Here is a 54119-nt window from a genome sequence, read left to right on the forward strand (position 1 = left end):
TCGCGCAGCGGACCGCGGGTGCGAGGTCAGCACCCGGCCTTCCCTGCGCCCTCTTGGACAAGAGGGTGGAATGACCAGGCAAAGCTCGGGCGAAATCAGCCGCGAGAACGAAAAGGCGTGTCTGCGAATTGGCGCAACAACCTCAAATGTCGTCCTGGCCTGGTGCGCAATTGCGCACGGGGGGCCAGGACCCATACCGCGAGGTCTAGCGATTGGACGCGGTATCAGTCCCACCGAACGAATGTCCGCCAAACTCCTCCCTGGGGTAATGGGTCCTGGCCTTCGCCAGGACGACGCCGGAGCCATCAGTTTCATCCGTGATCTCATCACAACCAAGTGTTTTTATTCGGAAACAATCATTCCCTATTATCCCGCAATGCAAAAGACCGCCCGCAAATCCCGCTCCATTGCCCGTCCGTCCGGCCGTCCCCGGGAATTCGACATGAACACTGCGCTCGACAGGGCCGTCCGCGTGTTTTCCGAGCGCGGTTATCATGCGACCTCGATCGGCGATCTCACCGCGGCGATGCGGCTGGCGACCGGCAGCGTCTACAAGGCGTTTCGCGACAAGCATGCGGTGTTTCTCGCCGCCTTCGAACGCTACGTCGCGTTGCGCCAGGAGCAGACGCGCAGCGCTGCGGCGCAAGGCGCCAATGGCCGCGAGCGGCTGCGCCACCTGCTGCTGTCGTATGTGGAGCACTCCCAGGGCAGCGAGGGGCGGCGCGGCTGTCTCGTGGTCGGCAGCGCGGTCGAATTGTCCGCGGTCGATCCGGTGGTCGCCGCCCTCGTCAGCGCGCGGCTCGAGACCAACGAAGGCTTCATCGCCGGCCTCATACGCGAGGGGCAGGCCGACGGCTCTATACCCCGCCATGTGGCCGCCGACGACACCGCGCGGCTGATGATCTGCATCACGCAGGGTCTGCGCGTCGTCGGCAAGGCGCGCTTGTCGCTCGACGGCAAGCGCCTGGTCGCCGTGGCGATGAAGCTGCTCGCCTGAATTTTTTGTCATATTAGGGAACAAACGTTTCCTATATCTGGAGACCCTGTGAATGACGATGAATGCCACGATCGAGACCGCGCCCGGGCCGGATGCGGTGTCGCAGCGACTGACCTTCGTGCTTGCCGCGGCCTGTGGCATGGTCGCCGCCAACATCTATTACGCCCAGCCGCTGATCGCGCCGATCAGCGCTGCGCTCGGCCTGTCGCACGCGGCGGCGGGGCTGATCGTCACCATGACGCAGATCGGCTACGGCGTGGGGCTTCTCTTCATCGTGCCGCTCGGCGACCTCATCGAGAACCGTACCCTGATCTGCTCCGTCATCACGCTCGGCGCCGCAGCCCTGCTCGCCGCGGGGTTCGCGTCCCACGCGCTGCCGTTCCTGATCGCCGCGCTGTTCATCGGGCTCGGCTCGGTCGCGGTGCAGATCATCATTCCCTATGCGGCGCACCTTGCGCCGGCAGCGATTCGCGGTCGCGTCGTTGGCAACGTCTCGACCGGCTTGATGCTCGGCATCATGCTGGCGCGGCCGGTTTCGAGCTTCGTCACGGCGATGCTGTCGTGGCACGCAGTGTTCTTCTGCTCGGCCGCGCTGATGATCGCGCTCGCAGCCGTGCTCTGGATCACGCTGCCGAAGCGCAAGCCGGTCGCGCGCATGCATTACGGCGCGTTGCTGCTGTCGATGCCGCATCTGGTGCGGAGTACGCCGCTGCTGCGCCGCCGCGCGCTGTACCAGGCCAGCCTGTTCGGTGCCTTCAGCCTGTTCTGGACCGTGACGCCGCTGTTGCTCGCGAGCGAATTCGGCTTCACCCAGCGCGGCATCGCGCTGTTCGCGCTTGCCGGTGTCGCCGGCGTGTTCGCGGCCCCGATCGCGGGGCGTCTTGCCGATCGCGGCCATAGCCGAATGGCAACACTGGTCGCGCTGCTGCTCGCGGCCGTGGGCTTCCTGATCACGCATGTCGGCGCGGCCGGATCGGTGCTGAACCTCGCCTGCTTGGTCGTGGCCGCGATCGCGATCGACATCGGCGTGCAGGGCAACGTCGTGCTCGGCTTCCGCGCGATCTTCGCGCTGGGGCATGAGCACCGCAGTCGCCTCAACGGCCTCTACATGGCGACGTTCTTCACGGCGGGCGCGGCGGGCTCGGCGGTCGGTGCCTGGGCGTTTGCGCAAGGCGGCTGGATGCTCGCATCGGCCATTGGCCTCGCGCTGCCCGTCGCGGGTCTGGTCTATGCGGCCACCGAGTAGCGGCCGGGATCGCCCAAGTCGTGCGATTCGGCCCGTTTACCAAGGCCGTCCGGCCGGCAATTTCCACCTCGCAGTTTCCCTGCCGCTGTAGTACTTTGGTCGCAAGCGAGCCTGGTTAACGGGCGGCAGGGGGAGGCTGATGAGGCGTGCGGAGCTGGTTGGCGTAGCGCGGATACGACCTTGGTCGTGGCAGGCGTTTCTACTTGGTTTCGTCGTTGTCGCAATGTCGGCTGCGCTCCAGGGCGCCTGTGTCGCGCTCGGCGCAAAACTCTATTTCGCGGCGTTCCTGCCCAGCCTGTTCGTGCTCGGCATTGTCGTGGGCGCACCGGCGGCGGCGTTCGCCGCGGTGCTCACCATTCCGCTGGTGTGGTGGGCGTTCATGCCGCCCTTCTTCGAATTCAATTCGCTGACCGGCGCGCATGCCGATTCCATCAAGCTGTTCTGCCTGCTCGCCGTGCTGGTGATCGGCCTTGCCGATCTCTGCCGCGCGACGATGGCAATCATCAGCCGCGGCGGGTTGAAGCCGCGGAGCGAGAGCGCGGCAACGAATTCGCAATAGACGGCCTTGTAGGGCCGCGCACGTTGCGCGCGGGCAACAGTCCGGAAACCATTCGCGCGCTTGCCGCGCCGCGCTAACTTTTCGAAAAAGATTTGGCCGCAATTTCTCCCCCGGGAATGACGAGGGAGTTTTCGGACATGAACGGCCAAATCACCGGTCACGCCATCTTGGAGAACGTGCGCCGCTACCGCGGGATCGCATCGCTCTATCGCCAGACCGCTGCATTCCGCCCCGACCAGAGCTGGTCGCTGCTCGAGCAGGCGAGGGATTGGGAAGCGCGGGCGCTGCGGGAGCTGGAAGCCTATTTCGCCGCGCGAATGGATTACGCTGCGACGCGTGCGGCCTGATCGTTAACCATCGGCGCGGCCTGGGGCAGGCCCGCGTCGGTCGTCGGGTCGCGCACGGAAAGCCCGGGGCGATTACGGAGTTCTCTCGACGCCCGTCTGTGCTAGCAACCTCCCGACCGAGAAATCCCAATTCGGCCGGGGCAAGCCATGACCACCTTCAACCGCATCTTCACGACCGAGCGCCTGCTCCAGATCATCGTCATTCTGGCTGCGACGGTCGCAATGAAGCTCATGGGCTGAACTTCGACGGGCTATCGCGCGCCGAATTCGGGTAATTCGGGCAGATAGTTCGACCCCTCCGATCCCAAGAAATCGAACATCGCCTGCGCCGGCGGCAACAGCACCTTGTCGCTGCGGCGGATCACGTACCATTGCCGCACGATCGGCAGGCCCGCGACGTCGAGCACGACGAGCCGGCCCTCGGTGAGCTCGTGCGCCACGGTGTGGGCGGAGATGAAGGCGATGCCGAGTCCGGCGATCACCGCCTGCTTGATGGTCTCGTTGCTGCTCATCTCCATGCCGATGATCGGCTCGAGATCCGACCTCTGGAACATGCCTTCCATCAGTGTCCGCGTGCCCGAGCCGGGCTCGCGGGTGAGGAAAGTCTCGTGCACGAGGTCGGTGAGGCTGAGGCCGGAATCCTTCTCCAGCCAGTGCCCCTTGCGCGCGACGATGATGTGCGGATTACGCCCGAGCTGACGGACGTCGACGCTGACGTCGGCCGGTGGCCGACCCATCACCGCGAAGTCGAGATCATAGCCGTGCATCGCCTCGCGGATCTCCTCGCGATTGCCGACCGTGAGCTTGAGCTCGATCTTCGGATAGCGCTTCGAGAATGCTGCGATCGCGTGCGGCACGAAATATTTTGCGGTCGAGACCGCGCCGAGATGCACCGTGCCGCCGGTTCGCCCCGCAAGCAGGTCGAGCGCGCCCTGGCAGTCCATGATCGCAGCTTCGACGCGCTCGGCGAGGCTAAGCACCTCCTTGCCCGCCTCCGTCAGCAGCATGCCGTCGCCGGTCCGCTGCAGCAGCGGCAGGCCGGCGAGATCCTGAAGCTGGCGCAGCTGCTGGGTCACGGCCGGCTGCGTCAGGCCGAGCTGGGTCGAGGCGGCCGTGACGCTGCCCTTGGCCGCGAGCGCTGCGAGCGAGCGAAGCTGTCGGATCGTGAGATGCCGGAGCTGTGCCGCCGTGTGGGCATTATAAGATAATTCTTTGGCGCTCATTATGAATAGAAATTTTCCTTATTAAGCCTCCCCTGTCAATCTCATCGTTGTTGGCACTGACCGCACCGACCTCCAGCGAGGAGGGAACTGGATACGGCACCAGCAAAGGGGATGGACGCAGATGACCGGGCAACTCAGGCTGGACGACCACCTTCAGCGGTATTCCGAGACGGCGCCGCGTGCGCTGGCGGTAGCGGCCGCGGTCGACGCCATCGCGGCGGCCGCGATCGAGATCGCCGATCTCATCGCCACGGGAGACCTTGCGGACGCATCGGGCCTGACCACCGGGCGCAACAGCGACGGTGACGTCCAGCGCGATCTCGACGTGCAGGCGGATGCGATCCTGCGCCGCTGCCTCGGCAAGCTGCCGATCGCGGCACTGGCGTCAGAGGAGATGCGCGAAGCACAGATCGGCGACCGCAATGCCAAGATCTGCGTCGCGATTGATCCGCTCGACGGCTCCTCCAACATCGACATCAACATGACCGTGGGCACGATCTTCTCGATCCTGCCGGCGCCTGACGATCTCGCGCTCGCCTTCCATCAGCGCGGCTCGGCGCAACTCGCGGCGGGGTTCGTTACCTATGGCCCGCAGACCTCGCTGGTGCTGACGCTTGGCGAGGGCGTCGACATCTTCACACTTGACCGCAAGTCCGGTTGCTTCCGTCTCGCCCGCAGCGCCGTGCAGATCTCGGAGACGTGCGAGGAGTTCGCGATCAACGCCTCGAACCGCCGGCATTGGGAACAGCCGGTGCGCGCCTTCGTCGACGAATGCCTGGCCGGTGTGGAAGGGCAGGCCAACCATAATTTCAACATGCGTTGGGTCGGCTCGCTGGTTGCCGAGGCCTATCGCATCCTCACGCGCGGCGGCGTGTTCCTCTATCCGTCCGATGCACGGCCGGGCTACGGCGACGGCCGGCTGCGCCTCGTCTACGAGGCGCACCCGATGGCTTACATCGTCGAGCAGGCCGGCGGCTCGGCTTCGACCGGGCGCGAGCGCATCCTCGAGCTCTCAGCGCAGAGCCTGCATCAGCGCGTGCCGCTGATCATGGGTTCGAACAACGAGGTGCAGCGCGTCGAGGAACTGCATTGCGATCCCTTGCTGGTCGCCAGCGTCTCCGCACCGCTGTTCGCGCGTCGCGGCTTCTTCCGGCTGTAAGCGAGGGATCCCATGTCCAGAAAGCATCCGATCATCTCCATCACCGGCTCCTCCGGCGCAGGTACGACCTCGGTCAAGAAGACGTTCGAACAGATCTTCTTCCGCGAGAAGGTCAACGCCGCCTACATCGAAGGCGACGCCTTCCATCGCTACGATCGCGCGGAAATGCGCACGCAGATGGCGAAGGAGGCCGATCGCGGCAACAGGCATTTCAGCCATTTCAGCCCCGAGACCAACCTGTTCGAGGAGCTGGAGCGAGCGTTCCGCGACTATGGCGAGACCGGCACGGCGACGACGCGGCACTACGTCCACGATGTCGAGGAATCCGCGCTGCATGGTGCCGCACCCGGCACCTTCACAGAATGGAAACGGCTGCCGGAGAGCTCCGATCTGCTGTTCTACGAGGGCCTCCATGGCGCCGTCGTCACCGACAAGGTCAACGTCGCGCGCTATGCCGACCTCAAGATCGGCGTCGTCCCCGTCATCAATCTCGAATGGATCCAGAAGCTGCACCGCGACCGCAGTGCGCGAGGCTATTCGACCGAGGCCGTCACCGACACCGTTCTGCGGCGGATGCCCGACTACATCCACTACATCTGCCCGCAGTTCTCCGAGACCGATATCAACTTCCAGCGGGTGCCGACGGTGGACACCTCCAATCCGTTCATCGCGCGCTGGATTCCGACGCCGGACGAATCGATGGTCGTGATCCGCTTCAAGAACCCGCGCGGCATCGACTTCCCCTATCTGCTCTCGATGCTGCCGCAAAGCTGGATGTCCCGCGCCAATTCGATCGTGTGCCCCGGCGCGAAGCTCGATCTTGCCATGCAGCTCATCCTGACGCCGCTGATCATGCAGCTGATCGAGCGCAAGCGAAACCTGAAGTGAACGAGGGGAGGATCCGATGAACATCTCCGTCCACGCCGACGCCGACCTCACGCGGGTCTCGCATAGCGATCTCGCCAACGCCGTCCGCTTCCTCGCGGTCGACGCCATCGAGACTTCGCAGTCCGGCCATCCCGGCCTGCCCTTGGGCATGGCCGATGTCGCGACCGTGCTGTTCTCGCGCTTCCTGAAATTCGACTCGGCTCATCCCCATTGGCCGGACCGAGATCGATTCGTGCTGTCGGCGGGCCATGGCTCGATGCTGCTCTATGCATTGCTCCATCTCACCGGCGGCGATGTCAGCCTCGACGACATCAAGGCCTTCCGGCAATGGGGCTCGAAGACGCCGGGCCATCCGGAATATGGCCATACGCCGGGCGTCGAGACGACGACCGGTCCGCTGGGGCAGGGGATTGCGACCGCGGTGGGCATGGCACTCGCCGAGCGCATGGCCAATGCGCGGCATGGCGACGGGCTCGTCGATCACTTCACCTATGTGATCGCCGGCGACGGCTGCCTGATGGAAGGCATCAGCCAGGAAGCGATTTCGCTCGCCGGCCATCTCGGGCTCGGCCGCCTGATCGTGCTGTTCGACGACAACGGCATCTCCATTGACGGGCCGACGTCGCTTGCGACCTCCGACGACCAGCTCGCGCGCTTCGCTGCCTCCGGCTGGTCGGTGCGCCGTGTCGATGGGCACGATGCCGAAGCGGTTGCGCAGGCGATAGCCGAGGAGCGTGAGAGCGCAAGACCGTCGCTGATCGCTTGCCGCACTATCATCGGCTATGGCGCGCCGGATCGTCAGGGTACCGAGAAGGCGCATGGTGCGCCGCTCGGCGCTGAACAGACAGCGGCGGCGCGGCGAGCGCTCGGCTGGGACTACCAGCCCTTCGTGGTGCCTGTCACGATCCTGAAAGCATGGCGGATGATCGGACAACGCGGGCAGGTCGCGCGTCTCGCCTGGCTCGATCGCTATGAATGCGCGACGCCCGAGCAGCGCGATTTGTTTGTCGAGGGCAAAGCGGTTGTCCTGCCGACCGCCTATGCCCAGGCCTCGGCGAAATTGCGCGAGCGCTTTGCCACCGAGCGTCCGAAGCTCGCGACTCGGCAGGCTTCGCAACAGGTGCTCGACGGCATCGCAGGGACGATTCCCGGATTTGTCGGTGGCTCGGCAGATCTGACGCATTCGAACCTGACGCATGCCAAGGCGCAGACCCCGGTCAAGCGCGACGCGTTCGCCGGCGATTACATCCATTACGGCATCCGCGAGCATGGCATGGCGGCCGCGATGAACGGCCTCGCGCTGCACGGCGGCTTCATTCCCTATGGCGGCACCTTCCTCGCGTTCTCCGATTACAGCCGGCCGGCGATCCGCCTTGCGGCCTTGATGAGGATCCGCGTCATTCATGTGATGACCCATGACTCCATTGGCCTCGGTGAGGACGGCCCCACGCACCAACCGGTCGAGCATCTCGCAGCGCTTCGCGTCATTCCGAACCTGCTTGTGTTCCGGCCGGCCGACGCGGTTGAGACGCTGGAAGCATGGGACTGCGCGCTACAAGCTGAAAATCGCCCATCCGTGCTGTGCCTGTCCCGTCAGGGGCTGCCGACCTTCCGCAGCGATGTCCGCGGTAGGAACCGCGTCGCACGAGGCGCCTATCTCATCGTTTCGCCGGACGGCGGCCGAGACGTGACGCTCGTCGCAACGGGTTCGGAGGTGTCTATTGCGCTGGAAGCGGCTCGCCTGCTTGCCACCGAGCACGTCCGCGCGGCCGTGGTCTCCGCGCCCTGCTTCGCGCTGTTCGAGGAGCAGCCGGAGGATTACCGAGCCGCTGTGCTCGGCACGGCGCCACGGATCGGCAACGAGGCGGCAGTCGCCGGCGATTGGCATCGCTGGATCGGCACTGACGGCGAATTCGTCGGCATGCGCGGCTTCGGTGCCTCGGCGCCGGCCCCCGTGCTCTACCGCGAATTCGGCATCACGCCGCAAAGCGTTGCGGAAGCCGCCCGGCGGGCGATGGCCCGCGCCGGCAAGCAATAACAGGAGGAATTGTCGTGGCCCGTATCACCCTTCGTCAGCTGCTCGACCACGCCGCCAGTCACGGTTACGCGGTGCCGGCGTTCAACATCAACAACATGGAGCAGGGCATCGCGATCATGCAGGCGGCGGCCGAGGTCGATGCGCCCGTCATCATCCAGGCTTCGCGCGGCGCGCGCAGCTATGCCGGCGACCTCATGCTCTCGCACATGATCGACGCGCTGGAGCGGACCTATCCGGACATCCCGCTCTGCATGCACCAGGACCATGGCAACGACGAAGCGACCTGCGCGTCCGCGATCGCCCATGGGTTCACCTCGGTGATGATGGACGGCTCGCTTGAGGCCGACGCCAAAACCGCGGCCGATTACGACTACAACGTTGCGATCACCCGCCGCGTCGTCGATCTCGCCCATTGGGTCGGTGCCTCCGTCGAAGGCGAGCTCGGCGTGCTCGGCTCGCTCGAGCATGGCGGCGGCGAGCAGGAGGATGGTCATGGCGTCGAAGGCACGGTCGGCCATGATCAGTTGCTGACGGATCCCGACCAGGCGGTCGACTTCGTCCGCGCCACCAAAGTCGATGCGCTCGCGATCGCGATGGGCACGTCGCACGGCGCCTACAAGTTCAGTCGCAAGCCGGATGGCGACATTCTGGCGATGCGGGTGGTCGAGGAGATTCATCGCCGGCTGCCGAACACGCATCTCGTGATGCACGGCTCTTCCTCGGTGCCGCAGCCGCTCCAGGACATGTTCAACCAGTTCGGCGGCGAGATGCCGCAGACCTGGGGCGTGCCGGTCGAGGAGATCGTCCGCGGCATCAAGAGCGGCGTGCGCAAGGTCAATATCGATACCGACTGCCGGCTGGCAATGACTGCGGTGTTCCGCAAGGTCGCCGCGCAAACGCGCTCCGAGTTCGATCCGCGCAAATTCCTCAAGCCCGCGATGGATGCGATGCGCGAGCTCTGCCGGGACCGCTTCGAGCAGTTCGGCACCGCTGGCCACGCCGGCAAGATCAAGGTCATTCCCTTGAGCGAGATGGCGCGGCGCTACCGCGCCGGAGAACTCGATCCCAGCGTCGACGCCCGCGAGCCCGTCGCGGCCTAATCATTCTGAGAGAAAGAGCAGGAGAGAGCCATGAATGCACATGCAGGAACCGTCCGCGGCAAGGAAAGATATCGTTCGGGCGTGATGGAATACAAGCGCATGGGCTATTGGGAGCCTGATTATGTGCCAAAGGACACCGATGTCATCGCGCTGTTCCGCGTCACGCCGCAAGAGGGCGTCGACCCGATCGAGGCGTCGGCCGCTGTCGCCGGTGAATCCTCGACCGCGACCTGGACGGTGGTTTGGACCGATCGCCTGACCGCCGCCGAGAAGTATCGCGCAAAATGCTACCGCGTCGATCCGGTGCCGGGCACGCCTGGCTCGTATTTCGCCTACATTGCCTATGACTTGGACCTGTTCGAGCCTGGTTCGATCGCCAACCTCTCGGCGTCGATCATCGGCAACGTGTTCGGCTTCAAGCCGCTGAAGGCGCTGCGGCTGGAGGACATGCGCTTCCCGGTCGCGTATGTGAAGACGTTCCAGGGACCGGCAACTGGCATCGTGGTCGAGCGCGAGCGACTCGACAAGTTCGGCCGGCCGCTGCTCGGCGCGACCGTCAAGCCGAAGCTCGGGCTTTCGGGCCGCAATTACGGTCGCGTGGTCTACGAGGCGCTGAAAGGCGGGCTCGATTTCACCAAGGATGACGAGAACATCAACTCGCAGCCCTTCATGCACTGGCGCGACCGCTTCCTCTATTGCATGGAGGCGGTGAACCGCGCGCAGGCGGCCTCCGGCGAGGCCAAGGGCACCTACCTGAACATCACCGCGGGAACGATGGAGGACATGTACGAGCGCGCCGAGTTCGCGAAGGAGCTCGGATCGTGCATCGTTATGATCGACCTCGTGATCGGCTACACCGCGATCCAGTCGATGGCGAAATGGGCGCGGCGCAACGACATGATCCTGCATCTGCATCGCGCCGGTCACTCGACCTACACGCGGCAGAAGAGCCACGGCGTGTCGTTCCGCGTCATCGCCAAGTGGATGCGCCTTGCCGGCGTCGACCACATCCATGCCGGCACGGTGGTCGGCAAGCTCGAAGGCGATCCGAACACCACGCGCGGCTATTACGATGTCTGCCGCGAAGACTTTAACCCGACCAAGCTCGAACACGGGCTGTTCTTCGACCAGTCCTGGGCGAGCCTGAACAAGATGATGCCGGTCGCCTCCGGCGGCATCCATGCCGGGCAGATGCATCAGCTGCTCGACCTGCTCGGCGAGGACGTCGTGCTCCAGTTCGGCGGCGGCACCATCGGCCATCCCATGGGCATCGCGGCCGGCGCGATCGCCAATCGTGTGGCGCTGGAAGCGATGATCCTCGCCCGCAACGAGGGGCGCGACTACGTCCACGAAGGTCCGGAGATCCTGGCCAGGGCGGCCGAGACCTGCACGCCGCTGAAAGCCGCGCTCGAGGTCTGGAAGGACGTCACCTTCAACTATGAATCCACCGACGCGCCGGATTTCGTGCCGACCGCACTCGAAACCGTTTGAGGAGATTTGACATGAAGCTGACTCAAGGCTGCTTCTCGTTCCTGCCCGATCTGACCGACGATCAGATCACCAAGCAGGTGCAGTATTGCCTGACCAACGGTTGGGCCGTGAACATCGAGTTCACCGACGATCCGCATCCCCGCAACACCTATTGGGAGATGTGGGGTCTGCCGATGTTCGATCTCCAGGACGCCGCGGGCGTGATGATGGAGCTCGCCGAATGCCGCAGAGTGTATGGCGACCGTTACATCCGCCTCAGCGGCTTCGACTCCAGCCATGGCTGGGAATCGGTGCGGATCTCGTTCATCGTCAACCGTCCGCCGCAGGAGGCCGAGTTCGAGCTGGTGCGGCAGGAGGTGGGCGGACGCGCGATCCGCTACACCACCGTGCGCCGGCAGCCCGCGCACGCGCCAACCTAACTCATTCTCCTCCGCGCGGAGCACTCCCTGCTCCGTTTCCTTGGCGGACCACTGCTTCGCCGCTCCCCCGCGGCGAAGCCCTTTTCTTCGAGGTGCCGATGCTGGATGTTCCCCACGCAATGACCACTGAGCCCGGCGAGACCAGTTTCGATCTCCGCAAGGAGGCCGAGGCGGCCGGTATCACTGATACACTGCGACAGCTAGAGCAGGAGCTGATCGGATTGAAACCGGTGAAGAACCGCGTGCGCCAGATCGCGTCGCTCCTGCTGATCGAACGGATCCGGCAGCGTGCTGGACTGGCTTCGTCGCCGCCGACGTTGCATATGTCGTTCACCGGCAATCCCGGCACCGGCAAGACGACGGTCGCGCTGCGCATGGCAAAGATCCTGCACGGCCTCGGTTTCGTGCGGCGCGGGCAGGTGATCTCGGTGACGCGCGACGATCTCGTCGGCCAGTATATCGGCCACACCGCGCCGAAGACCAAGGAGATCCTGAAAAAGGCGATGGGCGGCGTGCTGTTCATCGACGAAGCCTATTATCTGCACCGTCCCGACAACGAGCGCGACTACGGCCAGGAGGCGATCGAGATTCTGCTCCAGGTGATGGAGAACCAGCGCGAGGACCTCGTCGTGATCCTTGCCGGTTATGGCGAGCGGATGACGAGCTTCTTTGCGTCAAACCCCGGCTTCCGCTCGCGCATCGCGCATCACATCGACTTTCCGGACTATGCGGAAGCCGAGCTGCTCGTCATCGCCGAGCTGATGCTGAAGGAACGGGGTTATCGCCTCTCGGCGGCGGCGCGTGAGGCGCTCGAGAAATACATCGCGCTGCGTCGGACCCAGCCGTTCTTCTCCAATGCGCGCTCGATCCGCAACGCCGTCGACCGCATCCGCCTGCGGCAGGCCGATCGCCTGGTATCCGATCTCGATCGTGTGCTCGAGATCGCCGACCTCGAAACGATCGATCCCATGGACGTCCTGGCGAGCCGCGTCTTCAGCGGCGGTGCGGACGCGCAGAGGAGTGCGAAGCCATGACGAGAGAAATCCTCATCGCGCCGTCGATCCTGGCCGCGGATTTCGCGCGCCTCGGCGAGGAGATTGCGGCGATCGACGCGGCGGGCGCCGACTGGATTCATTGCGACGTCATGGACGGGCATTTCGTCCCGAACATCAGTTATGGCGCCGACGTCATCAAAGCGATCCGGCCGCTGACGAAGAAAATGTTCGACGTGCATCTCATGATCGCGCCGGCCGATCCCTATCTCGAAGCGTTCGCGAAGGCCGGCGCGGATGTCATCACGGTGCATGCCGAAGCCGGTCCGCATCTCGATCGCTCGCTCCAGGCCATCCGCGCGCTCGGCAAGAAAGCCGGTGTCAGCCTGTGTCCCGCCACTCCCGAAAGCGCGATCGAGTATGTGCTCGATCGTCTCGACCTCGTCCTGGTGATGACGGTCAATCCGGGCTTTGGCGGCCAGTCGTTCCTCGAGTCCCAGCTCGAGAAGATCGGGCGGATTCGAAGCATGATCGGCGACCGGCCGATCCGGCTCGAGGTTGACGGCGGCATCACGCGCGATAATGCAGCGGTCGTGACCGCTGCGGGCGCCGATACGCTTGTGGCGGGGTCAGCCGTATTTCGCGGCAGGGGCAACGCGGACTATGCCGGCAATATCGCGGCCATCCGCGCTGCTGCCGAGGCCGGCAGGGTTCCGAACCGGCAACATAGTTCGGCGCAGACGATCCGAGCCGGTGAGCCCGCGCTGATCCGGTAGACTACGGGAGACAGGCGGAGCGAGCCGGTACCCGAATGGCTGTGCCAGGGTCTGCCGCTTTCCACCGGGCATATTGAGTCCGCGCTGATTGGAACTTTCGCCCCAACACGCGTTTGCCTAGAATCAAGCGGGCCAAGCGCGCGGCGGGCGCAGCAAATCTTTTGCACAACCGCCATCGCCCTGACGCAAATAAGGCCAATAAGCTCTGTGAATGCGAGGGAGGGTCTCATGGATAACGTACGTCGCTACCGCGCGCTAGCGTCCCTCTGTCGTCAGCAGGCCGCCTACCGGCCGCTCCAGAGCTGGGAACTGCTCGGCCAGGCCGAACATTTCGAATATCTCGCCGAAGTCGAACTCAAGGCGCATTTCGACGCGTGCAATGCGCCACATGACGAGGACGGCGTCGAGGCCACGGCGTGGGAGAGACCCGCCGCGGCGTGACGGTCCAAATTGTTCGAATATGACCTGAACTTGCCGACGCCGGCACCGCTCAAGGAGGCGGTTGTCAGCCCGAACGACAAGGCTTGCGACCGGCCCGACCTGGATCAGCCCTCGATTAATGCGACATCAGCGTCGGGACGGTCATGGCTTCCAGCATGGCGCGGGTGACGCCGCCGAGGAACCGCTCCTGCAAACGGGAATGGCCGTAGCCGCCCATGACCAGAAGATTGAGGCTCTCATCGGCTGCCAGCGACAGCATGGTCGGCTGAATGTCAGAGCGCGCGGCCGACAGGTTGACCGTGCGGGTCGACAGTCCGCGCCGGCCGAGATGCCTTGCCAGATTGCGCGTCGAGACTTCGTCGGGAACCGTATCTGTTTCGTTGATCGCAATGATCACGATCTCCTCGGCGCGGGCCAGGAATGGTGCGGCGTCGCGCATGGCGCGCGCTGCGAGGCGGCTGCCATCCCAGCAGATGCCGATCCGTTTCGCCTTGAACGCTCCATGGAAGGTGTAGGGCAGGAAAAGCACCGGGCCGCCCGCCTGGAACAGGATCTCGCGGGGCACATCGTTGTCGAGTGATCCCTGCGCCGGATCCGGCTGGAGCACGATGCTGAGATCGTGCAGCCGCGCCATCTCGCCGAGCAAGCCGACCGCATCCCCCGGCATCTCTCCGAGCGGGTGGCATGTGTAGGAAATGCCGGCGTTCATCGCTTCGCTCTTGAACACCGCGAGCGCCGCCTCGGCGCGCTGCACTGCGCTTTCGCGCTCCATCTCGAACACAGCCGCCACGGCAGCGCCGCCCTCCATCACGTAGGCCGCGCTGGTTGCCACATAACCCACCGCGACTGCGTCCAGATGGGCGTTGAGGCCGGCCGCGAGCGAGATCGAGCCGTCGATCGCCGGGCGCATCGGGCGCTCGGTAGGGATGTGGACGAGAATGTCTTTGTACATGACGCGCCTCCGATGGACATCATCCGGTGGCTGCAGTCTTCCACGCTGCCCGGGGCCCGCGTTGAGCTGCATCAAATGTGCAGCCCTCGTTTTTTGTCGCCGGCCCCGGCCACTTTGCCAAGATTTAATGACGTGGACGGGACGCTGTAAGGTGGCAACCCCCATGTTGGGTGCAAGGCGACTTACCCAACATGGACATATCGACATGAGCGATCACGTCAATTCCGACACCACAACGTCCCGCAAGATCCTGAGACCGCGCCGGCTCGCGCTGCTCGGCACCGTCGCCGCGCTTGGCCTGGCCGTGCTGGCGACTGCCCCCGGCTCTTCGCCGTTCAGCGCGACCTCCTTCATTGCGCCCGCCCAGGCCGCAGAGACCGCCGCGACACCGCCGGGCTTCGGCGACCTCGTCAGCAAGGTCAAACCCGCCGTCATCTCGGTGCGGGTCAGGATCGACCAGGACAACGACAAGAGCGCGATGCTGCAACAGAACCGGATGGATTCAGACGAAGCATCGCCCTTCGATCAATTCTCACGGCAATTCGGCTTCCCCGGCCCGGGTGGCATGGAGGGCATGCCGCGCCACCGCCGGCAGATGATCACGGGTGAGGGCTCGGGCTTCTTCATCTCCGCCGACGGCTATGCCGTGACCAACAACCACGTCGTCGATCACGCCGAGTCTGTGCAAGTGACGATGGACGACGGCACGACCTACAGCGCGAAAGTGGTCGGCACCGATCCGAAGACCGATCTCGCGCTGATCAAGGTCGAAGGCAAGAAGGATTTTCCGTTCGTCAAATTCTCCGACCAGAAGCCGCGCATCGGCGACTGGGTGGTCGCGGTCGGCAATCCCTTCGGCCTCGGCGGCACCGTGACCGCCGGCATCGTCTCGGCCAGCGGCCGCGACATCGGCAACGGCCCCTATGACGACTTCATCCAGATCGACGCGCCGATCAACAAGGGCAATTCCGGCGGCCCGGCCTTCGACATGAACGGCAACGTGATCGGTGTGAACACTGCGATCTTCTCGCCCTCCGGCGGCTCGGTCGGCATCGGCTTCGACATTCCGGCCTCGACCGCAAAGCTCGTCGTCGCACAGTTGAAGGACAAGGGCGCGGTCACGCGCGGCTGGCTCGGCGTGCAGGTGCAGCCGGTGACGTCGGATATCGCCGACAGCCTCGGCCTCAAGGAGGCGCGCGGCGCGATCGTCGACAATCCGCAGGACGGCAGCCCGGCGGCGAAGGCGGGCATCGAGGCGGGCGACGTCATCACCGCCGTCAACGGCACCGCGATCAAGGATTCCCGCGATCTCGCCCGCACCATCGCCACCCTGGCGCCGGGCACGTCCGTGAAGCTCGATGTCGTCCACAAGGGCGACAGCAAGACGGTGACACTGGCGCTTGGCGAGTTGCCGAACGAGCGGCAGGCCAGAGCCGACGAGGGCAAGTCGCAGCCAGATGCCGGCATGCCGCCGCGTCTCGGGCTCAGCCTGGCTCCGGCCGGCGACGTGCAGGGCGCCGGCCAGAAGGGCGTCGTCGTCACTGAAGTCGATCCGCAAGGTCCGGCCGCGCAGCGCGGCATCCAGACCGGCGACGTCATCCTCAATGTGGGCGGCAAGGCCGTCGCCAATATCGGCGATGTCCGTTCCGAGCTGGCGCAGGCGAAATCGTCCGGCAAGCGCAGCGTGCTGCTGCAGGTCAGAAGCGCGCAGGCGACCCGGTTCGTGGCGGTGCCGCTCGCATAGGGCGAACGTCGATCGGCGCAACTCCAAAGGCGGCCTTTGGGCCGCCTTTCCTGTTCGCCTTCAGGATTTCCGCAGATCGCCGATAACATTCTCGTTAACGGCAGGGAGGATGACCCGGTTCGTCCGAAAAAGCCGTGTTCGCTCATCACAATTGCAGATCTCGTACGGACTCGGCGGCAATGACGCTGCCGACGATTGCAAGCGTGGAACTTCGAACTTGCCGCCGCTGAGCCGGCCGGCAATTCGTATTTGATCGGTGCCGACATGGATCGATTGAAGCTCTCGCTGAGGACTGCGCTGCTCGTGGCGCCATTCGTGCTGTGGGGTGGAAACGCTCTCGGGCGTGACGATGGACGCTACGCGGACTCACCCCTCAAGCCGTGGTTCGACGGCCTGCGCAGCCATCTCGGTCCGTGCTGCTCGGATGCGGATGGGTTTGCCGTCGCCGATCCCGACTGGGACTCGCACAATGGACATTATCGCGTGCGGCTCGACGGCGAATGGGTCGAGGTGCCGGACGAAGCGGTGATCACCGAGCCGAACCGGGCCGGCCGCACCATGGTGTGGCCGGTGAAGACCGCGTTCGGCGTTTCGATCCGCTGCTTCATGCCGGGCAGCATGATCTGACAGAGGTCAGCGCGACCGTTTGGAGGATTTGCGCTTCGACGTTTTCTTCGAAGTCTTCTTGGTTTTCCTGGATGTCTTCTTGGACGTCTTCTTGGACGTCTTCCGCTTCGCGGCTTTCTTCGGGACCTTCTTGCCCTTCTTGCGCGCTTTCGACAGGCCGATCGCGATCGCCTGCTTGCGGCTCTTCACGCGTCCGCCTCGACCGCCCGGTCCGCTTTTCGCGGTACCCTTCTTGTAGCGCTTCATCTCGCTTTCGACATCACTGCCGGAGCTGCGCGAGTAGCGGCGCTTCTTTGCCTTGCGTGCCATGCATGTTCTCCCTTGGCAGGGGAAAACCATCCGGGACAGGCATGGTTCCGAAGCGCGCAGGCAACGTCGGGGATACGCGAGCTGGCCTAGAACGAATCCGCCAGCTCGATCTCGGCTTCCAGCGCCTGAATGCGCCGCGCTGCCTCGCTGGAGGACAGATCCCGCGCATATTGCGCGGGTTGATACGCCTCTTCGCTCAGCCGTTTCAGCCGGAGGCCCTGCGCGCGCGTCATCTGCTCGGTGAGGAACGTCTTGGCGGTGAGGAAGGCCTTGGCGTCGTATTTACCTTGAACCTGCATGTCGCTGCTCCCTTCTGAAATCGTGACTTGACTATATGTTCTTATTTTGTTCTAACAAGCCATGGACAACAGAATTAATGAAATTCGACGTAAAATCAGCGCCTTGAGGCTGGAAATGGCCGATATTGAGGTGTCCGTCCGCGAACTCGTCGAGCGCGATCGCGACTGCACAGAGAAGGCCCTGGCGCAGATGGATCTGCGCCGGAAAATCAATCTGCTGATCGGCGAATGGAAGGCTGCAGGTGGCGGCGATGTCCTGCCGAATGTCCGCGATAGGATGCGCCTTCGTTCCGCGAAGACATCAGGTAGTCCTCTGCGCGTGATCGCGCGCCGCTGAGAGCTTTGGGAGCGCACGGTGGAGGAAGACCCGGATGCGTACCGGATTCTAAAGCTGCGCGCCGAGATTCTCGAACTGGGCTCTGCCATCCGGCAGCTGCAACGCGAGGGGCTCGACGCCGCCGCCGCCCAGCTCTTGATCGCGCGCAAGCGTGCACGACTCGATCATCTGGTGAAGGCAGATCCTGCAGCGCGCCTTAACGTCACCTGAGGCCCGACGCAGCTAAGCGAGTTCGTCACGTCAAGGCAGGTAGATCAGGGCACCTTCGGCGCGCCGGCCCAGCAATAGAACGCCCGAGATCAAGCGGCCGAGGCCGGCCGGCAGATATTAGAACGAGCCACCCATGGCGATCAGCCACGCGCCTCTGATCGCGATGATGATGCCGCAGATGAGCATGATTGCGCCGAGCAGCGGCGCCGCCCGGCGCGAGAGCAATGACCGGACGTTCGTCATTCGCCACCTCGATGGATTGAATGCGGTTCAACCGATCTTTTCGGCGAACCTTCCTGTGGCCGACATAAACTGCCGCACATCCGCGTGAGGCCGGCAATCGCGCGGAACGGAAGCCGGCTCGACCGATTGACCGGGCTCCTCTCACATCAACGGAGTGTTCCATGGAGCTTCAGGGTAAGACGATCGCGATCTTGGCCACGCACGGCTTTGAACAATCGGAACTGGAAGTGCCGCGCGACCGCTTGAAACAGGCAGGCGCGACGGTCCATGTGGTCTCGCTTGCACCCGGCGAGATCAAGGGCTGGGACATGAAGGATTGGGGTCGGCCCGTGAAGGTCGACAAGACGCTCGATCAGGTATCGAGCAGCGACTACGATGCGATCGTTCTGCCGGGTGGGCAGATTAATCCTGACCTCCTACGGGTCGAGCCGAAAGCTTTGAGCTTCGTCAAGGACATCTTCAACGCGAAGAAGGTCGTTGCGGCAGTCTGCCATGCGCCTTGGCTCCTGATTGAGACAGGCATCGCCAGGGGCCGCAAGATGACCTCATACAAATCGATCAAGACCGATGTCATCAATGCCGGCGCGGCATGGGAAGACTCGCAGGTGGTTGCTGACCAGGGCGTCATCACCTCGCGCAACCCCGGCGATCTCGAAGCCTTCAGCGCCAAAATCATCGAAGAAGTGAAGGAAGGCCGGCACCTTCAACGCAGCGCAGCGTGAAGTCAGCGACTCCCGGACGGAAAAGCCCCGCGTTGTTCGCGGGGCTTTTGTCTGCCATGTCGGCGTAGATTACTTGGTGTTGCTCATGCCGCCTTTGTTGTTCGTCATGGTGCCGCCCTGGTCGGAGCCGGGACCGGAGCCGCCCTGACCGGAGGGATCAGGCCCCTTGGAGGACTTGGTGTTGGCGCCCGTAGTCTGCGACGATGACATCGAGGATCCGTGTTTTGCCTTGTGCGACTTGGCCTGCACGGCGAACGGCGCGGCGGCGAGGCCGATTGCCAACATCACCGCAAGCGCGAGCTTGGTGGTCTTCATGTGCGGGAACTCCCTGAGTTGAATTGACGCAGGCAGCCAACCGTCATTCGTCGCGGGAGTTCCGAACAAGGGAGCTCCGGCAAATCACCAATACTTCAAGATTGCTGGTCGTTCTCTGCGAGGATGAATATGACGCCGGTGAGTGTCGCGCCGATCGCGAACGTCGTCACCAATGTGAGGGCGAAAACGACTACGGCCTGCCTTCCGCCGTGACTCAGCAAATTGGCGACGCCTGGATTGGACAGCACCAGCAAGAGGCTGAAAGCGAGCCCGAGGGCTGCGCCCATCATGGCGTGCGTCATCAGCTTGATGAGCCCGCTCGGAGAGATCAGGTCCGACTTTTTCGCGCGCATGGAACTTTATTCCGATTTCGCAAGCAACGCCTGCGATACGCGCCGGTTCCATCCGCATGAAGGAATCGTTATCGCCCGCTTCATCCGACGTTCATGCCAAGCCTGCAAGAATGACCACGCAACACGGGAACATTCGATATGGGTAAGGTGGTCTTTCTCTATCGCTCTCTGGCTTATCGTAACGCCGCGGCGGACATCCTCCGCAAGGCGCGCAAGCTGCCCCGCGGCGCGGAGCGAAGCGCGGCGCGGCGCTATGCCAAGGCGCTGCGTGATCTCGCCCAAACGGAAGCCTGGCTCGAGGGACGGGTCGCGCGCGAACCGCAAACGATCGAGCGCAGGAAGAGTGCGGCCTCCGGTTAACCGGACGCGCGCTGCAATTCGGCGGAGCCGGCGGCTTCGAAGTTGCCGGGCGCGGTTGTCGCGGCACTCTTGCCGACCAACGGCACCTCGAGCCGGCACAACAGGCCCTCGGCGCGCCAATCGAATCGCGCCTGCCCGCCGAGCTGGGACTCGACGCTCGCAAGCAGGCTCCGCGTACCAAAGCCGCGGGATTTCGGCGTCTTGACAAGCGGGCCGCCGGATTCCTCCCACGTCAGGGTGAGCAGTTCGTCCTCGACCTGCCAGCCGATTGCGAGCCGTCCCGTCCGCGTCGAGAGCGCGCCATACTTCGCCGAGTTGGTGAAAAGTTCATGCAGCGCCAGCGCCAGCGTCTGGGCGGTCGCCGGCAGCAACTGAACTTCGGACCCCGCCAATTTGATCTGGCCGCCGAGGGAATAGGGCGCAAGCTCCTCGTCGATCAGCTTCGAGAGTTCGGCGCCCTGCCAGCTCGATAGCGACAGGATCGTATGCACGCGCGCCAGTGCATTGATGCGTCCCTCGACGGCGCTGACATAGGCTTTCACCTCGTCGGCGCGGGTGAGGCGCACGATCGATTGCGCCAGCGCCAGGGCATTCTTGGCCCGATGGTCGACTTCCCGCGCCAGCAGAGTCTGCCGTTCCTCCGCGCGCTTGCGTTCGGTGATGTCCACCGTCACGCCGCTGACGCGCATGACCCGACCGCTCTCGTCGACCGTGGCGGCGGCCGTGCCGACACACCAGCGCACATCGCCGTCGGGCCGCACGATGCGGAACTCCGTTTCATAGGAGCGTGTGCCCTTGTTGAATTCGGCGATCGCCTTGCGCAACTGATCGACGTCATCCGGATGCAACAGCGCCTGAACGTTGGCCGGGTTCACCTCGAAGCTCTCCGGGCCAACGCCGAAGATGCGGTATTGCCCCTCGTCCCACATCCAGTCGCCCGTGATCCAGTCCCAGTCCCAGGAGCCCATCTTGCCGGCGGCGATCGCCATGCTGCGCCGCTCTTCGCTCTCGCGGAGCTTTGCGGTGGAATTCTCCAGCTCGGCGGTGCGTGCACGCACGCGGTCCTCGAGATCCTGGTTCAGCCGCTCGAGTTCGCGGGTCTTGCGATAGAGCTCTGCGAACACCTTGACCTTGGCGCGCAGCACCTCCGGCACGACCGGCACCGGGACGTAGTCGACGGCGCCCATCTCGTAGCCGCGCAGGCGGTCAATGTCGCTGACTTGAATGGCCGAGATGAAGATCATCGCGGTCTTCTGGAAGCGCGGGTGCTCGCGGATCATCGCGGCGAGCTCGAAGCCGTCGAGCTCGGGCATGCAGACGTCGACCAGGATCACCGCGATCTCGGTCTTGAGCAGCACCTCCAGGGCCTCGCGACCGGACGAGGCGATCACGAGGTTCTGGCCGAGATCCTTCAGGATCACCTCATAGGCGAGCAGCTTGGCCGGCTGGTCGTCGACGAGGAGGATGTTGACCTTTTCGTGGTCCATACGGGCATCCAACTCAGCGGTGCAGCCACATGCGGATTGCAAGCAGCAATTGATCGGTGTTGACGGGTTTGGCGAGGTAGTCCGACGCGCCGGCCTCGAGGCATTTCTCGCGGTCGCCCTTCATGGCCTTGGCCGTCAACGCGATGATCGGGAGACGGGCGAAGGTCGGATTTTCACGAATGACGCCGATCGTCTGATACCCATCCATCTGCGGCATCATAATGTCCATCAGCACGATGGCGATCTCCGGGTTGGATTCGACCAGGGTCACCGCCTCGTTCCCGGTCGTGGCCGTCAGCACCTTCATGCCGCGCCGCTCCAGCACGCTCGAGAGCGCGAAGATGTTGCGGGCGTCGTCGTCGACGAGCAGGGCGGTCTTGCCGATCAGGTCCTCGTCGGAACTGTTCAGCTTCTCGAGCATGCGCTGTTTCTCGACCGGCAATTCCGTGATCACGCGGTGCAGGAACAGCGCGGTCTCGTCAAGCAGGCGCTCCGGCGATTCCACGCCCTTGACCACGATGCTCCGCGCCATGGTGTGGAGTTCCGCATCTTCCTCGGCCGACAGCTCGCGGCCGGTGAAGACGACGACCGGAACATTCGATAGCGCGTCATCGTTCCGGATCTGGTCCAGCACCTCGAAGCCGGTCATGTCGGGCAGGCGCAGGTCGAGCACGACGCAATCACAGGGGTTCTCACGCAGCATCGAGAGCGCGTCGGCACCGGTGCCGGTCGCCACGATCTCGATGTCGTCGTGGTGCAGGAGCTCACGGATCGAGAGTTGCTCGGCCTCGTTGTCCTCGACGATCAGCAGCCGCTTGCGCCGTGGCCGCGCATATTCCTTGATCTGCGTCAGCGCGGCCGAGACACCCTCGGTCGTCGTCGGCTTGTTGACGAAGGAGAAGGCGCCGCGCGCCAGCGCATGCTGGCGGTCCTCGTCGAGCGTGATGATCTGCACGGGGATGTGGCGGGTCAGCGGATTGTGCTTGAGCTGGCTCAGCACAGTCCAGCCGAGCATATCCGGCAGGAATACGTCGAGCGAGACGGCCCTCGGCTGGTACTGCTTTGCAAGTTCCAGCGCCTCTGCGCCGCGGGCGGCGACCAGCACCTTGAATCCCTTGTCGCGCGCGAGGTCGACCAGCACGCGCGCATAGTGCGGGTCGTCCTCGACGATCAGGAGGATGCTGTCGCCGGGTTCGAGGTTGAGCCGGTCGTCGGGAAGCTGCTCGATAACGCGCTGCGGTTCGGCTGTAGCGGGCTGCAGCGCCGGCGGCTGGCTCTGTTGGGGCGCCGCGCGGGGCGCGAGCGTCGGGCCGGAATATTTCAGCGGCAGGTAAAGCGTGAAGCACGACCCCTTGCCCGGCAAGCTGCGCAGGTGGATCTCGCCGCCGAGCAGGCTTGCGAGCTCACGGCTGATCGCAAGGCCGAGGCCGGTGCCGCCATATTTGCGGCTGGTGCCGGCATCCGCTTGCTGGAACGCCTCGAAGATCAGCTTCTGCTTCTCCAGGGGAATGCCGATGCCGGTGTCGGACACTTCGAATGCGATCACGGCCGGCGCCGAGTTCAGCACGGGATGATCCGTGCCCCAGCCGCCGACTGCGGCGGCCACCTTAAGGCGCACTTCGCCCTCGGCGGTGAACTTGAAGGCGTTGGAGAGCAGGTTCTTCAAAACCTGCTGCAGGCGCTTGGAGTCGGTGACGAGGCTGCGCGCGAGATTCGGATCGACGTCGATCTTGAACGACAAATTGCGGTTCTCCGCCTCGTGACGGAACGGCCGCCCGACCGTCTCGAGCAGGTTCGCGGTCAGGATTTCCTCGGCGTCGACCGTCACCGTACCGGACTCGATCTTGGAGAGATCGAGAATGTCGCTGATGAGATTGAGCAGGTCGGTGCCGGCGCCATGGATGGTGCGGGCGAATTCGACCTGCTTGCCGGTAAGATTGCCGTCCGGGTTGTCGGTGAGCTGCTGGCCGAGGATCAGGATCGAGTTCAGCGGCGTGCGCAGCTCGTGGCTCATATTGGCCAGGAATTCGGACTTGTACTTCGAGGTCAGCGCGAGCTCGGTTGCCTTTTCCTCCAGTGCGCGGCGGGCCTGCTCGATCTCCTGGTTCTTGCGCTCCACTTCGACGTTGCGCTCGGCGAGTTGCTGCGCCTTCTGCTCGAGCTGGTCGTTGGTCTGCTGCAGTTCGCGCTGCTGGGTCTGGAGCTCGCCGGCGAGCTGCTGCGACTGCTTGAGCAGGCCTTCGGTCTGCATCGTCGCCTCGATCGAGTTGAGCACGATGCCGATCGAGTCCGTGAGCTGCTCCAGGAAGGTCATCTGCGAGGTCGTGAAGGAGGTGAGCGAGGCGAGCTCGATGACCGCCTTGACCTGGCCTTCGAACAGCACCGGCAGCACCACGAGGTTCTTCGGCGCGACGCGAAGCAGCGCCGAATTGATCGGCACCACGTCAGGCGGAATGTCCGCAATCACGCGCGGGCGCCGGTCGAGCGCGCATTGGCCGATCAGGCCGTCGCCGAATGGCAGCACGCGCGGATACGGATACACGCCGTCGCCGGCATAGGAGGCAAGCAGCAGGAGCCGCGGACTGTCTTCGTTCTCGACCTGATAGATCACGCCGGTATGGGCGTTCACCAGCGGCGACAATTCGGTCAACAGCAGGCGACCAACGGTGGTGAGGTCGCGCTGGCCCTGAAGCATGTTGGTGAATTTTGCCAGATTGGTCTTCAGCCAGTCCTGTTCGGTGTTCACGTCCGTCGTAAGACGGAGGTTCGTGATCATCGTGTTGATGTTGTCTTTCAGCTCCGCGACCTCGCCGCGGGCGTCGACCTGGATCGACCGCGTCAGGTCGCCCTTGGTCACGGCGGTCGCCACTTCCGCGATCGCGCGCACCTGCGAGGTGAGGTTGGCCGCCAGGAGATTGACGTTGCCGGTGAGATCTTTCCAGGTGCCGGCGGCGCCGGGCACGTCGGCCTGACCGCCGAGCCGGCCCTCGACGCCGACCTCGCGCGCCACCGACGTCACCTGGTCGGCGAAGGTCGCGAGCGTCTCGGTCATGTTGTTGATGGTGTCGGCGAGCGCCGCGACCTCGCCCTTCGATTTCACTGTGAGGTTCTGCTTGAGGTCGCCGTTGGCGACCGCGGTCACCACCTTGACGATGCCGCGGACCTGCTCGGTCAGGTTCGCCGCCATGAAGTTGACGGTGTCGGTGAGGTCCTTCCAGGTGCCGGCGACGCCGGGCACCTGGGCCTGGCCGCCGAGTTCGCCTTCGGTGCCGACCTCGCGGGCAACGCGCGTCACTTCGCCGGCGAACGCATTGAGCTGGTCCACCATGGTGTTGATGGTGTTTTTGAGCTCGAGGATTTCGCCCTTCACGTCGACGGTGATCTTGCGCGACAGGTCGCCGCGCGCGACGGCGGTGGTGACTTCGGCGATGTTGCGGACCTGGGTGGTGAGGTTCGCGGCCAGCAGGTTGACGTTGTCGGTGAGGTCCTTCCAGGTGCCGCCGACGCCGGGCACGACGGCCTGGCCGCCGAGCCGGCCCTCGGTGCCGACCTCGCGCGCGACGCGCGTCACTTCCGCGGCGAAGGAGCGGAGCTGCTCGACCATGGTGTTCAAGGTGTCCTTGAGCAGCAGAATCTCGCCACGCACGTCCACCGTGATCTTCTTCGACAGGTCGCCGCCGGCGATCGCGGTCGCGACCTCGGCGATGTTGCGGACCTGCGCCGTGAGGTTCGAGGCCATGAAGTTGACGTTGTCGGTGAGATCCTTCCAGGTGCCGGCAACGCCGGGCACCTCCGCCTGGCCGCCGAGCTTGCCTTCGGTGCCGACCTCGCGCGCGACGCGCGTCACTTCACCGGCGAAGCCGTTGAGCTGGTCCACCATGGTGTTGATGGTATTCTTCAGCTCCAAAATCTCGCCACGGACGTCGACGGTGATCTTGCGCGAGAGGTCGCCGCGCGCCACGGCGGTGGTGACTTCGGCGATGTTGCGGACCTGGGCGGTGAGGTTGCCCGCCATCGAGTTGACGCTGTCGGTGAGGTCCTTCCAGGTGCCGGCCACGCCGGGCACGTTGGCCTGGCCGCCGAGGCGGCCTTCGGTGCCGACCTCGCGCGCCACGCGCGTCACCTCGCCCGCGAAGCGGTTGAGCTGGTCGACCATCGTGTTCAGCGTGTCCTTGAGCTGAAGGATCTCGCCGCGCACGTCGACGGTAATCTTGCGGGACAGATCGCCACCGGCGATCGCGGTCGCGACTTCGGCGATGTTGCGGACCTGGGCGGTGAGGTTGCCCGCCATCGAGTTGACGCTGTCGGTGAGGTCTTTCCACGTGCCGGCGACGCCGGGGACTTCGGCCTGGCCGCCGAGCTTGCCTTCGGTGCCGACTTCGCGCGCAACGCGCGTGACTTCGCCGGCGAAGGCGTTGAGCTGGTCCACCATGGTGTTGAGCGTTTCCTTCAGCTGAAGGATTTCGCCTGACACGTTGACGGTGATCTTCTTCGACAAATCGCCCTTGGCGACCGCGGTCGCGACCTCGGCGATGTTGCGGACCTGGCCGGTCAGGTTCGAGGCCATCGAGTTGACGCTGTCGGTGAGATCCTTCCAGGTGCCGGCGACGCCGCGCACCTGAGCCTGGCCGCCGAGCTTGCCTTCGGTGCCGACTTCGCGGGCAACGCGCGTGACTTCGCCGGCAAAGGCGTTGAGCTGGTCCACCATGGTGTTGATGGTGTCTTTCAGCTCCAGGATTTCGCCGCGGACATCGACGGTGATCTTTTTCGACAGATCGCCGCCGGCGACCGCGGTCGTCACCTCCGCGATGTTACGGACCTGCGCGGTGAGGTTCGAGGCCATCGAGTTGACGCTCTCGGTCAAGTCCTTCCAGGTGCCGGCGACGCCGAGCACGTTGGCTTGGCCGCCGAGCCGGCCCTCGGTGCCGACCTCGCGCGCGACGCGCGTGACTTCGCCGGCAAAGGCGTTGAGCTGATCGACCATGGTGTTGAGCGTTTCCTTCAATTGAAGGATTTCGCCCGAGACGTTCACCGTGATCTTCTTCGAGAGGTCGCCGCTCGCGATGGCGGTGGCAACATCGGCGATGTTGCGGACCTGCGCGGTGAGGTTCGACGCCATGAAGTTGACGTTGTCGGTGAGGTCCTTCCAGGTACCGGCGACGCCCGGCACCTGGGCCTGGCCGCCGAGCTTGCCTTCGGTGCCGACCTCGCGCGCGACGCGCGTCACTTCCGAGGCGAACGAGTTGAGCTGGTCCACCATGGTGTTGATGGTGTCCTTCAGCTCCAGGATTTCGCCGCGCACGTCCACCGTGATCTTGCGCGACAGGTCGCCGCGCGCCACGGCGGTGGTGACGTTGGCGATGTTGCGCACCTGTGCGGTGAGGTTGCCGCACATCGCGTTGACGCTGTCTGTGAGATCCTTCCAGGTTCCGGCGACGCCGGGCACGATGGCCTGGCCGCCAAGCTTGCCGTCGGTGCCGACCTCGCGCGCCACGCGCGTCACTTCCGAGGCAAAGGAGCGGAGCTGGTCCACCATCGTGTTGATGGCTTCCTTGAGCTGAAGGATCTCGCCGCGGACGTCGACGGTGATCTTCTTCGAGAGGTCGCCGTTCGCAACTGCGATCGTCACCTCGGCGATGTTGCGAACCTGGTTGGTCAGGTTGTTCGCCATCGAGTTGACGCTCTCGGTCAGATCCTTCCAGACGCCGGTCACTTCCGGCACCTGGGCCTGGCCGCCGAGCTTGCCTTCGGTACCGACCTCGCGCGCCACGCGCGTCACCTCGGAGGTGAACACGCCGAGCTGCTTGATCATGGTGTTGACGATGGTCGCCGACTGCAGGAATTCGCCGCGCAGGGGACGTCCATCGACGTCGAGCTTGACGGTCTGGAGCAGGTCGCCCTGTGCCACGGCCGCGACCGCGCGCGTCACCTCGCGCGTCGGCCACAGCAAATCGTCGATCAGCGTGTTGACCGAGCCTTCCATGTCGGCCCAGGAGCCGGAGGCCAGGCCGAACTTCACGCGCTGCCGCGTCTTGCCCTCGCGGCCCACGACCTGGCCGACCAGCTCGAGCTGCTGCGCCATGCGCTGATTGGCGGCGATGATGTCGTTGAAAGTGTCGGCGAGCTTGCCGTCGATGCCGAGATAGTCGCCGCTCATGCGCACGGAGAAATCGCCGTTGCGCATGGCCTGCAGGGCGAGCAGCAATTCTGCCCGGGAATCCGGCTCCGACATGCCGTTGGTCTTTGGCTTTGGAACGCGACGACCGGAGCGTGATGCAGATCCGGGATCGAGGTCGCTCATACTGATTCCCCCGCAGGCGTCGGCCGATTCCAAGGCGAGACGCGGTTTATCAAAATAGAGCGTCAGCCAAATTCGAAATCAAGCGCCAACGTCACGGCGCCCGGAAGTGGAACCTGCTTTGCTCAGCCCGATTAGCATAAGTGCGTCCATTCAGAATGGTTCCATCGGGTTCCAATGTTTTTCTGACCTGTTCTCAGCAACTTGTTTTTACGGACTTGATCCCTTTGCGGAACGGAGGCCCGGGCCTGCCGTTAGCCCGCAAATACAGGGAGAGCCCACATGAAAGGATTTGCCGTCATCGGCACGGTGATGTTGTTGGCCGGATCGGCGTTCGCGCAAGGTGGGGCCCCCAGCGGCCGCGGGGCCGTCACTGGTGATCCCGCCGCAAGCTCCGCCACGCCACGCGCGGACACACCAACCACGGGTACGTCGACCCGGTCCAATCCCAGCGGTAGCGGCACGTCGAGTTCGGGCGGCAAGGATGATAATGGGGATGCCGGCAGGGACAAGATGCTGGAGGGCAACCGCAGCGCGCGGCCGGAGAACCGGCAAAAGTAAGGGGTTGCTTGACCGTCCTATTTGTCCGCCATGGTGCGCTCGGCGTCCTTGACCTGTGAGCGCAACAGCGGGAGCTGCTCGCGCGCGAACGCTGCAAGCGCGGCATTGTCGGGCGCCTTCAGATAGCGTTCGAGTAGGTCGATCACCGCTTCATACTCGGGAATCTGCGCGGCATAGAAGCTTCTGACGAAAGTCGGCCCGTCCGAAGTTTCGGGCTCGACCAGGCTCGCGCTCGCCGGGGTCGTCTTGGTGATGCGCGGTTCGGTGCCGATCGCCTCCTGAATCAACTTCAGAGCCTTGTCGCGCCGGGCCGCTTCTTCGGCGCGCAGGGCGGCGAGGTTCTTGACCTCGGCATTGCCCTTGAGGTCGGTGCTCTCCAGCAGACCCTGCTGGAAGCGGCTGAAAGTGTAGAGATCGCTGATGGTCTCGGTTGCGGTCGGCGTGCGGCCGGCCGGCCTTCGCTCCCCGGTGCTGTCGGCAAGCGCTGCCGTGCTGATGAACGCCAAAACCATCGCGAGGAGAATCCGCATGGATATTCAATGGCAGACAGCGGTCGAAAGTTCCGCAGATGTTATGATCCGGTAAGGGCGGTTGCGACGCGGCGGTTCCGTCCCCAATTCATGTTGATGAAACAGTCCGAGATCTTCAGGGATAACGCCGACAACTGCCTCCAGCTCGCCGAGCGCGCCGAAGGACAGCCGTCACACAATCGTTTTCTGCGCATGGCGAATGCGTGGACGGCACTTGCCGACGAGCAGGATTGGCTCGACGGCGAGGTGCCGCCCGTTCCAGCGCGCAGGCCTCAAAAGCAGGATGCGTAATGCTGTCGTTTTCGTGGATCTGCGTGTGAGACTGCTCACGGACAGCCAGCAGGATCATTCGTAACAGTCGATCGCGTTGATTTCCTATTCCAGGAGGTTTTTGCAATGGCTCCACGTCTGGCTCTTCTTTCGCTCGTCCTCGCCTTTGGCGTGTCGGTCGCGTTCGCCACCGTGATGACGGTGCGGCAGGTGCATCACGAAAATGCATCGGCCCCGGTGCACTCGGCGCACAGTTAGCAGTCTGATCTCGCGGGTCGGAACCTTCGACGCTCCGGCGCGTAAGCGCTTCGAGACAGCAAAGAGGCGAGAGCTATCATGGCCCATTCCGACCAAGGCATCATCAGAGATCAACGCGGTGAACAGCAGCCGCGGGACAAGCAGCGTGCGCAGACCGTGCACAAGTCGGAGCCGGAGGGCTCGCCCTCTCGCGAGGCCACGCGCGATCCCAAATTGAACGACAACAGCAAGACGCCCGGCTCCGGCATGACGCCGGATGATTCCGGCGACGCCCCGAGCGGCTAATTCCATCAGGAACCAATCCCCGCGCCAAGAGTCGAGGGATTGCTTCCGGTTGTCATGCCCCCGGTGATCCGGAAGCAATCTCCAAGGACGGCCCTGGCACTCCCGTGCCGGGGCCGTTTGCTTGAGCATCAGGTTGGGTTAATCCTCGGAGTCGCGCGCCGAATTGGCGTGTGTGTGGCCGTCCGGGCCGCGCCCGAAAACCCCGAAGCTGCTCGATTTGACATTGCTCCCTGCATCGACCGCGGCAGCGGCCAATCCAAGCTTGAGGAGCTCGCGCACGGCCGCGGCTCGCGTCGGCATGCGATGTTTGAACCGGAAGTCGTCCACCGCGGCCAGTTCTTCCGGTGACAGCATGACCTGGAGCCGCTCGGCGCGAAGGTCGTTCATGATCAATCATCCAAAATTGAGCAAGTTGAGTAGTTTACTCAACGAACTCATTCGGCCGCGGTTCCACAAGATGCGGCTACGGCGCCAAGTGAGTAAAAAAGAACAGCAGTTTCAATAAGTTATGTGGTGCAAATGTTCTTGGGCAGGTGTATGCTCCCGGCAAATGGGAGAGACATCATGACGAACGAAGTCAGATTGCCCCGCATACATCTCGAAGTGAGCGACGCACCCAAGCCGGTGCGCCCAAGCCACCAGAAGGTCATCGAGCAGGTCGAGCGCTGGGCCAACAGCCCGGGCCTTCAACCGCCGAGACTGCAGCCGGCAACGCATGCCAAAGCGGGCTAGCGCTTCGCAAGGGGAGAGCCCTTGGCCGATAGTGAATGCGCTGATCGGTGCGGTTTGCGGGAGACGATGCGCAGCTTGCGCCTGAGCCACCAGGCCAAGACCGAAACGAAGGCCCAGACTATCAACGCGGCAGCGAAAGCGCCCGGAACGCTTGCAGCCACGGTGAAATGAAAGACGGCGGCGAATGCCAGGAGACCGATGCTTCCCCAGGCGGCACCAGCTGCGTCGAGCCCGGCGGCCTCTTGCCCGCGGCGCGTGCCGCTGAGGCCGGCCTTCTCCTTGGTGCGGCGTTCATGGCTTTCGACCAGCGTGGCGCTCGCGCAGAAGATGGCGGGAAGCGCAAGGAAAAGTCCGCCGACGGACACACCGAAGCGCGCTCCCAGAACCCCCGTGAGCACGGTCGCCAGGCCCCCCAGCAGGAAACGAATGCCGTATTCGTACCAGCGTGTCTGCTTGAGCGCGGAGAGCGACAGCTTGACCGGCATCAGGCCGCACCTCCGAAGCCGGCGAGCAGGCCGAAGGCGACCGCAAGCCAGACGATGACAGCGAGGACGGTCGCGGGCAGCGCGGACAGACGATATCTGATCAGCAGATGGCAGACCACGACGCTGTAGCAGCCGAGCGCGACCGCGCCATAGATCATCGTCCAGCTTTCGGCCGCGGCATATTGCGGGCCGTGCTGGACGACGGCGATGCCGAGCGTCGCCAGTGCGACCGACGGTGCTGCGCCGAGCAACCCCGCAAAGCTTTTGGGTTTGAGCATGTCGCCCAAGATCGCAAAAGCGGAGACGATGATGCCACCGGCGATGAAGCGCACGATGTATTCGGTCACGGCTTTTCCCGCCGATTGACTTGCTTGCGGAACGATTGCGTCAGTGTCCATGGCCGCAAGAGTCTCTCGACGGCCGCGCCAAGCGCAAAGCCTTCGACCACGTCGCTTGCCCAGTGCGCGAGTACCGCGATCCGGGTCAGCGATAGTGCGATTGCGGCTGTGCGCAGCAATCGGCGCGGCGTCTTCGGCAGCAAGCCCGCCGCCGAGGCAAGGGCGCCCATATGGACCGCGTGACCGGAGGGGAAGGCGTCGCGCGCCCGTCCTGAGACGGGTACTCCATGCCCGTGCCCGCGTATGGTCAGCCGGTCTGGCCTGGTCTGATCGAACACGGATTTCAGGAGATGCGGCAGGACGGCCGTTGCCAGCGACACGGCCAAGATGTGATTTGCCACGGGCCGCTGTTGCGGCTGCCGAATGTGAGTGTAGAGCCACCCTATTGCGGCCAGCGCGAGCAGCACGTGCTCGTCGGCGGCCCAGGTTAATGTCTGCGCCGTGTGCTCGACGCCTGAATTGGTGTGATCAGCAATCGTATCCGCGATCGCGGTATCGGGTTTGACCTCTACCAATGCCATCTGTCTGCAAGCGTAATGTCCTTTGTGACAGTTTTGTAAAGCCCGGAGACAAAGAAGGTTCCTGGGCTCTGCCGCGTGACATCAGCCTGCAGCGCCGGGCTACGGCTGTCCCGATCCGCCAGCGGACCCATACACCTGGCCGGTCGCATAGCTCGCGTCGGCCGCGGCAAGCTGCGCGTAAATCGAGGCCAGTTCGGCGGGCTGGCCGGGACGGCCGAGCGGCGTCATGCCGCCGAATTTTTCGAGCTTCTCCATTGTAGCGCCGCCGGAGACCTGGAGCGGCGTCCAGATCGGTCCCGGGGCGACGCCATTGACGCGAATGCCCTTCGAGGCGAGCTGCTTCGCCAGCGATTTGACGTAATTCATCGTCGCTGCCTTGGTCTGCGCGTAGTCGTAGAGATCGGGCGAGGGATCGTAAGCCTGCTCCGACGTCGTGCCGATGATGCACGAGCCGGGCTTCAAATGCGGCAGCGCCGCCCTGATGATCCAGAACGGCGCGTAGATGTTGGTCTTCATGGTCGCATCGAAGTCTTCCGAGGAGACGTCGAGAATGGACGCACGTGTCTGCTGCCGCGCCGCGTTGCAGACGACGATGTCGAGTCCGCCGAGACCTTGGACGGCCTGCTCCACCAGCTGCTTGCAGAAAGCCTCATCCTTGAGGTCGCCGGGAATCGCGAGCCCGGTGCGCCCTTCCTTCTTGATCAGCGCGATGACGTCCTGCGCATCCGGCTCTTCGGCCGGGAGATAGTTGATGGCGACGTCGGCGCCTTCGCGTGCATAGGCTATCGCAGCGGCGCGGCCCATACCGGAATCGCCGCCGGTGATCAGCGCCTTGCGGCCCGCGAGCCGGCCAGAGCCCTTGTAGCTGCTCTCGCCGTGATCCGGCGGCGGCTCCATCTTGCCGGCAAGGCCAGGCCAGGGCTGCGACTGTTTTTTGAACGGCGGCTTTGGAAAACGACTGACGGGATCGACGAGTTTCTGCTCAGCCATGGATGTGTCTCCTTTCGCTGTCGAAGAGGCCAGCGCAGCAGCGAGCGTTGCGCTCGCCGCTTGGACGACGTGCCGGCGGGATAATGAAGTCTTGTCTTGATGTGTCATGAGGCTCTCCGCGATCTCGCGATCTCAATGCGCGGAGACAGGCATCGTTGCAAAACGAGAGGACGCCGACTGCAGGCCGGCGTCCTCGGCAACCATTACTTGGACGATTGGCCGACGCTCGGCGCCTTGCCGAGCTCCTTGGCCATTTCGAGATGGTGCTTGAGCGCCGGCAGCGTCTTGCCGGCCCAATCCTTCAGGTCGGAATTGTCGCCGCCCTTGGCGTAACGCTCGAACAGCGAGACCGCGTCCTCATGAGCACTGACCTGGTACGAATTGTAATCCGAGCTGAAGTCCTTCCCATTCGCACTCTTGAGCTTGTCGAGCTTGCTCTGGTGCGAACTGTCGAGCGCTGTCGGCAGGGTCGCCTTCACCTTGCCGCCGCTGACGAGGCCCTTGAGTTCGCTGCTGGTCTTGGTGTGGTCGGTCACCATCTGCTGCGCAAAGGTCTTCTCCTGCGCGTTGCCTTTCTGCTCGGCGAGCTTGCTCGACTCGATCTCGAACATGTCGCTGATGGCGACTTCCTTGACGAAGTCGGCGGTGGCAGGCGCGACGCCGAGCGCCGAGTTGACGCCGGTCTTCTCGCCGAGCGACTGGGCGAGCGCGGGACCTGCGAGAAGCACGCAGGCAGCTGCGATAATCATTCGTTTCATGGTCCGATCCCTTCGAATGGGCGCGCAGCCTCTCGCCGCGCGACGTTGCGCCGACCAACACGCCGCGGGGGCCGAGGTTCCTAACGGCTAATCCGTTGGACGCCGCCCGGTGCGCGGATTGATCGGATCCGTCGGCTTGCGGCGAAGCCGTTCGGGCAGAAACGGCTCGGTCGGCGTCGCGGTGGCCTCGGCACGCACGTCTGCATGGCGTTGTGCCCGCTCGTGCGGCGTCCGGTTGTCGTTGATCTGCCGCTTCACGTCGAGGCCATCGACGGGATCGTTGACGCCGTGCTGGATATCGCGGAAATCGCTCATGCTTCACCTCATTCACTTCCAGGCAGGATCTTTTCCAACACCTGCCGCGCCGCCCCCTTGATCACTCCGCTCTCGTTGGGATCGCCCTTCATCAGCGCAAGCGCGAAGTTCTTGGCCTGCTGCAGGGTGATGTGCGGCGGCAAAGGCGGCACTTCGGGGTCGGTCTTCACCTCCAGCACCACCGGCATCCGGCTCGCCAGCGCCTGCTCCCACGCCGAGCCCAGCATCTGCGGGCTGTCGACATAGATGCCGGAGAGGCCGATCAGCTCGGCAAACCGCGAATAGGACACGTTTGGGATGCGCTGCGATGCCTCGAATTTCGGATCCCCGTTGATGATACGCTGCTCCCAGGTCACCTGGTTGAGATCTTCGTTGTTGAAGACGCAGACGACGAAGCGCGGATCCTTCCAGTCGCGCCAATATTTCGCGGCGGTGATCAGCTCGGCCATGTTGTTCATCTGCATCGCGCCGTCGCCGACGAGGGCAATCACCGGGCGGTCGGAATGGGCGTATTTCGCGGCGAGCGCATAGGGCACCGCGGCACCCATCGAGGCGAGGCCGCCCGAGAGCGAGGCCGTCATGCCGCGACGCATCTTCAGGTCGCGCGCGAACCAGTTGGCGCAGGAGCCGGAATCGCTGGTGATGATGGCACGGTCAGGCAGGCGCGGCGACAGCTCCCAGGTGACGAGCTGCGGATTGACCGGTGCCGCGGGCTGATGTGCCCGATCATCGAGCGTCTTCCACCATTTCGCGACGTCCTCTTGAATCCCCTGGCGCCAGGCGCCGTCGGTCTTGGGTGCGAGCCGCGGCAGCAGGGCGCGTAGCGTCTCGGCGGCATCACCGACCAGGCCGACCTCCATGGGAAAACGGATCGACATCATGCTGGCGTCGATGTCGATCTGCACGCCGCGCGCCGCGCCTTCCTTCGGCAGGAACTCGGAATACGGAAACCCGGAGCCGACCATCAGCAGCGTGTCGCATTCCATCATCATGTTGTAGCTGGGCTCGGTGCCGAGCAGGCCGATCGAGCCGGTGACCCAGGGCAGATCGTCCGGGAGCGCCGCCTTGCCGAGCAGTGCCTTGGCGCAGCCGGCGGACAAGCGGTCGGCGACGGCGATCACCTCTTCGGTGGCATGGAGCGCGCCGGCGCCGATGAGCATCGCGACCTTCTTGCCGGCGTTGAGCACCTCGGCGGCACGATCGAGGTCAGCGTCACGAGGCTTGATGCTTGGCGCGCTATAGCCGACGCCGGAGTGCAGGGTGCCGTGTGCGCGCGGCGGATCCTCGTAGGGCTCCTCCTGGATATCGTTGGGCAGGATGACCACAGTGGGCGTCCGCCGGGCCAACGCGATCCGGATCGACCGATCGATCAGATGCCGGATTTGCGCGGGCGAGGATGCCTGCATGACATAGGCGCCAGCCACATCCTTGAACATCGAGACGAGGTCGAGTTCCTGCTGATAGTGTCCGCCCAGCGCATTGCGTGCCTGCTGACCGACGATCGCGAGCACGGGCTGGTGATCGAGCAGGGCATCGTAGAGCCCGGTGATCAGGTGCGAGGCGCCGGGACCCGAAGTTGCGATACACACCCCGAGCTGGCCGGAGAACTTCGCATAGGCGGTGGCCATGAAGGCGGCCATCTCCTCATGCCGCGTCTGGACGAAACCGATCTTGCCCTCAGCGCGCTGAAGGGCGCCGAATACGCCGTTGATGCCGTCGCCGGGATAGCCAAAGAGGTGGCGCACGCCCCATTGATGCAGACGTTGAACGATGAAGTCGGAGACGGTCTGGGACATCGAGGGCGCCCTTCGTGTTCCGGTATTTGGTTTCCGGGATTTGAAGTTGAGAGAACCGCCCGTTTCCGGCGATGTTCCTCAAGTCTGAAGGAACATGCCGGAACGATCGCGCACCTCTTCGGGTTGTCTCACACTGGCTGAGTGGAGAATTGAGATGTTGAATCAGGGTGAACTGGACCGAGACGAAATGGGTCGGTTGATCGGTAGCGACAAGGTCGAGGGAACATCGGTCTACGGCGCCGATCGCAACAAAATCGGCTCGATCGAACGCGTGATGATCGACAAGATCAGCGGCAAGGTATCCTACGCCGTGCTCGGCTTCGGCGGATTTCTGGGCCTCGGCAACGACCATTATCCGCTGCCGTGGCAGTCGCTGAAATACGACACGGAGCTCGGCGGCTATATCACCGGCATCACCACCAAGGAGCTGGAAGGCGCGCCGAAATACGGCGAACGGAGCGAGTGGAACTGGGGTGACGACGCCGCGGTTCGCGGCATCGATTCCTATTACGGCGTCCCCGCCGCTTAGACATTTCCGCTGAAAGGAAGCTCGACGCGAGCGCGGCACCCGGTGCGCCGCGCTCGCTTTTTAGGCAGGGCGTTCACGAACGCGATGGTGCTCGCAACGAGCGGAACCATGATCAGGAGTTGCAGTTGGGCTCGCGTCGCGTGAGCCGGCTTTGGCGGCTCTGCCGCCAGTTTGATCCCTGAGAAAGGTGTTCACCGTGGATGCTCAAACCCGGGAGCGTGATCCATCCGCGGAGCAGCCGCAGAGGGCGAAGGAAGCTCCGAAGACCTCTCCTGATCAGGTCCGCGAAGCCAAGGACTCGAAGCCGGCGAAGGCGCCGTCGCTGCGGGACCGGATTCGCGAGCATTGGTTGGTGGCAACCGTTGGCACCATTGTCTTGCTCGCGGCCCTGATCGGCGGAGTGCTCTACTGGCTTCAGGTACGCCACTATGAATCCACCGACGATGCTTTCGTCGCCGCGCGCAGCTTTTCCGTGGCCTCCAAGGTCGGCGGGTACGTGACCGAGATCCCGGTCACGGACAACCAGCATGTCAAAGCCGGGGACCTTCTCGCCAAGATCGACGAGCGCGACTATCGCATCGCCATCGATCAGGCCAATGCTCAGGTCGCGGTCGCCAGGGCGAACATCGCCAATGTCGAGGCGCAGATCGTTTCTCAGCAGGAGCAGATCAAGCAGGCGGAGGCGCAGCTCGATCAGGCCCAGGCCCAGCTCAAGTTCTCGCAGGAAGAATTCGCGCGCGCTCAGGATCTGGTCGAGAAGGGCGCAGGCACCGTGCAGCGCCAGCAGCAGACCCGCTCCGATCTTCAGGCGCAGCAGGCCAATACTGAGCGCGCGAAGACCGCGGTGACGGCCGCGCAAGTCGGCATCAAGACGCTGCAGGCCCAGCTCGAAGGCGCCCGGGCGCAGCTCCAGCAGTCGCAGGCGCAGCTTGATCAGGCCAAGCTGAACCTGCAATATACCAGCGTCGTTGCCGCGCAGTCCGGCCGCGTCGTCAAGCTCAGCGGCGCCAAGGGCACTTTCGTCAACCCGGGCCAGAGCCTGATGATGTTCGTGCCTGACGAAGTCTGGATCGTCGCCAACTACAAGGAGACGCAGCTCAACGACATGCGGCCGGGCCAGCCGGTTGAGATCCGCATCGACGCCTATCCCGGGCGCAAGCTGACCGGTCACGTCGAGTCCGTGCAGCCGGGCTCCGGCACTGCGTTCAGCCTGTTGCCGGCGGAGAACGCCACCGGCAATTACGTCAAGGTGGTGCAGCGCGTGCCGGTGAAGATCGTGGTCGACAGCTGGCCAGCCGATTTGCCCGTTGGCCCCGGCATGTCGGTCGTGCCCTGGACCAGGGTGCGATGACGGACACGGCGCAAGGGGGCGCGTCAGCGGGCGGCTGGTCGCCGGAGCGCTCGGCGGCGGGCGGTCATAATCCCTACCTCATCGCATTCGTCGTCTCGATCGCGACCTTCATGGAGGTACTCGACACCACCATTGCCAATGTCGCCTTGCGCCACATCGCCGGTGGGCTTGCCGTCGGCATCGACGAGAGCACCTACGTCATCACCAGCTATCTCGTCGCCAACGCCATCGTGCTGTCGATCTCGGGCTGGCTGTCGACCGTGATCGGCCGCAAGCGCTTCTACATGATCTGCGTTGCGATCTTCACGCTCTCGTCGCTTTTGTGCGGCTTCGCCTGGAATTTGCAGTCGCTTGTGCTGTTCCGCATCCTTCAGGGCCTCGGCGGTGGCGGGATGGCGACCAGCGAGCAGGCGATCCTCGCCGACTCCTTTCCGCCGCACAAGCGCGGCCAGGCCTTCGCAATCTATGGCGTCGCCGTCGTGGTCGCGCCCGTAGTCGGTCCGACACTCGGCGGCTGGATCACCGACACCTACACCTGGCACTGGGTGTTCCTGATCAACGTCCCCATGGGAATGCTGTCGCTGTTCCTGGTCGGCACGCTGGTCAAGGAGCCATCGGGGGCGGAGGAGGAGCGGGAGAAGCTGCTGAGCAAGGGCCTGCGCGTCGACTATGTCGGCTTCCTGCTGGTCGCGATCGGGCTCGGCTCGCTCGAATACGTGCTCGACGAAGGCCAGCGCAGCGACTGGTTCGGCTCGAACGTGATCGTGTTCTTCGCGGTACTTTCGGCCGTGTCACTGTTTGCGCTGATCCCTTGGGAGCTGACGCGCGAGGATCCCATCGTCGATCTTCGCCTGCTGGGCCGTCGCCAGTTCGCCGCCTGCTTCCTGGTCATGCTTGCGACCGGCGCGGTGCTGATCTCGACGACGCAGCTTTTACCGCAACTGCTCCAGAGCGATTTGAACTACACCGCCATGCTGGCGGGTCTTGCGCTTTCACCTGGCGGAATCGCGACCCTGGTGCTGATGCCGGTGGTGGGCCGTCTCGTCAGCAGCGTGCAGCCGAAATACCTCATCATGCTCGGGGCGACCATCGTCGCGTTTTCGATGTGGCATCTCACGGGCCTCACCGGCGACATCACCTACGGCTATGCCGCGATGTCGCGCATCTTCCTCGCGCTCGGTCTGCCTTTCCTGTTCCTGCCGGTCACGACCGCGTCCTATGACGGCGTGCCGCCCGACAAGACCAACCAGGCCTCGGCACTGATCAACGTCGCCCGCAATATCGGCGGCTCCATGGGCGTTGCACTGGCGCAGACAATCCTGGCGCAGCGCCAGCAATTCCACCAGAGCCGCCTGATCGAACACGCCGCGCCATCGGACCTCGGCTACCAGCAGACCATCGAGACGATGACCCGCTTCTTCCAGGCTCAGGGCTCGAATGCGAGCGATGCGGCCGCGCAGGCGGTCGCCTGGGTCGGGCGCACCTTGCAGCACCAGGTCGATTTGCTCGCTTATATCGACGTGTTCTGGACGCTCGCGATCATCGCGGTGCTGATGATCCCGACCGCCGCGGTGCTGCGCCCGATCAAGCTGGGCGCTCCCGCGCGGGGGCATTGAGCCAACGGCCGTTCGGAGAGAAAGGGTGACCGCGGCGCAAAAGTCCGGCTAGACTGGTCCGAACACACCAAGCAAAAGCCCGGGAGGTAATTTAAGTGAAGACCGCGATCACCGAACTGTTCGGCATCGAGCACCCCATCATCCAGGGCGGCATGCATTTCGTCGGCTTTGCCGAGCTGGCGGCTGCCGTCTCCAATGCCGGCGGGCTCGGCATCATCACCGGTCTCACGCAGAAGACGCCGGAGCTGCTGGCAAAAGAGATCGCGCGCTGCCGCGACATGACCGACAAGCCGTTCGGCGTGAACCTCACTTTCCTGCCGACCTTCGCCACGCCGCCTTATCCGGAATACATCGCGGCCATCGTCGAAGGCGGCATCAAGTCCGTGGAGACCGCGGGCCGCAGCCCGGAAGCCTACATGCCCGCGCTGAAGGCTGCCGGGATCAAGGTCATCCACAAATGCACCTCGGTGCGCCACTCCCTGAAAGCCGAGCGCATCGGATGCGACGCCGTCAGCGTTGACGGCTTTGAGTGCGGCGGCCATCCGGGCGAGGACGACATTCCCAACATGATTCTGCTGCCGCGCGCGGCGGAGGAATTGAAGATCCCGTTCGTCGCGTCCGGCGGCATGGCCGACGGGCGCAGCCTCGTCGCGGCGCTGTCGCTGGGGGCGGCCGGCATGAACATGGGCACGCGCTTCATCGCCACCAAGGAAGCCCCGGTGCATCAGAACGTCAAGAACGCGCTGGTCGCCGCGACCGAGCTCGACACCCGCCTGATCATGCGGAGCCTGCGCAATACCGAGCGCGTGCTGAAGAACGCCAATGTCGACCGCCTGCTCGAGATCGAACGCGAGAAGGGCGACAGACTGAAGATCGACGACATCCACGACCAGGTCGCGGGCGTCTATCCCAGGATCATGCTGGACGGGCAGATGGACGCGGGCGCGTGGAGCTGCGGCATGGTCGCAGGCCTCATCCACGACATCCCCACCTGCAAGGAACTCGTCGACAGGATCATGACCGAGGCGGAAACCATCATCCGTACCCGTCTGATGGGGTTTCTCGAAGGGACGGGTGCACCGCGAAAAGTCGCCTGACACCGCCAAACTTCTTAACCACGGCGGCAGTTGACGGCTGGAATTGCGCGCGACGCCTCCTAAATAGAGGTAAATTACCTCTTAACAATCTATTTCAGGAGGCGTCCGTGATTCCAAAGAGCGCTCCTTTTGCAATTACCGTTGCCCTCATGCTGGCATGGGGCGGCGTCGCGCGCGCTGACGACTACAAGCCCAGCGAATATTTCGGCCTCGATCTTTCGAAGGCAGTGTTGTCGCCGAAGCGGCTCGGGCCCGAAACCCAATTCGCGCCGGTCGCTCTGGAGGCGCGCGGCGGCAACGAGGCGCAGGCGCGCGCCGTGCCGGTCGACGTGCCGAAGAAAGTCGCCGCCGAACGCGTGCGCGTGTCGGAGCCGAAGGTTGCGCACGCCAAGCCCGCGCAGCCGCGCGGCGCGGCACGCACCAAGCTCGCGCATCGCCACGGCAATCCGCTCGACGCGCAGGCGATGGACACCCGCATCCAGACCTGGCCGTGTCGCAGCGGGGGCATCTGCAACTGGAAGCATTAGCTTAGTTCCGAGCCGTCATCCGCATGTCGCAAAACCGTAGACCCGCGGTCAAGAAACCGTAAGCCGGGGGTCAAACGACGCAGGCACCTTCCGTCGCGATTCGACGAAGGTTTCCTGAATGGTAGCGCTCCGCGCCTCGCGCGCCTGGACCCGGCGGCAATTCCTGGTCCGTTCCACCTCGAGCCTCGCCGTTGCCGCGCTCGCAACGCCACATCTCAGCCGCGCCGCGGATCGTCCGCAGATCGCAGGCGGCATCCAGTCCGGCGACGTCTCGGATGGCTCCGCCGTGATCTGGGCGCGCGCCGACCGGCCGGCGCGGATGCAGGTGGACTATTCGACCGTGGAAAGCTTCAAGACCGTCATCGCGTCGGCTTCGCGCGATGCGTTGCCCGAAGCCGACTTCGCCTCAAAGCTGCTGCTGAATGATCTGCCTCCCGGGCAGGACATCTTCTATCGCGTGCGCTTCGACGACATCGCGACCGGCATCGCCGGCGAAAGCCGCATTGGCCATTTCCGCACTGCGCCGGGTGCCGGCCGGTCGATCTCGTTCCTGTGGTCCGGCGATACCGCGGGGCAGGGCTGGGGCATCGACACATCGCGCGGCGGCTACCGCAGCTATCGCACCATGCACGACAATCGCCCGGACTTCTTCATCCACTCCGGCGATCACATTTACGCCGACTGCACGATCCCCTCCGAGCAGAAGCTGCCGAACGGCGAGATCTGGCGCAACATCGTGACCGAGGAGAAATCCGAGGTCGCGCACACGCTGGCGCAGTTCCGCGGCAATTACAAATACAACCATCTCGACCAGCACTTCCGCGCCTTCCACGCCGAGGTGCCGATGTTCGCGCAATGGGATGACCACGAGGTCACCAACGACTGGTCGCCGACCGGCAGCTATGACGCCGCCGGCCATGAGGATGACGGCACGCCCCGCCTGGTCGCGCGCGCCCGCCGTGCCTTCTTCGACTTCATGCCGATCCGCGACATCGGAGCGCGTAAGGGGCGGGTCTATCGCAAGATCGCCTATGGTCCTTTGCTTGATGTCTTCATGATCGACATGCGCAGCTATCGCGACGACAGCTGGAACAAGGGCGGCGATCACCGCGGCTGGATCCTGGGCGCCGAACAGCTCGCCTGGCTGAAGCGTGAGCTCGCGGCCTCGCGCGCGACCTGGAAGGTGATCGCGGCCGACCTGCCGATCGGCCTGGTCAGCCTCGATGCGGTTGCGCTCGGCAATGGGCCGCCCGACCGGCGCGAGCACGAGATCGCCGACCTTCTCGCGTCCATCAAGCGCGCCGGAATCCGCAACATCGTCTGGCTCACCGCCGACATGCATTACACCGCCGCGCACCATTACGATCCGAACAGGGCGCAATTTAGCGACTTCGACCCGTTCTGGGAGTTCGTCTCGGGGCCCTTGCATGCCGGCACCTGGGGCCCGGGCGAGCTCGACGACACCTTTGGTCCGGTCGCGATGTACCAGAACGGGTGCAGTGATGCGCAGGGCGAGAACCTCGCGCCTTGTTTCGGACTGCAGTTCTTCGGCAAGGTCGACATCGATGGCCGGACCGGCGTGATGACCGTGACGCTGAAGGACGTCGACAATCGGGACCTCTGGTCGGTCGATATCGAGCCGCAGCCGCAGGCGCGTCCAGCCGTGGTGGCGCAGCATTCCTGAGGGACGCTAACCCGATCTTGATTGGCCGCCGTGCGCCTGCCGCGCTAAGCTGTCCGTTCCCGCCACCTCTTTTCCATCCCCGAAGAGTCTGCTCACGCAGCATCGCTGCTGGCCTCCGGCGGGCTGAACGATGTCAGGAGCCTTTTCATGGACAATCTCAAGACACAGGGCATCAGCATGCCCAAGCTCGGCCTCGGGACCTTCCGCATGCAGGGCGATGCCTGCCGCGCGGCGGTCGAGAGCGCCCTGTCGATCGGCTATCGCCATATCGATACCGCCGAGATGTACGGCAACGAAGAATCGATCGGCGCGGCGCTCGCCGCGGCCCGGCTGCCGCGGGGCGAGCTGCACGTCACGACCAAGGTCTGGCACGAGAACCTCAGCCCCGACGCCATTCGCCGCGCTTTCGACGCCAGCCTCAAGAAGCTCGGGCTCGACCATGTCGATCTCTATCTCGTGCACTGGCCGTCCAAGACTGCGAACTGGGGTGCGGTGTTCGAGACGTTGATGCAGCTGAAGCAGGAAGGGCGCACGCGGGCGATCGGCGTCGCCAACTTCACCACGGCGCTGCTCAAGATCGCGGTCGAGGACATCAAGGCGCCGATCGCCTGCAATCAGATCGAATATCACGCCATGCTCGATCAATCGAAGGTGCTGGCTTATCTCAACGCCAAATCGATCCCGCTGGTCGCCTATTGCCCGTTGGCACAGGGGCGCGTTGCCTCCGATCCGGTACTGGCCGAGATCGGCGCCAAGCACAATGCAACCGCCGCGCAGGTCGCGCTGAAATGGCTGCTCGACCAAAACGGTGTCGCCGCGATCCCGAAGGCCTCGCGCCGAGAGAGCCAGCAGGCCAATCTCGACGCGCTGAAGATCACGCTCGACGACGCCGACCGCAACAAAATCGCCGCGCTGCCGAAGGACAGGCGCTGCGTCAATCCCGGCTTTGCGCCGGCGTGGGACTGACCTCGCCGAACGTTTCGTACACGCAAAGAGATGGCCCCGTGAGGGGCCATCTCCATATTGCGTTGCGCATTAGTCCCAATGATGGCGGTGACCACGCTTGATCACGACGACCCGGTCGCGATGGTGCCAGCCGCGATGCCAGCCGTGATCGCGATGCATGCCGTATTCGGCGCGGGCGCCATACATGCCGTGATGATGACCTCCGCGCTTGATCACCACCGTCTCCGCGCTGGCGAGCGTCGGCAGTGCAACCGCGAGCGCGCCGACAGCGGCAAGCACATAACCAAACTTCTTCATGATGTCCTCCTCCAATGGAATGCAAATCTAAACGGCGCATTCGCGTGAACGTTCCGGAGGAATCGCAGGAGAATTCTGAACGCCTGTTCAGGTGGGTTAATCGCAGCGCTGTTGTGCGGGTGTTGGCGCGCCTGTCGCGACGTATTTGCCGTCCCTGATCGTGTACTCGCCGCGCTCACTGCGATTGTAGATTGCGCGCAAGCTACCTTGCTTCGAGAGTAGCAGACCGAACTCGCGGGTCTGTTGCAGCACGGGGAAGTACACCATCACATTGAGCATGCCGTCGGCGTTGACCATCGCCGATACCACTTCGTTTTCGTCCTTGGCCTCGCCGAAATTGCGCCGGTACATCACCCTTCCGTCCTTCCGGATCTCGTAGGTCAAGAGCGCGCCCTTGTCGCGGTCGGGCCGGACCGCGCAGTCGATCGCCCATGAGCCGAGCAAGCCCCATTGCTCGACGGTCGCCGCAAGCGACTCGGCACCGGCCGCGGGCGTGAACGCAACCCACAGCACTGCTGCCGCGATCGAGCGGCTCAAACAACGTCCCATGTCCTGAAAGGCCCCATCTGCAAACAATTCCGAAGTGTAGCATCCCGCGCGCGATCGTCCACGCTGACCGCCATTCGCGCGCGAATTTGATCCGCGTCAATGAGGCCGCCCGTTTCACCCGTAGGATGGCGCTCCCGAAGGCGAGATTGGATAGACCGATGCTGAATCAAGTCAGGGATTTCGCGGGCGAGGTGCTGCCGGGGAGCTGTGCCGTGCCGCCTTATTCCGAGACCGCGTTTCTGGCCGAGTTGGGCGACCGCCTGAGGTCCTCGCGCATGCGCTGCGACCTGTCGCGGCGGGAGCTGGCCCGCCGCTCCGGGATTTCCGAGCGCTACATCGCCCAGATCGAGGCCGGCAAGGGCAACGTCTCGATCGTGCTGCTGCTGCGGCTGGCCTCTGCGATCCACGGCAGCCAGCCGCAAGTGGCCTGACGCTTGAGGTGAGCGCGATGGGGCAACTCGTATTGGCAGCCAAGGTCACGCATGTCCCATCGCTGATGCTCTCGGAAAAGCCCGGCAGTCACTTGCGCTCGGCGCGCGAGGCGGCCGTGGACTCCTTGCGCGAGCTCGGGCGGCGGGCGAGATCGCGCGGCGTCACCACTTTCGTGGTGTTCGACACCCACTGGCTCTCCAATTTTGGCTATCACATCAACGCTAACGCGCGGCATCGCGCCTCGTTCACCAGTCACGAGGCGCCGCACATGATTCAGGATCTGAGCTATGATCTGCCGGGCGACACGAGACTCGCCGAAGCAATCGCCGCCGAAGCCGGCGTTGCAGGTCTCGATGTCAACGCGCATCAGGTACCGAGCCTCGGGCTTGAATACGGCACGATCGTGCCGATGCACTACATGAACCCGGACGGCTTCGCGAGGGTGGTTTCGGTTGCCTCGCCGCTGTTCACGTCGTTCGAGGAAAGCCGCACCCTCGGCGAGGCGACGCGCCGTGCCGTCGACAAATCCGGCGAACGGGTTGCGATCCTGGCCAGCGGCTCACTCTCACATCGGCTCTGGCCCAACAAGAAGCTGGGCCCTGAGGCGTGGACGAGCGTTGCCAGCGAGTTCAATCGCCAGGTCGACCTCCGCGTGCTCGAGCTCTGGCAGAGCCGTCGCTACCGCGAATTCCTCGACATGCTTCCGGATTACGCAACCAAGTGCAACGGCGAGGGCGGTATGGCCGACACCATCATGCTGTTCGCCGCGCTTGGCTGGTACGAATACCATGACAGGGCCGAGCAGCTCTGCGAGTACTTTCCGTCATCCGGCAGCGGCCAGGTCAACGTGGAGTTTCACGTCGCGGCATAAGGCGTCGCCCTCACACTCACGCCTTCTCCACATTGGCGCTGCGGGCCGGCACGCCGAACTCGTTGCGGCAGATCTCGGCCAGCACGGCGACGCCCTCGCGGATCTGCTGATGCGAGGGGCTCGCAAAGCACAGCCGCAGTCGCGATCTGGAATGGTTCTTGTCGGTCGACCATTCCGGCCCCGGATTGATCGAGACGCCGGCGGCAAGCGCGGCCTGATACAGCTTCAGCGTATCAACCTGATCGGGCAGCTTGACCCACAGGAAGATGCCGCCCTTCGGCTCCTCGAACTCGGCTGCCGTCCCGAACTGCTCGTTGACGGCTTCCATCAGCGTGTCGAGCTTGGTGCGCAGTGCCTTCGTCAGCGCCGGCACGTGGGTCGAGAAATGCGGCTTGCAATAGGCAGCGAGCACCATCTGCTCCAGCGCGCCGGAGCCGGCGTCCGTCTTCAGCGCCAGCATCCGCGACATCACATCCCAGGGCGCGACGATGAAGCCGACGCGCAGCGCGGGCGCGATCGACTTTGAGAACGAGCCGATATGGATCACGCCGCCGTTCGGGCTCATCGCATGGATCGCCGGCGGCCGCTGTCCTGACCAGACCAGATCGGCATAGCAATCGTCCTCGAAGATCGGCACGCCATAGTCTGCTGACAGCCGCACCAACTCCGTGCGGCGGCCCTCCGGCATGATGCTGCCGGTCGGGTTCTGCACGGTCGGAATGGTGTAGATGTATTTCGGCCGGATGCCGCGGCCCTTGAGGTCGGCCAGCGTCGTGGCCAGCACGTCCATGCGCATGCCGTCCTTGTCGAGGGGAATGCCAACCACGTTTACTCCGAGCCGGGCCAAACGGGTCAGCGAGCCCTGATAGCTATCCTGCTCGAAGATCACGGTATCGCCGCGCGTCAGCAGCGTGGCGTTGACGAGGTCGAGCGCCTGCAGCGAGCCGGAGACGATCAGGAGATCGTCGACCGTGCAGTTGATGCCGGCATCGCGCTTGAGTTTCGTCACCAGGAATTCGCGCAAGGGCAGATAGCCCTGGGGACCATGTGCCAGCCCGTAAGTGGCAAGCGAGCGGCCTTCGCGTTGCAGAGCGAGGTTAGCCGCCTCGATCAGATGATCGAGCGGCAGTTGCTCGGAGTCGTTGTTGCCGCCGACAAAGCTGTATTTGGCGAGGCCCGTCCAGCGCGCAGAGGGGGCCGGCAGCCCTGCGGGAAACAGGGGCGCAAAATCGAAGCTGGACGTCATGGGGGCGTTCCTCGTTCTATTCTTTCTTGTCAGGCTGCCGGCCTTGCGCCGGTCAGTCGTGCTTCTTGCTTACTTCTTGCCGACCGTCCGGGTCGGACGGCCCTGGCTGATGAAAGCGTAATGCGCATTGGCGACGCCGCCAACCATCAAGGCCTCGACAGCAGGCTCGGCGATCTCGCTTGTTGCAGCCCAATCGACGAGAAAGTTGGCTCCGGTCCCGCCGCGTACGTCGTCGGTCGGAATGAAGATCGAGACGGTGGCGAGGGGCTTCAACGCGACGGGCGCCTTCAGATAGCTCTCGACCTGCTTGCCTGCGGTGTCGAAATAGCCGATGCGTTTGACCACCAGGGCTTGCGTCTCGGAGGCGTTGTGCACGCTCAAGGTCACCGAGAAGTCGACGCGCAGTTTGCCCTGGCTCATCGCGACGCTGGAATAGGCGGGCACGTAGAAGCCGCCGGAGACGGCAAGGTCTTCCTTCGGCAGTGCGGTGAGGGAATCGGCAAAGCTTTGTTCGATATTGACCTTGGATTGAGCGGCTGCCGGTACGGAGGAGGCGAGGGGGCATAGCAGCATTGCAATGGCGAGCCCCATCCGCATGTGACGAATTGCTCGCTTGCCGCGCCGCACTCGATCACTAGGGTGCGGCAAAACGGACCAATCTGGCATGCACGAGCTCATTCGCGACATCACTCTCTGTATCCTGTTTGCCTGGATGCTGGGCCTGCTTGCCCACTTTTCCAGGCAACCGTTGATCCTGGCCTATCTTATCGCCGGGTTCTGCATAGGTCCATTTGGCGCCGGCTGGGTCAAGTCGCAGGAATCGATCAGCGTCATCTCCGAGCTCGGCCTGATCTTCATGCTGTTCATGATCGGCCTGGAGATCGACCTGAAGAAGATCGTGCGGGCCGGAAAGGTCATCCTGTTCGCGGCGGGCGGCCAGCTCCTCGGCGGCTGCGTGCTCGGGGTGCTGTTCTTCGCCGGCATCGGCCTATCGCTCGGGGGCGGACAGTTCGACGCGGTTTACCTCTGTGTCGCCTGCGCGCTGTCGAGCACCGTCATCATCGTCAAGGTGCTCTACGAGAAGCGCGAGCTCGACACGCTGCCGGGCCGCATCACCCTCGGCGTGCTGGTGCTCCAAGACATCTTCGCCATCCTGTTTCTGGCGGTGCAGCCGAGCCTTGCCAATCTGGAAATCAGCGTCATCCTGCTCTCGATCGGCCGCGTCGCGGTGCTGGTTGCCGCCGCCCTGCTGCTGAGCCGCTACGTGCTGCCGCGCCTGTTTCACCAGATCGCCCGCCGCCCCGAGCTGATCCTGCTCGGCGCGCTTGCCTGGTGCTTCCTGGTCGCCGAGACCGCCGAGCGGCTGTCGCTGTCGCGCGAGATGGGCGCCCTGATCGCCGGCGTCTCGCTCTCGACCTTTCCCTACGCGCTCGACGTCACGGCCAAGGTCACCACGCTTCGCGATTTCTTCATCACGCTGTTCTTCGTCGCGCTCGGCATGACCATTCCGGTGCCCGGCCTCTCCGTGATCGGGCTTGCCCTGATGATCGCGGCGTTCACGGTGGTGAGCCGCCTCGTCACCACCTTCGCCCCCCTCTATCTGATGAAACAGGGCCTGCGCGCCAGCCTGTTGCCGGCCCTGAATCTCGCGCAGATCTCCGAGTTCTCGCTGGTGGTGATCCAGACCGGCGTCGCCGACCACCACATCGCAGCCGAGACGGCGAATGCGGCCTCCTTCGCCTTCGTGGTGCTGGCGGTGCTCTCGACCTTTGTGATGACCCGCAGCGACGAAATCACCCGCTGGGCGATCGGCCCCCTGAAGCGGATTGGCCTGCGCGATCTCGACCACGGCAACGGTCATGGCGAGGAAGGGCACGAAGGCCATGGCGAGGCCCGCCGCATCGTCATCCTCGGCTTTTTCCGTGCGGCGAGCGCGCTGCTGGCCGAGATCGAACGGCAGGCACCGGTGCTGCTCGAGCAGATCACCGTAATCGACTTCAATCCCAATGTGTACCAGACGCTGCTTTCGCGCGGCCTGCACGTGGTCTATGGCGATATCAGCAGCGCCGACACGCTGCTCCATGCCGGCGTCGGCAAGTCCGAGATGATCATCCTCAGCGTCCCGGATGCGCTTCTGAAGGGGGCCAGCAACGAGAAGCTGGTCCGCCATGTCCGCACCCTCAACCCGACCGCCATGATCATTGCCACGGCCGATCTGTTGTCGGATGTGGGCGAACTCTACGCCGCTGGCGCCAGCTATGTCACCGTGACCCGGCTCAGCGACGCCCATGAGCTGTTCACGGTGATCGAGGCCGCTCAAGCCGGCCTGTTGGCCGACAAGCGTGCCGAGCTCGATCAGCGGCTCGGCGAGCGGCGCGAAGTGCTGCCCTGACCGCGCCCGGCCGGCTTCTCACCGGGCTTCTCCGCGCCCATATCCCTGGTATGCCCGGTGCAAGCCGCCCGTCGGGCAGGGCTGCGGTCCGGCATATGTGGTTGCGCCGGGGACACTAGCGCCCCGGCCCAAGTCCGGCTAAGCCTCCGGGCCATAACCGTCAGAGATTGGGAAATGCCGGATAACGTCCAGGAAGTCTTGCAGGCCTTTGCCCGGGGTGAGCTCGTGGTCGTCACCGACGACGATGATCGCGAGGGCGAGGGCGATCTGATCGTCGCCGCCTCGTTCTGCACCGCCGAGAAGATGGCGTTCATCATCCGCCACACCTCCGGCATCGTTTGCGCGCCGATCACGACCGAAGATGCGCGCCGCCTGCGGCTCGATCCGATGGTGGCCCACAACGATTCCGCGCACACCACCGCATTCACGGTCTCGATCGACTACAAGCCCGACGGTGGCACCGGCATCTCGGCCGAGGAGCGCGCCTCGTGCTGCCGCGCGCTGTCCAATCCCAACGCCGGCGCCAACGACTTCGCCCGTCCCGGCCACATCTTCCCGCTGATCGCCAAGGACGGCGGCGTGTTGCTGCGCTCCGGCCATACCGAGGCCGCGGTCGACCTGTGCAAGCTCTCCGGCCTGCCGCCGGTCGGCGTCATCAGCGAGTTGATGAACGACGACGGCAGCGTGATGAAGGGCGAGCAGGTCGCCCGCTTCGCCGCCCAGCACAAGCTCAAGCACGTCACCATCGCCGACATGATCGCCTATCGCCAGGTGCGCGAGAAGCTGATCGAGCGGGTCTCGACCTTCGTCACCGAAAGCCCGATCGGGCCGCTGCAGGGCTATGCCTACCGCTCGCCGTTCGATTCCATCGCTCACGTCGCCTTCGTCTACAACGGCGTCGGCGACGGCAAGAACGTCCTGACACGCTTTCACAAGCCGAACATCGTCAAGGACATCTTCACCGGCCACAAGCGCATGGCGGCGGTGCTCGAGCACTTCAAGAAATCCGGCCGTGGCGTTCTGGTCTATCTGCGCGACGGCGCGGCCGGTGTCCCCGTGGCGCCGCTGCCCGATGAGAGCGCGACCGAGGCTGACCGCAACCGGCAGTGGCGCGAAGTCGGCGTCGGTGCACAGATCCTGCGCGATCTCGGCGTCACCTCGATCCGGCATCTCACCTCCTCGGTGCACGACTACAAGGGCCTTTCGGGCTTCGGCATCGAGATCGTCGCCAACGAGCTGCTCGAAAGTTAGCGCTGTCATCTCGGGGTGCGCGAAGCGCATCCCCAGAGGCGCCTCGCGGGTCCCCGGGATTCACGCAGACCCGATCATCTGCAACGCAATTGCACTTGTTGCCGCGGCGCTTTACGTTGTCGGGCAAATTTTGACGGAACCAGACGAAAGGACGTTTCATGACCGCGCGCCCTCAGGCCAAGGACAAGCCGGCTTCGGCTTCTTTCCAGTGGGACGATCCGTTCCTGCTCGACGAGCAGCTCACCGAAGACGAGCGCATGGTGCGCGACACCGCGCGCGCCTACGCCCAGGACAAGCTGCTGCCGCGCGTCGCCAAGGCCTATCTCGAAGAGAAGACGGATCGCGAGATCTTCAATGAGATGGGCGAACTCGGCCTGATCGGCATCACGTTGCCGGAGGAATATGGCTGCGCCAATGCAGGCTATGTCGCCTATGGTCTCGTCGCGCGCGAGATCGAGCGGGTCGATTCCGGCTACCGCTCGATGAACTCGGTGCAGTCCTCGCTGGTGATGTATCCGATCTACGCCTATGGCGACGAGAACCAGCGCAAGAAGTACCTGCCGAAGCTCGCCAGCGGCGAGTGGGTCGGCTGCTTCGGCCTGACCGAGCCTGACGCCGGCTCCGATCCGGCCGGCATGAAAACCCGCGCCGAGAAGGTGTCGGACGGCTATCGACTGACCGGCAGCAAGATGTGGATCTCGAACGCGCCGATCGCCGACGTGTTCGTGGTCTGGGCCAAGTCGGCCGCGCACGACAACCAGATCCGCGGCTTCGTGCTGGAGAAGGGCATGAAGGGCCTGTCGGCACCGAAGATCGGCGGCAAGCTGTCGCTTCGCGCCTCCATCACCGGCGAGGTCGTGATGGACGGCGTCGTGGTTCCGGAAGACGCGCTGCTGCCCAACGTCTCCGGCCTGAAGGGCCCGTTCGGCTGCCTCAACCGCGCCCGCTACGGCATTTCCTGGGGCGTGCTCGGCGCGGCCGAGGACTGCATGCACCGCGCCCGCCAGTACACGCTCGACCGCAAGCAGTTCGGCAAGCCGCTCGCTGCGACCCAGCTCGTGCAGAAGAAGCTCGCGGACATGCAGACCGAGATCGCGCTGGGCCTTCAGGGCTCGCTGCGCGTCGGCCGCCTGATGGACGAGGGCAAGTTCGCGCCCGAGATGATCTCGATCATGAAGCGCAACAATTGCGGCAAGGCGCTCGACATCGCCCGCGTCGCGCGCGACATGCACGGCGGCAACGGCATCTCGATCGAGTATCACGTGATGCGCCACGTCCATAACCTCGAGACCGTCAACACCTACGAGGGCACCCACGACGTCCACGCCCTGATCCTGGGCCGCGCGATCACGGGCATTCAGGCGTTTTTCTGAGCAAACCGCCCGAGTGGGGGATGCGACTGAACTCTCCAATTGCGTCATGGCCGGGCTTGTCCCGGCCATCCACGTCTTAGACCACGGGAAGAACGTGGATGCCCGGCACGAGGCCGGGCATGACGAAGTCAGGAAGGTATGAGCAAGCCATGTCCGACAATGACGACGTCCCGTTCAACCGCGACTTTCCGCTGAAGCCCGGCATCGTCGAGGAAGTCCGCCCGGGCGTGCGGCGCGTGCTCTGTAACAATCCGAGCCCGTTCACTTTCACCGGCACGGTCAGCTACATCGTGGGCCGAGGCAACGTCGCGATCATCGATCCCGGTCCGGACGACGAGGCGCATGCGGCGGCGCTGCTCGATGCCGTCAGCGGCGAGACGGTGAGCCATATCTTCGTGACCCACACCCACCGCGACCATTCGCCGAACACCGCGCGGATCAAGCGGGCGACCGGCGCGCCAGTTTACGCCGAAGGCCCGCACCGCGCCTCGCGCCCACGCTTCGAGAGCGAGAAGCACAACCCGGAATCCGGCGCCGACCGCGACTTCGCGCCCGATATCAGGATCGCCCATGGCGACGTGGTCGAAGGCAACGGCTGGCGGCTCGAGGCCGTGGCGACACCCGGTCATACCGCCAATCACCTCGCCTTTGCCTGGCCCGGGCGGAAATTCAACTTCGTCGGCGATCACGTGATGGGGTGGTCGACCTCGATCGTGGCGCCACCCGACGGCTCGATGATCGACTATATGGAATCGCTGGATCGTCTCGCCGCGCGCGAGGAGGATGTGTATTTCTCCGGCCACGGCCCTGAAATTCCGGAGGGTCCGCGCTTCGTGCGCTTCCTGATCCGTCACCGCAAGGCGCGTGAGGCCTCCATCCTGCACCGCCTTGCCAAGGGCGAGACCGACATCCCGACCATGGTCCGGGCGATCTATATCGGCATCGATCCGAGGCTCACCACCGCGGCGGGCTACTCCGTGCTGGCGCATCTGGAAGACCTGGTCGCCCGCGGCGTGGTGGCGACGGACGGCGATCCCGTGATTGGCGGGACCTATCGGATGGGGGGCTAGTCTCTCGTCATTCCGGGGCGCGCGTTAGCGCGAACCCGGAATCCATTTATCCGCGGATGCTGCGGCCGATGGATTCCGGGCTCGCCGCTTCGCGTCGCCCCGGAATGACAGAACCCTACTTCTTCACCGTCTTCGCCGGCGCCTTCGGCGGCGCCACCGGGGTCTTCTTCACCGGCTTGAGTGCGTCGGCATCGGCGGCGGTGTTGAGGTCGTCGATGAATTTCTTCACGCGCGCGGCGTTGCTGCCGAGGTCGCTCTCGAAATAGCGCGAGGCGGAGCGGATATCGACGCGGGAATCCTCGCCGTCGGGTACGACGCGGATCGCGACGTCCTCGCGGAACCCCATGATCGGCGAGCGCGCGACCGCCTCGATGCGGCCGATGCGGCGCGGCGGTTGCGGCGCGCGCTCGTCGATGATCAACCATTTGCGCTTGTTGACCAGCTGAAGCGCGATCGCATAGGCGCGGTCGACTGAAATCTCGAGCTCGATCGGCTCGATATCGGGATAGAATTGACGCTGCTGCTCGGCCGAATAGAGGCCGGCATACACAGCGGTGTTGGCACCATCGCCGGTGCGCAGGCGGGCCAGTGCGTCGAAGTGCGGCGGGTCGATCGGGTCGGTGGTGATATCGTGGATCGCCGGCAGCTTGCGGTATTGCAGGCCGAGATAAGCGGGATAGGCGAGGATCGCGCCGTCGATCAGGAACGCAAGCAGGATGCGCGCCATGCCGCGCGAGCCGTTCTGCCAGATCGCGGCGAAGCCGGCGAGCCCGAACAGGATCGAGAGCGCCGCAATCCCAAGCCCGCCGAAGAAGGTCGCGAGTGCAGGCTTCATCTCCAGGAAGCCGAACCGGACGATGATGGTCGAGACCACCACCGCCACCACGGCGAACACGGCCAGATTGCGCGCCCAGCTCGCGAGGCTGGACACGGGCTCCGACTGATAGGGAGCGGAAAACCTGCGGGCCATCGGGTGAGCTCTGCCGGGTCTCGGGGACGGTGCCGGCCGATCTGGCACGACTATGGGGCCCGTTGAG

60 protein-coding genes are annotated in these 54119 nt (G+C 64.4%); 38 read left to right on the forward strand and 22 right to left on the reverse strand.

Features of this window, described 5'->3' with window-relative positions; all coding sequences use genetic code 11:
* The first annotated feature begins 442 nt into the window (after positions 1 to 442).
* From AC0L2J_RS11110 to AC0L2J_RS11125, 4 genes are all read left to right on the forward strand, one after another.
* Positions 443 to 997 carry a TetR/AcrR family transcriptional regulator gene (locus AC0L2J_RS11110; RefSeq protein WP_473389433.1) on the forward strand — a complete coding sequence of 185 codons (555 nt, stop codon included), beginning with the start codon at positions 443 to 445 and terminating at the stop codon, positions 995 to 997.
* Positions 998 to 1049: 52 nt separating this feature from the next.
* Positions 1050 to 2243: an MFS transporter gene (locus tag AC0L2J_RS11115; protein WP_473389436.1), complete on the forward strand. Its 1194-nt coding sequence runs from the start codon at positions 1050 to 1052 to the stop codon at positions 2241 to 2243.
* A 139-nt stretch (positions 2244 to 2382) separates the two neighbouring features.
* Positions 2383 to 2802, forward strand: a complete 420-nt coding sequence (locus tag AC0L2J_RS11120) for a hypothetical protein (RefSeq protein WP_007607258.1) — start codon at positions 2383 to 2385, stop codon at positions 2800 to 2802.
* Between the two features lie 137 nt (positions 2803 to 2939).
* Positions 2940 to 3149, forward strand: a complete 210-nt coding sequence (locus AC0L2J_RS11125) for a hypothetical protein (protein ID WP_007607259.1) — start codon at positions 2940 to 2942, stop codon at positions 3147 to 3149.
* Positions 3150 to 3400: 251 nt separating this feature from the next.
* Here the strand turns inward: AC0L2J_RS11125 and AC0L2J_RS11130 are convergent, their stop codons facing one another.
* Positions 3401 to 4372: a LysR family transcriptional regulator gene (locus AC0L2J_RS11130; RefSeq protein ID WP_473389442.1), complete on the reverse strand. Its 972-nt coding sequence runs from the start codon at positions 4370 to 4372 to the stop codon at positions 3401 to 3403.
* A 121-nt stretch (positions 4373 to 4493) separates the two neighbouring features.
* Between AC0L2J_RS11130 and AC0L2J_RS11135 the strand changes: the two genes are divergently transcribed.
* The 9 genes from AC0L2J_RS11135 to AC0L2J_RS11175 all read left to right on the forward strand — a co-directional run bounded on the left by AC0L2J_RS11135 (position 4494) and on the right by AC0L2J_RS11175 (position 13676).
* Complete coding sequence (locus AC0L2J_RS11135; RefSeq protein ID WP_473389445.1) at positions 4494 to 5531, forward strand: class 1 fructose-bisphosphatase; 1038 nt, start codon at positions 4494 to 4496, stop codon at positions 5529 to 5531.
* Between the two features lie 12 nt (positions 5532 to 5543).
* Positions 5544 to 6419, forward strand: coding sequence for a phosphoribulokinase (locus AC0L2J_RS11140; protein WP_354057111.1), 876 nt, complete (start codon positions 5544 to 5546; stop codon positions 6417 to 6419).
* Between the two features lie 16 nt (positions 6420 to 6435).
* A complete protein-coding gene (tkt, locus tag AC0L2J_RS11145; protein WP_473389451.1) occupies positions 6436 to 8457 on the forward strand; it encodes a transketolase in 2022 nt (673 codons plus the stop codon).
* 14 nt (positions 8458 to 8471) lie between these two features.
* Positions 8472 to 9557, forward strand: a complete 1086-nt coding sequence (gene fba / locus AC0L2J_RS11150) for a class II fructose-bisphosphate aldolase (RefSeq protein ID WP_007607265.1) — start codon at positions 8472 to 8474, stop codon at positions 9555 to 9557.
* A 30-nt stretch (positions 9558 to 9587) separates the two neighbouring features.
* Positions 9588 to 11048 (forward strand): form I ribulose bisphosphate carboxylase large subunit, encoded by a 1461-nt coding sequence (locus AC0L2J_RS11155; RefSeq protein ID WP_007607267.1) that lies wholly within the window; start codon positions 9588 to 9590, stop codon positions 11046 to 11048.
* A gap of 11 nt (positions 11049 to 11059) precedes the next feature.
* Positions 11060 to 11467 carry a ribulose bisphosphate carboxylase small subunit gene (locus tag AC0L2J_RS11160; RefSeq protein WP_007594833.1) on the forward strand — a complete coding sequence of 136 codons (408 nt, stop codon included), beginning with the start codon at positions 11060 to 11062 and terminating at the stop codon, positions 11465 to 11467.
* 98 nt (positions 11468 to 11565) lie between these two features.
* Positions 11566 to 12501, forward strand: a complete 936-nt coding sequence (gene cbbX / locus AC0L2J_RS11165) for a CbbX protein (protein WP_473389461.1) — start codon at positions 11566 to 11568, stop codon at positions 12499 to 12501.
* Positions 12498 to 13235 carry a ribulose-phosphate 3-epimerase gene (gene rpe, locus AC0L2J_RS11170; protein ID WP_473389466.1) on the forward strand — a complete coding sequence of 246 codons (738 nt, stop codon included), beginning with the start codon at positions 12498 to 12500 and terminating at the stop codon, positions 13233 to 13235. Before cbbX ends, rpe begins: the two co-directional genes overlap by 4 nt.
* Positions 13236 to 13463: 228 nt before the next feature.
* Positions 13464 to 13676, forward strand: a complete 213-nt coding sequence (locus tag AC0L2J_RS11175) for a hypothetical protein (protein ID WP_063993392.1) — start codon at positions 13464 to 13466, stop codon at positions 13674 to 13676.
* Positions 13677 to 13791: 115 nt separating this feature from the next.
* Here the strand turns inward: AC0L2J_RS11175 and AC0L2J_RS11180 are convergent, their stop codons facing one another.
* Positions 13792 to 14628: a universal stress protein gene (locus tag AC0L2J_RS11180; protein WP_473389470.1), complete on the reverse strand. Its 837-nt coding sequence runs from the start codon at positions 14626 to 14628 to the stop codon at positions 13792 to 13794.
* 205 nt (positions 14629 to 14833) lie between these two features.
* Here AC0L2J_RS11180 and AC0L2J_RS11185 point away from each other — a divergent pair, with 205 nt between their 5' ends.
* Together AC0L2J_RS11185 and AC0L2J_RS11190 are read left to right on the forward strand one after the other, a co-directional pair.
* Positions 14834 to 16372, forward strand: coding sequence for a Do family serine endopeptidase (locus AC0L2J_RS11185; protein WP_473389474.1), 1539 nt, complete (start codon positions 14834 to 14836; stop codon positions 16370 to 16372).
* A gap of 264 nt (positions 16373 to 16636) precedes the next feature.
* Positions 16637 to 16999 carry a hypothetical protein gene (locus AC0L2J_RS11190; RefSeq protein ID WP_007607279.1) on the forward strand — a complete coding sequence of 121 codons (363 nt, stop codon included), beginning with the start codon at positions 16637 to 16639 and terminating at the stop codon, positions 16997 to 16999.
* Positions 17000 to 17005: 6 nt separating this feature from the next.
* Here the strand turns inward: AC0L2J_RS11190 and AC0L2J_RS11195 are convergent, their stop codons facing one another.
* Positions 17006 to 17308, reverse strand: coding sequence for a DUF6496 domain-containing protein (locus AC0L2J_RS11195; RefSeq protein ID WP_473389478.1), 303 nt, complete (start codon positions 17306 to 17308; stop codon positions 17006 to 17008).
* Between the two features lie 86 nt (positions 17309 to 17394).
* Positions 17395 to 17607: a DUF3072 domain-containing protein gene (locus AC0L2J_RS11200; RefSeq protein ID WP_063993388.1), complete on the reverse strand. Its 213-nt coding sequence runs from the start codon at positions 17605 to 17607 to the stop codon at positions 17395 to 17397.
* A 115-nt stretch (positions 17608 to 17722) separates the two neighbouring features.
* Here AC0L2J_RS11200 and AC0L2J_RS11205 point away from each other — a divergent pair, with 115 nt between their 5' ends.
* From AC0L2J_RS11205 to AC0L2J_RS11220, 4 genes are all read left to right on the forward strand, one after another.
* Positions 17723 to 17944: a hypothetical protein gene (locus AC0L2J_RS11205; protein WP_035973863.1), complete on the forward strand. Its 222-nt coding sequence runs from the start codon at positions 17723 to 17725 to the stop codon at positions 17942 to 17944.
* Positions 17945 to 17962: 18 nt separating this feature from the next.
* A complete protein-coding gene (locus AC0L2J_RS11210; RefSeq protein ID WP_473389483.1) occupies positions 17963 to 18154 on the forward strand; it encodes a hypothetical protein in 192 nt (63 codons plus the stop codon).
* 133 nt (positions 18155 to 18287) lie between these two features.
* Entirely contained in the window at positions 18288 to 18485 is a 198-nt protein-coding gene (locus AC0L2J_RS11215; RefSeq protein ID WP_473247784.1) for a hypothetical protein, read from the forward strand.
* A 73-nt stretch (positions 18486 to 18558) separates the two neighbouring features.
* Positions 18559 to 19119: a type 1 glutamine amidotransferase domain-containing protein gene (locus AC0L2J_RS11220; protein ID WP_007607285.1), complete on the forward strand. Its 561-nt coding sequence runs from the start codon at positions 18559 to 18561 to the stop codon at positions 19117 to 19119.
* A 69-nt stretch (positions 19120 to 19188) separates the two neighbouring features.
* Here AC0L2J_RS11220 and AC0L2J_RS11225 read toward each other — a convergent pair whose 3' ends face one another.
* Complete coding sequence (locus AC0L2J_RS11225) at positions 19189 to 19434, reverse strand: hypothetical protein (RefSeq protein ID WP_473389487.1); 246 nt, start codon at positions 19432 to 19434, stop codon at positions 19189 to 19191.
* Between the two features lie 95 nt (positions 19435 to 19529).
* The gene (locus AC0L2J_RS11230) at positions 19530 to 19787 is read right to left on the reverse strand and encodes a hypothetical protein (RefSeq protein ID WP_473389490.1); all 258 of its coding nucleotides are present in this window, start codon (positions 19785 to 19787) and stop codon (positions 19530 to 19532) included.
* 138 nt (positions 19788 to 19925) lie between these two features.
* Here AC0L2J_RS11230 and AC0L2J_RS11235 point away from each other — a divergent pair, with 138 nt between their 5' ends.
* Entirely contained in the window at positions 19926 to 20147 is a 222-nt protein-coding gene (locus AC0L2J_RS11235; RefSeq protein WP_007607293.1) for a hypothetical protein, read from the forward strand.
* On the opposite strand, the gene AC0L2J_RS11240 is transcribed toward AC0L2J_RS11235, so the two are convergent.
* Positions 20144 to 21634: an HWE histidine kinase domain-containing protein gene (locus AC0L2J_RS11240; protein ID WP_007607295.1), complete on the reverse strand. Its 1491-nt coding sequence runs from the start codon at positions 21632 to 21634 to the stop codon at positions 20144 to 20146. The two genes, AC0L2J_RS11235 and AC0L2J_RS11240, sit on opposite strands and share 4 nt — an antisense overlap.
* Positions 21635 to 21647: 13 nt before the next feature.
* Positions 21648 to 27935 (reverse strand): HAMP domain-containing protein, encoded by a 6288-nt coding sequence (locus AC0L2J_RS11245; protein ID WP_473389496.1) that lies wholly within the window; start codon positions 27933 to 27935, stop codon positions 21648 to 21650.
* A 279-nt stretch (positions 27936 to 28214) separates the two neighbouring features.
* On the opposite strand from AC0L2J_RS11245, the gene AC0L2J_RS11250 reads away from it, so the two are divergent.
* Entirely contained in the window at positions 28215 to 28493 is a 279-nt protein-coding gene (locus AC0L2J_RS11250; RefSeq protein WP_007607301.1) for a hypothetical protein, read from the forward strand.
* A gap of 17 nt (positions 28494 to 28510) precedes the next feature.
* On the opposite strand, the gene AC0L2J_RS11255 is transcribed toward AC0L2J_RS11250, so the two are convergent.
* Entirely contained in the window at positions 28511 to 29023 is a 513-nt protein-coding gene (locus tag AC0L2J_RS11255) for a DUF4142 domain-containing protein (RefSeq protein ID WP_473389499.1), read from the reverse strand.
* A gap of 96 nt (positions 29024 to 29119) precedes the next feature.
* Here AC0L2J_RS11255 and AC0L2J_RS11260 point away from each other — a divergent pair, with 96 nt between their 5' ends.
* The 3 genes from AC0L2J_RS11260 (at position 29120) to AC0L2J_RS11270 (ending at position 29836) form a co-directional block, all read left to right on the forward strand.
* Positions 29120 to 29314: a hypothetical protein gene (locus AC0L2J_RS11260; RefSeq protein ID WP_035974876.1), complete on the forward strand. Its 195-nt coding sequence runs from the start codon at positions 29120 to 29122 to the stop codon at positions 29312 to 29314.
* Positions 29315 to 29419: 105 nt separating this feature from the next.
* Complete coding sequence (locus AC0L2J_RS11265; RefSeq protein WP_473247779.1) at positions 29420 to 29551, forward strand: hypothetical protein; 132 nt, start codon at positions 29420 to 29422, stop codon at positions 29549 to 29551.
* 78 nt (positions 29552 to 29629) lie between these two features.
* Positions 29630 to 29836, forward strand: coding sequence for a hypothetical protein (locus AC0L2J_RS11270; protein WP_007607310.1), 207 nt, complete (start codon positions 29630 to 29632; stop codon positions 29834 to 29836).
* Between the two features lie 138 nt (positions 29837 to 29974).
* Here AC0L2J_RS11270 and AC0L2J_RS11275 read toward each other — a convergent pair whose 3' ends face one another.
* Positions 29975 to 30223: a hypothetical protein gene (locus AC0L2J_RS11275; protein WP_007607311.1), complete on the reverse strand. Its 249-nt coding sequence runs from the start codon at positions 30221 to 30223 to the stop codon at positions 29975 to 29977.
* A gap of 177 nt (positions 30224 to 30400) precedes the next feature.
* Here AC0L2J_RS11275 and AC0L2J_RS11280 point away from each other — a divergent pair, with 177 nt between their 5' ends.
* Positions 30401 to 30568, forward strand: coding sequence for a hypothetical protein (locus AC0L2J_RS11280; protein WP_007607312.1), 168 nt, complete (start codon positions 30401 to 30403; stop codon positions 30566 to 30568).
* Here the strand turns inward: AC0L2J_RS11280 and AC0L2J_RS11285 are convergent.
* The 7 genes from AC0L2J_RS11285 to AC0L2J_RS11315 form a co-directional block, all read right to left on the reverse strand.
* A complete protein-coding gene (locus AC0L2J_RS11285) occupies positions 30565 to 31053 on the reverse strand; it encodes a hypothetical protein (RefSeq protein ID WP_007607313.1) in 489 nt (162 codons plus the stop codon). The two genes, AC0L2J_RS11280 and AC0L2J_RS11285, sit on opposite strands and share 4 nt — an antisense overlap.
* Entirely contained in the window at positions 31053 to 31400 is a 348-nt protein-coding gene (locus AC0L2J_RS11290) for a DUF3147 family protein (RefSeq protein ID WP_007607314.1), read from the reverse strand. The genes AC0L2J_RS11285 and AC0L2J_RS11290 overlap by 1 nt, the downstream gene beginning before the upstream one ends.
* Complete coding sequence (locus tag AC0L2J_RS11295) at positions 31397 to 31972, reverse strand: phosphatase PAP2 family protein (protein ID WP_473389508.1); 576 nt, start codon at positions 31970 to 31972, stop codon at positions 31397 to 31399. Before AC0L2J_RS11295 ends, AC0L2J_RS11290 begins: the two co-directional genes overlap by 4 nt.
* Positions 31973 to 32071: 99 nt before the next feature.
* Entirely contained in the window at positions 32072 to 32962 is an 891-nt protein-coding gene (locus AC0L2J_RS11300) for an SDR family oxidoreductase (RefSeq protein WP_473389512.1), read from the reverse strand.
* A gap of 203 nt (positions 32963 to 33165) precedes the next feature.
* On the reverse strand, positions 33166 to 33720 hold the full coding sequence (locus tag AC0L2J_RS11305) for a DUF4142 domain-containing protein (protein WP_007607327.1): 555 nt from the start codon (positions 33718 to 33720) through the stop codon (positions 33166 to 33168).
* Between the two features lie 87 nt (positions 33721 to 33807).
* Positions 33808 to 34035, reverse strand: coding sequence for a hypothetical protein (locus tag AC0L2J_RS11310; protein ID WP_007607330.1), 228 nt, complete (start codon positions 34033 to 34035; stop codon positions 33808 to 33810).
* An 8-nt stretch (positions 34036 to 34043) separates the two neighbouring features.
* Positions 34044 to 35831, reverse strand: coding sequence for a thiamine pyrophosphate-requiring protein (locus tag AC0L2J_RS11315; RefSeq protein ID WP_473247774.1), 1788 nt, complete (start codon positions 35829 to 35831; stop codon positions 34044 to 34046).
* Between the two features lie 154 nt (positions 35832 to 35985).
* On the opposite strand from AC0L2J_RS11315, the gene AC0L2J_RS11320 reads away from it, so the two are divergent.
* The 7 genes from AC0L2J_RS11320 (at position 35986) to AC0L2J_RS11350 (ending at position 43601) form a co-directional block, all read left to right on the forward strand.
* On the forward strand, positions 35986 to 36360 hold the full coding sequence (locus tag AC0L2J_RS11320; RefSeq protein WP_007607335.1) for a PRC-barrel domain-containing protein: 375 nt from the start codon (positions 35986 to 35988) through the stop codon (positions 36358 to 36360).
* Positions 36361 to 36556: 196 nt separating this feature from the next.
* Positions 36557 to 37711 carry an HlyD family secretion protein gene (locus AC0L2J_RS11325; protein WP_007607337.1) on the forward strand — a complete coding sequence of 385 codons (1155 nt, stop codon included), beginning with the start codon at positions 36557 to 36559 and terminating at the stop codon, positions 37709 to 37711.
* Complete coding sequence (locus AC0L2J_RS11330; protein WP_473389525.1) at positions 37708 to 39327, forward strand: DHA2 family efflux MFS transporter permease subunit; 1620 nt, start codon at positions 37708 to 37710, stop codon at positions 39325 to 39327. Before AC0L2J_RS11325 ends, AC0L2J_RS11330 begins: the two co-directional genes overlap by 4 nt.
* A gap of 95 nt (positions 39328 to 39422) precedes the next feature.
* Positions 39423 to 40424, forward strand: a complete 1002-nt coding sequence (locus AC0L2J_RS11335) for an NAD(P)H-dependent flavin oxidoreductase (RefSeq protein WP_007607341.1) — start codon at positions 39423 to 39425, stop codon at positions 40422 to 40424.
* A gap of 107 nt (positions 40425 to 40531) precedes the next feature.
* Complete coding sequence (locus AC0L2J_RS11340; RefSeq protein ID WP_473389530.1) at positions 40532 to 40951, forward strand: hypothetical protein; 420 nt, start codon at positions 40532 to 40534, stop codon at positions 40949 to 40951.
* Between the two features lie 118 nt (positions 40952 to 41069).
* Positions 41070 to 42635, forward strand: coding sequence for an alkaline phosphatase D family protein (locus AC0L2J_RS11345; protein WP_473389535.1), 1566 nt, complete (start codon positions 41070 to 41072; stop codon positions 42633 to 42635).
* Between the two features lie 147 nt (positions 42636 to 42782).
* Positions 42783 to 43601: an aldo/keto reductase gene (locus AC0L2J_RS11350; RefSeq protein ID WP_473389539.1), complete on the forward strand. Its 819-nt coding sequence runs from the start codon at positions 42783 to 42785 to the stop codon at positions 43599 to 43601.
* Positions 43602 to 43670: 69 nt separating this feature from the next.
* On the opposite strand, the gene AC0L2J_RS11355 is transcribed toward AC0L2J_RS11350, so the two are convergent.
* Complete coding sequence (locus AC0L2J_RS11355; RefSeq protein ID WP_007607347.1) at positions 43671 to 43898, reverse strand: hypothetical protein; 228 nt, start codon at positions 43896 to 43898, stop codon at positions 43671 to 43673.
* 96 nt (positions 43899 to 43994) lie between these two features.
* Positions 43995 to 44447 carry a hypothetical protein gene (locus AC0L2J_RS11360; RefSeq protein ID WP_473389543.1) on the reverse strand — a complete coding sequence of 151 codons (453 nt, stop codon included), beginning with the start codon at positions 44445 to 44447 and terminating at the stop codon, positions 43995 to 43997.
* 158 nt (positions 44448 to 44605) lie between these two features.
* Between AC0L2J_RS11360 and AC0L2J_RS11365 the strand changes: the two genes are divergently transcribed.
* Positions 44606 to 44878, forward strand: coding sequence for a helix-turn-helix domain-containing protein (locus AC0L2J_RS11365; RefSeq protein ID WP_007607351.1), 273 nt, complete (start codon positions 44606 to 44608; stop codon positions 44876 to 44878).
* Positions 44879 to 44895: 17 nt separating this feature from the next.
* Positions 44896 to 45750 carry a 3,4-dihydroxyphenylacetate 2,3-dioxygenase gene (gene hpaD, locus AC0L2J_RS11370; RefSeq protein WP_473389548.1) on the forward strand — a complete coding sequence of 285 codons (855 nt, stop codon included), beginning with the start codon at positions 44896 to 44898 and terminating at the stop codon, positions 45748 to 45750.
* Between the two features lie 16 nt (positions 45751 to 45766).
* Here hpaD and AC0L2J_RS11375 read toward each other — a convergent pair whose 3' ends face one another.
* Both AC0L2J_RS11375 and AC0L2J_RS11380 read right to left on the reverse strand, forming a co-directional pair.
* Positions 45767 to 46996, reverse strand: coding sequence for an aminotransferase-like domain-containing protein (locus AC0L2J_RS11375; protein ID WP_473389552.1), 1230 nt, complete (start codon positions 46994 to 46996; stop codon positions 45767 to 45769).
* A gap of 69 nt (positions 46997 to 47065) precedes the next feature.
* Positions 47066 to 47593 carry a DUF3124 domain-containing protein gene (locus AC0L2J_RS11380; protein ID WP_473389556.1) on the reverse strand — a complete coding sequence of 176 codons (528 nt, stop codon included), beginning with the start codon at positions 47591 to 47593 and terminating at the stop codon, positions 47066 to 47068.
* A 67-nt stretch (positions 47594 to 47660) separates the two neighbouring features.
* Here AC0L2J_RS11380 and AC0L2J_RS11385 point away from each other — a divergent pair, with 67 nt between their 5' ends.
* From AC0L2J_RS11385 to AC0L2J_RS11400, 4 genes are all read left to right on the forward strand, one after another.
* Positions 47661 to 49388: a cation:proton antiporter domain-containing protein gene (locus tag AC0L2J_RS11385; RefSeq protein WP_473389559.1), complete on the forward strand. Its 1728-nt coding sequence runs from the start codon at positions 47661 to 47663 to the stop codon at positions 49386 to 49388.
* A gap of 174 nt (positions 49389 to 49562) precedes the next feature.
* The gene (gene ribB / locus AC0L2J_RS11390) at positions 49563 to 50639 is read left to right on the forward strand and encodes a 3,4-dihydroxy-2-butanone-4-phosphate synthase (protein WP_007607359.1); all 1077 of its coding nucleotides are present in this window, start codon (positions 49563 to 49565) and stop codon (positions 50637 to 50639) included.
* 158 nt (positions 50640 to 50797) lie between these two features.
* Complete coding sequence (locus AC0L2J_RS11395; protein WP_007594720.1) at positions 50798 to 52012, forward strand: acyl-CoA dehydrogenase; 1215 nt, start codon at positions 50798 to 50800, stop codon at positions 52010 to 52012.
* Positions 52013 to 52161: 149 nt separating this feature from the next.
* Positions 52162 to 53082: an MBL fold metallo-hydrolase gene (locus tag AC0L2J_RS11400; RefSeq protein WP_473389562.1), complete on the forward strand. Its 921-nt coding sequence runs from the start codon at positions 52162 to 52164 to the stop codon at positions 53080 to 53082.
* A 115-nt stretch (positions 53083 to 53197) separates the two neighbouring features.
* Here AC0L2J_RS11400 and AC0L2J_RS11405 read toward each other — a convergent pair whose 3' ends face one another.
* Positions 53198 to 54052, reverse strand: coding sequence for a DUF1499 domain-containing protein (locus tag AC0L2J_RS11405; RefSeq protein WP_473389566.1), 855 nt, complete (start codon positions 54050 to 54052; stop codon positions 53198 to 53200).
* Between the last annotated feature and the right edge of the window lie 67 nt (positions 54053 to 54119).

Source organism: Bradyrhizobium sp. MV1.5, from assembly GCF_055807615.1.

Bases quoted from the DNA above. Each gene is read 5' to 3' on its own strand.
- AC0L2J_RS11360 (WP_473389543.1), bottom strand. From the start codon at position 44,447: ATGGGACGTTGTTTGAGCCGCTCGATCGCGGCAGCAGTGCTGTGGGTT.
- AC0L2J_RS11375 (WP_473389552.1), bottom strand. From the start codon at position 46,996: ATGACGTCCAGCTTCGATTTTGCGCCCCTGTTTCCCGCAGGGCTGCCG.
- AC0L2J_RS11190 (WP_007607279.1), top strand. From the start codon at position 16,637: ATGGATCGATTGAAGCTCTCGCTGAGGACTGCGCTGCTCGTGGCGCCA.
- ribB (WP_007607359.1), top strand. From the start codon at position 49,563: ATGCCGGATAACGTCCAGGAAGTCTTGCAGGCCTTTGCCCGGGGTGAG.
- AC0L2J_RS11250 (WP_007607301.1), top strand. From the start codon at position 28,215: ATGAAAGGATTTGCCGTCATCGGCACGGTGATGTTGTTGGCCGGATCG.
- AC0L2J_RS11315 (WP_473247774.1), bottom strand. From the start codon at position 35,831: ATGTCCCAGACCGTCTCCGACTTCATCGTTCAACGTCTGCATCAATGG.
- AC0L2J_RS11155 (WP_007607267.1), top strand. From the start codon at position 9,588: ATGAATGCACATGCAGGAACCGTCCGCGGCAAGGAAAGATATCGTTCG.
- AC0L2J_RS11215 (WP_473247784.1), top strand. From the start codon at position 18,288: ATGGCGATCAGCCACGCGCCTCTGATCGCGATGATGATGCCGCAGATG.
- AC0L2J_RS11295 (WP_473389508.1), bottom strand. From the start codon at position 31,972: ATGGCATTGGTAGAGGTCAAACCCGATACCGCGATCGCGGATACGATT.
- AC0L2J_RS11400 (WP_473389562.1), top strand. From the start codon at position 52,162: ATGTCCGACAATGACGACGTCCCGTTCAACCGCGACTTTCCGCTGAAG.
- AC0L2J_RS11220 (WP_007607285.1), top strand. From the start codon at position 18,559: ATGGAGCTTCAGGGTAAGACGATCGCGATCTTGGCCACGCACGGCTTT.
- AC0L2J_RS11265 (WP_473247779.1), top strand. From the start codon at position 29,420: ATGGCTCCACGTCTGGCTCTTCTTTCGCTCGTCCTCGCCTTTGGCGTG.
- AC0L2J_RS11125 (WP_007607259.1), top strand. From the start codon at position 2,940: ATGAACGGCCAAATCACCGGTCACGCCATCTTGGAGAACGTGCGCCGC.
- AC0L2J_RS11270 (WP_007607310.1), top strand. From the start codon at position 29,630: ATGGCCCATTCCGACCAAGGCATCATCAGAGATCAACGCGGTGAACAG.
- AC0L2J_RS11405 (WP_473389566.1), bottom strand. From the start codon at position 54,052: ATGGCCCGCAGGTTTTCCGCTCCCTATCAGTCGGAGCCCGTGTCCAGC.
- AC0L2J_RS11175 (WP_063993392.1), top strand. From the start codon at position 13,464: ATGGATAACGTACGTCGCTACCGCGCGCTAGCGTCCCTCTGTCGTCAG.
- AC0L2J_RS11225 (WP_473389487.1), bottom strand. From the start codon at position 19,434: ATGAAGACCACCAAGCTCGCGCTTGCGGTGATGTTGGCAATCGGCCTC.
- AC0L2J_RS11280 (WP_007607312.1), top strand. From the start codon at position 30,401: ATGACGAACGAAGTCAGATTGCCCCGCATACATCTCGAAGTGAGCGAC.
- AC0L2J_RS11380 (WP_473389556.1), bottom strand. From the start codon at position 47,593: ATGCGGATGGGGCTCGCCATTGCAATGCTGCTATGCCCCCTCGCCTCC.
- AC0L2J_RS11310 (WP_007607330.1), bottom strand. From the start codon at position 34,035: ATGAGCGATTTCCGCGATATCCAGCACGGCGTCAACGATCCCGTCGAT.
- AC0L2J_RS11275 (WP_007607311.1), bottom strand. From the start codon at position 30,223: ATGAACGACCTTCGCGCCGAGCGGCTCCAGGTCATGCTGTCACCGGAA.
- AC0L2J_RS11260 (WP_035974876.1), top strand. From the start codon at position 29,120: ATGAAACAGTCCGAGATCTTCAGGGATAACGCCGACAACTGCCTCCAG.
- AC0L2J_RS11395 (WP_007594720.1), top strand. From the start codon at position 50,798: ATGACCGCGCGCCCTCAGGCCAAGGACAAGCCGGCTTCGGCTTCTTTC.
- AC0L2J_RS11230 (WP_473389490.1), bottom strand. From the start codon at position 19,787: ATGCGCGCGAAAAAGTCGGACCTGATCTCTCCGAGCGGGCTCATCAAG.
- AC0L2J_RS11195 (WP_473389478.1), bottom strand. From the start codon at position 17,308: ATGGCACGCAAGGCAAAGAAGCGCCGCTACTCGCGCAGCTCCGGCAGT.
- AC0L2J_RS11330 (WP_473389525.1), top strand. From the start codon at position 37,708: ATGACGGACACGGCGCAAGGGGGCGCGTCAGCGGGCGGCTGGTCGCCG.
- AC0L2J_RS11240 (WP_007607295.1), bottom strand. From the start codon at position 21,634: ATGGACCACGAAAAGGTCAACATCCTCCTCGTCGACGACCAGCCGGCC.
- AC0L2J_RS11200 (WP_063993388.1), bottom strand. From the start codon at position 17,607: ATGCAGGTTCAAGGTAAATACGACGCCAAGGCCTTCCTCACCGCCAAG.
- AC0L2J_RS11130 (WP_473389442.1), bottom strand. From the start codon at position 4,372: ATGAGCGCCAAAGAATTATCTTATAATGCCCACACGGCGGCACAGCTC.
- AC0L2J_RS11355 (WP_007607347.1), bottom strand. From the start codon at position 43,898: ATGAAGAAGTTTGGTTATGTGCTTGCCGCTGTCGGCGCGCTCGCGGTT.
- cbbX (WP_473389461.1), top strand. From the start codon at position 11,566: ATGCTGGATGTTCCCCACGCAATGACCACTGAGCCCGGCGAGACCAGT.
- AC0L2J_RS11345 (WP_473389535.1), top strand. From the start codon at position 41,070: ATGGTAGCGCTCCGCGCCTCGCGCGCCTGGACCCGGCGGCAATTCCTG.
- AC0L2J_RS11160 (WP_007594833.1), top strand. From the start codon at position 11,060: ATGAAGCTGACTCAAGGCTGCTTCTCGTTCCTGCCCGATCTGACCGAC.
- AC0L2J_RS11205 (WP_035973863.1), top strand. From the start codon at position 17,723: ATGGCCGATATTGAGGTGTCCGTCCGCGAACTCGTCGAGCGCGATCGC.
- AC0L2J_RS11185 (WP_473389474.1), top strand. From the start codon at position 14,834: ATGAGCGATCACGTCAATTCCGACACCACAACGTCCCGCAAGATCCTG.
- AC0L2J_RS11300 (WP_473389512.1), bottom strand. From the start codon at position 32,962: ATGGCTGAGCAGAAACTCGTCGATCCCGTCAGTCGTTTTCCAAAGCCG.
- AC0L2J_RS11110 (WP_473389433.1), top strand. From the start codon at position 443: ATGAACACTGCGCTCGACAGGGCCGTCCGCGTGTTTTCCGAGCGCGGT.
- AC0L2J_RS11365 (WP_007607351.1), top strand. From the start codon at position 44,606: ATGCTGAATCAAGTCAGGGATTTCGCGGGCGAGGTGCTGCCGGGGAGC.
- rpe (WP_473389466.1), top strand. From the start codon at position 12,498: ATGACGAGAGAAATCCTCATCGCGCCGTCGATCCTGGCCGCGGATTTC.
- AC0L2J_RS11255 (WP_473389499.1), bottom strand. From the start codon at position 29,023: ATGCGGATTCTCCTCGCGATGGTTTTGGCGTTCATCAGCACGGCAGCG.
- AC0L2J_RS11385 (WP_473389559.1), top strand. From the start codon at position 47,661: ATGCACGAGCTCATTCGCGACATCACTCTCTGTATCCTGTTTGCCTGG.
- AC0L2J_RS11180 (WP_473389470.1), bottom strand. From the start codon at position 14,628: ATGTACAAAGACATTCTCGTCCACATCCCTACCGAGCGCCCGATGCGC.
- AC0L2J_RS11115 (WP_473389436.1), top strand. From the start codon at position 1,050: ATGACGATGAATGCCACGATCGAGACCGCGCCCGGGCCGGATGCGGTG.
- tkt (WP_473389451.1), top strand. From the start codon at position 6,436: ATGAACATCTCCGTCCACGCCGACGCCGACCTCACGCGGGTCTCGCAT.
- AC0L2J_RS11235 (WP_007607293.1), top strand. From the start codon at position 19,926: ATGGGTAAGGTGGTCTTTCTCTATCGCTCTCTGGCTTATCGTAACGCC.
- AC0L2J_RS11305 (WP_007607327.1), bottom strand. From the start codon at position 33,720: ATGAAACGAATGATTATCGCAGCTGCCTGCGTGCTTCTCGCAGGTCCC.
- AC0L2J_RS11245 (WP_473389496.1), bottom strand. From the start codon at position 27,935: ATGAGCGACCTCGATCCCGGATCTGCATCACGCTCCGGTCGTCGCGTT.
- hpaD (WP_473389548.1), top strand. From the start codon at position 44,896: ATGGGGCAACTCGTATTGGCAGCCAAGGTCACGCATGTCCCATCGCTG.
- AC0L2J_RS11140 (WP_354057111.1), top strand. From the start codon at position 5,544: ATGTCCAGAAAGCATCCGATCATCTCCATCACCGGCTCCTCCGGCGCA.
- AC0L2J_RS11320 (WP_007607335.1), top strand. From the start codon at position 35,986: ATGTTGAATCAGGGTGAACTGGACCGAGACGAAATGGGTCGGTTGATC.
- AC0L2J_RS11135 (WP_473389445.1), top strand. From the start codon at position 4,494: ATGACCGGGCAACTCAGGCTGGACGACCACCTTCAGCGGTATTCCGAG.
- AC0L2J_RS11285 (WP_007607313.1), bottom strand. From the start codon at position 31,053: ATGCCGGTCAAGCTGTCGCTCTCCGCGCTCAAGCAGACACGCTGGTAC.
- AC0L2J_RS11350 (WP_473389539.1), top strand. From the start codon at position 42,783: ATGGACAATCTCAAGACACAGGGCATCAGCATGCCCAAGCTCGGCCTC.
- AC0L2J_RS11120 (WP_007607258.1), top strand. From the start codon at position 2,383: ATGAGGCGTGCGGAGCTGGTTGGCGTAGCGCGGATACGACCTTGGTCG.